The organism is Candidatus Pelagibacter sp., assembly GCF_052049855.1.
GTDB lineage: Bacteria > Pseudomonadota > Alphaproteobacteria > Pelagibacterales > Pelagibacteraceae > Pelagibacter.
Map to the genome: position 1 here is coordinate 226,245 of NZ_JBNGZE010000002.1, position 56,802 is coordinate 283,046.

66 protein-coding genes, 3 tRNA genes and 1 riboswitch (2 of these 70 running past the window's edge) are annotated in these 56,802 nt (G+C 28.5%); of the genes, 23 read left to right on the forward strand and 46 right to left on the reverse strand.

Annotated elements, in window-relative coordinates:
• Positions 1-117: the start of a Na+/H+ antiporter NhaA gene (gene nhaA / locus ACTT9X_RS03250; RefSeq protein WP_440934253.1), read on the reverse strand. The gene continues 1,065 nt to the left of window position 1, outside the view; only the first 117 of its 1,182 coding nucleotides appear in the window; its start codon is at positions 115-117; its stop codon lies off the left edge, out of view.
• A 6-nt stretch (positions 118-123) separates the two neighbouring features.
• Positions 124-621 (reverse strand): zinc-ribbon domain-containing protein, encoded by a 498-nt coding sequence (locus ACTT9X_RS03255; RefSeq protein WP_440934254.1) that lies wholly within the window; start codon positions 619-621, stop codon positions 124-126.
• Between the two features lie 94 nt (positions 622-715).
• Here ACTT9X_RS03255 and ACTT9X_RS03260 point away from each other — a divergent pair.
• The 7 genes from ACTT9X_RS03260 (at position 716) to ACTT9X_RS03290 (ending at position 5,516) form a co-directional block, all read left to right on the forward strand.
• Positions 716-792 (forward strand) — tRNA-Pro (locus ACTT9X_RS03260).
• A 6-nt stretch (positions 793-798) separates the two neighbouring features.
• A complete protein-coding gene (locus tag ACTT9X_RS03265; RefSeq protein WP_440934255.1) occupies positions 799-1,080 on the forward strand; it encodes an ETC complex I subunit in 282 nt (93 codons plus the stop codon).
• A 3-nt stretch (positions 1,081-1,083) separates the two neighbouring features.
• A complete protein-coding gene (locus tag ACTT9X_RS03270; protein ID WP_440934256.1) occupies positions 1,084-2,076 on the forward strand; it encodes a putative transporter in 993 nt (330 codons plus the stop codon).
• The gene (gene glpX, locus ACTT9X_RS03275; RefSeq protein ID WP_440934257.1) at positions 2,076-3,023 is read left to right on the forward strand and encodes a class II fructose-bisphosphatase; all 948 of its coding nucleotides are present in this window, start codon (positions 2,076-2,078) and stop codon (positions 3,021-3,023) included. Before ACTT9X_RS03270 ends, glpX begins: the two co-directional genes overlap by 1 nt.
• A gap of 44 nt (positions 3,024-3,067) precedes the next feature.
• Positions 3,068-3,142 (forward strand) — tRNA-Glu (locus ACTT9X_RS03280).
• 18 nt (positions 3,143-3,160) lie between these two features.
• Positions 3,161-3,421 carry a GIY-YIG nuclease family protein gene (locus ACTT9X_RS03285; protein ID WP_440934258.1) on the forward strand — a complete coding sequence of 87 codons (261 nt, stop codon included), beginning with the start codon at positions 3,161-3,163 and terminating at the stop codon, positions 3,419-3,421.
• Positions 3,399-5,516 (forward strand): glycosyltransferase family protein, encoded by a 2,118-nt coding sequence (locus ACTT9X_RS03290; RefSeq protein WP_440934259.1) that lies wholly within the window; start codon positions 3,399-3,401, stop codon positions 5,514-5,516. The genes ACTT9X_RS03285 and ACTT9X_RS03290 overlap by 23 nt, the downstream gene beginning before the upstream one ends.
• Here the strand turns inward: ACTT9X_RS03290 and ACTT9X_RS03295 are convergent.
• Entirely contained in the window at positions 5,511-6,464 is a 954-nt protein-coding gene (locus tag ACTT9X_RS03295; RefSeq protein ID WP_440934260.1) for a site-specific integrase, read from the reverse strand. The genes ACTT9X_RS03290 and ACTT9X_RS03295 overlap by 6 nt on opposite strands.
• A 305-nt stretch (positions 6,465-6,769) precedes the next feature.
• On the opposite strand from ACTT9X_RS03295, the gene ACTT9X_RS03300 reads away from it, so the two are divergent.
• Positions 6,770-7,039, forward strand: coding sequence for a methylated-DNA--[protein]-cysteine S-methyltransferase (locus ACTT9X_RS03300; RefSeq protein ID WP_440934261.1), 270 nt, complete (start codon positions 6,770-6,772; stop codon positions 7,037-7,039).
• 513 nt (positions 7,040-7,552) lie between these two features.
• Here the strand turns inward: ACTT9X_RS03300 and ACTT9X_RS03305 are convergent.
• From ACTT9X_RS03305 to rplM, 7 genes are read right to left on the reverse strand one after another with little or no spacing between them, the layout of a single operon-like run.
• Positions 7,553-8,404, reverse strand: coding sequence for a DMT family transporter (locus ACTT9X_RS03305; RefSeq protein WP_440934262.1), 852 nt, complete (start codon positions 8,402-8,404; stop codon positions 7,553-7,555).
• 16 nt (positions 8,405-8,420) lie between these two features.
• On the reverse strand, positions 8,421-9,320 hold the full coding sequence (locus ACTT9X_RS03310; protein ID WP_440934263.1) for an AEC family transporter: 900 nt from the start codon (positions 9,318-9,320) through the stop codon (positions 8,421-8,423).
• Positions 9,320-10,612 (reverse strand): homoserine dehydrogenase, encoded by a 1,293-nt coding sequence (locus ACTT9X_RS03315; RefSeq protein ID WP_440934264.1) that lies wholly within the window; start codon positions 10,610-10,612, stop codon positions 9,320-9,322. Before ACTT9X_RS03315 ends, ACTT9X_RS03310 begins: the two co-directional genes overlap by 1 nt.
• Entirely contained in the window at positions 10,609-10,836 is a 228-nt protein-coding gene (locus tag ACTT9X_RS03320) for a hypothetical protein (RefSeq protein ID WP_440934265.1), read from the reverse strand. Before ACTT9X_RS03320 ends, ACTT9X_RS03315 begins: the two co-directional genes overlap by 4 nt.
• The gene (gene argC, locus ACTT9X_RS03325; RefSeq protein ID WP_440934266.1) at positions 10,833-11,855 is read right to left on the reverse strand and encodes an N-acetyl-gamma-glutamyl-phosphate reductase; all 1,023 of its coding nucleotides are present in this window, start codon (positions 11,853-11,855) and stop codon (positions 10,833-10,835) included. Before argC ends, ACTT9X_RS03320 begins: the two co-directional genes overlap by 4 nt.
• A gap of 33 nt (positions 11,856-11,888) precedes the next feature.
• Positions 11,889-12,326: a 30S ribosomal protein S9 gene (gene rpsI, locus ACTT9X_RS03330; protein WP_440934267.1), complete on the reverse strand. Its 438-nt coding sequence runs from the start codon at positions 12,324-12,326 to the stop codon at positions 11,889-11,891.
• Between the two features lies 1 nt (position 12,327).
• Positions 12,328-12,786: a 50S ribosomal protein L13 gene (gene rplM / locus ACTT9X_RS03335; protein ID WP_440934268.1), complete on the reverse strand. Its 459-nt coding sequence runs from the start codon at positions 12,784-12,786 to the stop codon at positions 12,328-12,330.
• A 144-nt stretch (positions 12,787-12,930) separates the two neighbouring features.
• A riboswitch (SAM riboswitch) is annotated at positions 12,931-12,997 on the forward strand.
• 1 nt (position 12,998) lies between these two features.
• Here rplM and ACTT9X_RS03340 point away from each other — a divergent pair.
• On the forward strand, positions 12,999-14,327 hold the full coding sequence (locus ACTT9X_RS03340) for an O-acetylhomoserine aminocarboxypropyltransferase/cysteine synthase family protein (RefSeq protein ID WP_440934269.1): 1,329 nt from the start codon (positions 12,999-13,001) through the stop codon (positions 14,325-14,327).
• A 28-nt stretch (positions 14,328-14,355) separates the two neighbouring features.
• Here the strand turns inward: ACTT9X_RS03340 and ACTT9X_RS03345 are convergent, their stop codons facing one another.
• Positions 14,356-15,381, reverse strand: coding sequence for a COX15/CtaA family protein (locus ACTT9X_RS03345; RefSeq protein WP_440934270.1), 1,026 nt, complete (start codon positions 15,379-15,381; stop codon positions 14,356-14,358).
• Between the two features lie 43 nt (positions 15,382-15,424).
• Between ACTT9X_RS03345 and ACTT9X_RS03350 the strand changes: the two genes are divergently transcribed.
• On the forward strand, positions 15,425-15,715 hold the full coding sequence (locus tag ACTT9X_RS03350; RefSeq protein WP_440934271.1) for a chorismate mutase: 291 nt from the start codon (positions 15,425-15,427) through the stop codon (positions 15,713-15,715).
• On the opposite strand, the gene ACTT9X_RS03355 is transcribed toward ACTT9X_RS03350, so the two are convergent.
• The 6 genes from ACTT9X_RS03355 to ACTT9X_RS03380 are packed head-to-tail and all read right to left on the reverse strand — an operon-like array spanning position 15,716 to position 18,235.
• Positions 15,716-15,907: a 50S ribosomal protein L33 gene (locus ACTT9X_RS03355; RefSeq protein WP_023853780.1), complete on the reverse strand. Its 192-nt coding sequence runs from the start codon at positions 15,905-15,907 to the stop codon at positions 15,716-15,718.
• Positions 15,885-16,268: a MerR family transcriptional regulator gene (locus ACTT9X_RS03360; RefSeq protein WP_440934272.1), complete on the reverse strand. Its 384-nt coding sequence runs from the start codon at positions 16,266-16,268 to the stop codon at positions 15,885-15,887. Before ACTT9X_RS03360 ends, ACTT9X_RS03355 begins: the two co-directional genes overlap by 23 nt.
• Positions 16,261-16,560: an HU family DNA-binding protein gene (locus ACTT9X_RS03365; RefSeq protein ID WP_440934273.1), complete on the reverse strand. Its 300-nt coding sequence runs from the start codon at positions 16,558-16,560 to the stop codon at positions 16,261-16,263. Before ACTT9X_RS03365 ends, ACTT9X_RS03360 begins: the two co-directional genes overlap by 8 nt.
• Position 16,561: 1 nt before the next feature.
• The gene (gene plsX / locus ACTT9X_RS03370; RefSeq protein WP_440934274.1) at positions 16,562-17,563 is read right to left on the reverse strand and encodes a phosphate acyltransferase PlsX; all 1,002 of its coding nucleotides are present in this window, start codon (positions 17,561-17,563) and stop codon (positions 16,562-16,564) included.
• Positions 17,564-17,582: 19 nt separating this feature from the next.
• Positions 17,583-17,765, reverse strand: a complete 183-nt coding sequence (gene rpmF / locus ACTT9X_RS03375; protein WP_023853776.1) for a 50S ribosomal protein L32 — start codon at positions 17,763-17,765, stop codon at positions 17,583-17,585.
• A 2-nt stretch (positions 17,766-17,767) separates the two neighbouring features.
• Positions 17,768-18,235 (reverse strand): ubiquinol-cytochrome C chaperone family protein, encoded by a 468-nt coding sequence (locus ACTT9X_RS03380; RefSeq protein WP_440934275.1) that lies wholly within the window; start codon positions 18,233-18,235, stop codon positions 17,768-17,770.
• Here ACTT9X_RS03380 and bamE point away from each other — a divergent pair.
• Positions 18,234-18,719 (forward strand): outer membrane protein assembly factor BamE domain-containing protein, encoded by a 486-nt coding sequence (bamE, locus tag ACTT9X_RS03385; RefSeq protein ID WP_440934276.1) that lies wholly within the window; start codon positions 18,234-18,236, stop codon positions 18,717-18,719. The genes ACTT9X_RS03380 and bamE overlap by 2 nt on opposite strands.
• Here the strand turns inward: bamE and ACTT9X_RS03390 are convergent.
• From ACTT9X_RS03390 to ACTT9X_RS03440, 11 genes are all read right to left on the reverse strand, one after another.
• Positions 18,706-20,811 carry a sodium-translocating pyrophosphatase gene (locus tag ACTT9X_RS03390; RefSeq protein WP_440934277.1) on the reverse strand — a complete coding sequence of 702 codons (2,106 nt, stop codon included), beginning with the start codon at positions 20,809-20,811 and terminating at the stop codon, positions 18,706-18,708. The two genes, bamE and ACTT9X_RS03390, sit on opposite strands and share 14 nt — an antisense overlap.
• A gap of 77 nt (positions 20,812-20,888) precedes the next feature.
• Positions 20,889-21,848, reverse strand: coding sequence for a thiamine-phosphate kinase (gene thiL, locus ACTT9X_RS03395; RefSeq protein WP_440934278.1), 960 nt, complete (start codon positions 21,846-21,848; stop codon positions 20,889-20,891).
• Complete coding sequence (locus tag ACTT9X_RS03400; RefSeq protein WP_440934279.1) at positions 21,841-22,245, reverse strand: transcription antitermination factor NusB; 405 nt, start codon at positions 22,243-22,245, stop codon at positions 21,841-21,843. The genes thiL and ACTT9X_RS03400 overlap by 8 nt, the downstream gene beginning before the upstream one ends.
• The gene (gene ribH, locus ACTT9X_RS03405) at positions 22,242-22,631 is read right to left on the reverse strand and encodes a 6,7-dimethyl-8-ribityllumazine synthase (RefSeq protein WP_440934280.1); all 390 of its coding nucleotides are present in this window, start codon (positions 22,629-22,631) and stop codon (positions 22,242-22,244) included. The genes ACTT9X_RS03400 and ribH overlap by 4 nt, the downstream gene beginning before the upstream one ends.
• The gene (gene ribB / locus ACTT9X_RS03410) at positions 22,631-23,731 is read right to left on the reverse strand and encodes a 3,4-dihydroxy-2-butanone-4-phosphate synthase (RefSeq protein ID WP_440934281.1); all 1,101 of its coding nucleotides are present in this window, start codon (positions 23,729-23,731) and stop codon (positions 22,631-22,633) included. Before ribB ends, ribH begins: the two co-directional genes overlap by 1 nt.
• The gene (locus ACTT9X_RS03415; protein ID WP_440934282.1) at positions 23,718-24,311 is read right to left on the reverse strand and encodes a riboflavin synthase; all 594 of its coding nucleotides are present in this window, start codon (positions 24,309-24,311) and stop codon (positions 23,718-23,720) included. Before ACTT9X_RS03415 ends, ribB begins: the two co-directional genes overlap by 14 nt.
• 5 nt (positions 24,312-24,316) lie before the next feature.
• Positions 24,317-25,420: a bifunctional diaminohydroxyphosphoribosylaminopyrimidine deaminase/5-amino-6-(5-phosphoribosylamino)uracil reductase RibD gene (ribD, locus tag ACTT9X_RS03420; protein WP_440934283.1), complete on the reverse strand. Its 1,104-nt coding sequence runs from the start codon at positions 25,418-25,420 to the stop codon at positions 24,317-24,319.
• Positions 25,401-25,859, reverse strand: coding sequence for a transcriptional regulator NrdR (gene nrdR / locus ACTT9X_RS03425; protein ID WP_440934284.1), 459 nt, complete (start codon positions 25,857-25,859; stop codon positions 25,401-25,403). Before nrdR ends, ribD begins: the two co-directional genes overlap by 20 nt.
• A 3-nt stretch (positions 25,860-25,862) precedes the next feature.
• Entirely contained in the window at positions 25,863-27,170 is a 1,308-nt protein-coding gene (glyA, locus tag ACTT9X_RS03430) for a serine hydroxymethyltransferase (protein WP_440926770.1), read from the reverse strand.
• Between the two features lie 2 nt (positions 27,171-27,172).
• Positions 27,173-27,598 carry a ribose 5-phosphate isomerase B gene (gene rpiB, locus ACTT9X_RS03435; protein ID WP_440934285.1) on the reverse strand — a complete coding sequence of 142 codons (426 nt, stop codon included), beginning with the start codon at positions 27,596-27,598 and terminating at the stop codon, positions 27,173-27,175.
• Between the two features lies 1 nt (position 27,599).
• The gene (locus ACTT9X_RS03440) at positions 27,600-28,238 is read right to left on the reverse strand and encodes an aspartyl/asparaginyl beta-hydroxylase domain-containing protein (protein WP_440934286.1); all 639 of its coding nucleotides are present in this window, start codon (positions 28,236-28,238) and stop codon (positions 27,600-27,602) included.
• A gap of 73 nt (positions 28,239-28,311) precedes the next feature.
• Between ACTT9X_RS03440 and hemB the strand changes: the two genes are divergently transcribed.
• Positions 28,312-29,301, forward strand: a complete 990-nt coding sequence (gene hemB / locus ACTT9X_RS03445) for a porphobilinogen synthase (RefSeq protein WP_440934287.1) — start codon at positions 28,312-28,314, stop codon at positions 29,299-29,301.
• On the opposite strand, the gene recO is transcribed toward hemB, so the two are convergent.
• Genes recO through dapA form a run of 10 tightly spaced genes read right to left on the reverse strand, consistent with a single transcriptional unit; the run spans position 29,302 to position 36,630 of the window.
• Positions 29,302-29,982, reverse strand: coding sequence for a DNA repair protein RecO (gene recO / locus ACTT9X_RS03450; protein ID WP_440934288.1), 681 nt, complete (start codon positions 29,980-29,982; stop codon positions 29,302-29,304).
• Positions 29,979-30,647 (reverse strand): ribonuclease III, encoded by a 669-nt coding sequence (rnc, locus tag ACTT9X_RS03455; protein ID WP_440934289.1) that lies wholly within the window; start codon positions 30,645-30,647, stop codon positions 29,979-29,981. Before rnc ends, recO begins: the two co-directional genes overlap by 4 nt.
• On the reverse strand, positions 30,647-31,384 hold the full coding sequence (gene lepB / locus ACTT9X_RS03460) for a signal peptidase I (RefSeq protein WP_440934290.1): 738 nt from the start codon (positions 31,382-31,384) through the stop codon (positions 30,647-30,649). The genes rnc and lepB overlap by 1 nt, the downstream gene beginning before the upstream one ends.
• Positions 31,381-31,767 carry a holo-ACP synthase gene (acpS, locus tag ACTT9X_RS03465; protein ID WP_440934291.1) on the reverse strand — a complete coding sequence of 129 codons (387 nt, stop codon included), beginning with the start codon at positions 31,765-31,767 and terminating at the stop codon, positions 31,381-31,383. Before acpS ends, lepB begins: the two co-directional genes overlap by 4 nt.
• Positions 31,768-32,487, reverse strand: a complete 720-nt coding sequence (locus ACTT9X_RS03470) for a pyridoxine 5'-phosphate synthase (RefSeq protein ID WP_440934292.1) — start codon at positions 32,485-32,487, stop codon at positions 31,768-31,770.
• Positions 32,484-33,071, reverse strand: a complete 588-nt coding sequence (pyrE, locus tag ACTT9X_RS03475; protein ID WP_440934293.1) for an orotate phosphoribosyltransferase — start codon at positions 33,069-33,071, stop codon at positions 32,484-32,486. Before pyrE ends, ACTT9X_RS03470 begins: the two co-directional genes overlap by 4 nt.
• Positions 33,028-34,773: a RelA/SpoT family protein gene (locus tag ACTT9X_RS03480; RefSeq protein WP_440934294.1), complete on the reverse strand. Its 1,746-nt coding sequence runs from the start codon at positions 34,771-34,773 to the stop codon at positions 33,028-33,030. The genes pyrE and ACTT9X_RS03480 overlap by 44 nt, the downstream gene beginning before the upstream one ends.
• Positions 34,774-34,794: 21 nt before the next feature.
• Complete coding sequence (folK, locus tag ACTT9X_RS03485; RefSeq protein WP_440934295.1) at positions 34,795-35,352, reverse strand: 2-amino-4-hydroxy-6-hydroxymethyldihydropteridine diphosphokinase; 558 nt, start codon at positions 35,350-35,352, stop codon at positions 34,795-34,797.
• The gene (gene smpB, locus ACTT9X_RS03490; protein WP_440934296.1) at positions 35,279-35,749 is read right to left on the reverse strand and encodes an SsrA-binding protein SmpB; all 471 of its coding nucleotides are present in this window, start codon (positions 35,747-35,749) and stop codon (positions 35,279-35,281) included. Before smpB ends, folK begins: the two co-directional genes overlap by 74 nt.
• On the reverse strand, positions 35,749-36,630 hold the full coding sequence (gene dapA, locus ACTT9X_RS03495; protein WP_440934297.1) for a 4-hydroxy-tetrahydrodipicolinate synthase: 882 nt from the start codon (positions 36,628-36,630) through the stop codon (positions 35,749-35,751). The genes smpB and dapA overlap by 1 nt, the downstream gene beginning before the upstream one ends.
• A gap of 43 nt (positions 36,631-36,673) precedes the next feature.
• Here dapA and ACTT9X_RS03500 point away from each other — a divergent pair, with 43 nt between their 5' ends.
• Together ACTT9X_RS03500 and ACTT9X_RS03505 are read left to right on the forward strand one after the other, a co-directional pair.
• Complete coding sequence (locus ACTT9X_RS03500; protein ID WP_440934298.1) at positions 36,674-38,899, forward strand: lytic transglycosylase domain-containing protein; 2,226 nt, start codon at positions 36,674-36,676, stop codon at positions 38,897-38,899.
• 3 nt (positions 38,900-38,902) lie between these two features.
• A complete protein-coding gene (locus ACTT9X_RS03505) occupies positions 38,903-40,390 on the forward strand; it encodes a hypothetical protein (RefSeq protein ID WP_440934299.1) in 1,488 nt (495 codons plus the stop codon).
• A gap of 18 nt (positions 40,391-40,408) precedes the next feature.
• On the opposite strand, the gene ACTT9X_RS03510 is transcribed toward ACTT9X_RS03505, so the two are convergent.
• Positions 40,409-40,500, reverse strand: a tRNA-Ser gene (locus tag ACTT9X_RS03510).
• Between the two features lie 67 nt (positions 40,501-40,567).
• On the opposite strand from ACTT9X_RS03510, the gene ACTT9X_RS03515 reads away from it, so the two are divergent.
• The 4 genes from ACTT9X_RS03515 to ACTT9X_RS03530 are packed head-to-tail and all read left to right on the forward strand — an operon-like array spanning position 40,568 to position 45,659.
• Positions 40,568-41,821, forward strand: a complete 1,254-nt coding sequence (locus ACTT9X_RS03515) for a sarcosine oxidase subunit beta family protein (protein WP_440934300.1) — start codon at positions 40,568-40,570, stop codon at positions 41,819-41,821.
• A complete protein-coding gene (locus ACTT9X_RS03520; RefSeq protein ID WP_145597818.1) occupies positions 41,821-42,096 on the forward strand; it encodes a sarcosine oxidase subunit delta in 276 nt (91 codons plus the stop codon). The genes ACTT9X_RS03515 and ACTT9X_RS03520 overlap by 1 nt, the downstream gene beginning before the upstream one ends.
• A gap of 1 nt (position 42,097) precedes the next feature.
• Positions 42,098-45,103: a sarcosine oxidase subunit alpha family protein gene (locus ACTT9X_RS03525; RefSeq protein ID WP_440934301.1), complete on the forward strand. Its 3,006-nt coding sequence runs from the start codon at positions 42,098-42,100 to the stop codon at positions 45,101-45,103.
• On the forward strand, positions 45,096-45,659 hold the full coding sequence (locus tag ACTT9X_RS03530; RefSeq protein WP_440934302.1) for a sarcosine oxidase subunit gamma: 564 nt from the start codon (positions 45,096-45,098) through the stop codon (positions 45,657-45,659). The genes ACTT9X_RS03525 and ACTT9X_RS03530 overlap by 8 nt, the downstream gene beginning before the upstream one ends.
• Positions 45,660-45,661: 2 nt before the next feature.
• On the opposite strand, the gene ACTT9X_RS03535 is transcribed toward ACTT9X_RS03530, so the two are convergent.
• Genes ACTT9X_RS03535 through gatC form a run of 7 tightly spaced genes read right to left on the reverse strand, consistent with a single transcriptional unit; the run spans position 45,662 to position 52,319 of the window.
• Positions 45,662-46,189, reverse strand: coding sequence for a thermonuclease family protein (locus tag ACTT9X_RS03535; protein ID WP_440934303.1), 528 nt, complete (start codon positions 46,187-46,189; stop codon positions 45,662-45,664).
• Between the two features lie 12 nt (positions 46,190-46,201).
• Positions 46,202-47,539, reverse strand: coding sequence for an MATE family efflux transporter (locus ACTT9X_RS03540; protein WP_440934304.1), 1,338 nt, complete (start codon positions 47,537-47,539; stop codon positions 46,202-46,204).
• 14 nt (positions 47,540-47,553) lie between these two features.
• Entirely contained in the window at positions 47,554-48,459 is a 906-nt protein-coding gene (gene trhO / locus ACTT9X_RS03545; RefSeq protein ID WP_440934305.1) for an oxygen-dependent tRNA uridine(34) hydroxylase TrhO, read from the reverse strand.
• A complete protein-coding gene (locus tag ACTT9X_RS03550; RefSeq protein WP_440934306.1) occupies positions 48,459-49,109 on the reverse strand; it encodes an O-methyltransferase in 651 nt (216 codons plus the stop codon). The genes trhO and ACTT9X_RS03550 overlap by 1 nt, the downstream gene beginning before the upstream one ends.
• Positions 49,110-49,114: 5 nt before the next feature.
• Entirely contained in the window at positions 49,115-50,578 is a 1,464-nt protein-coding gene (gene gatB, locus ACTT9X_RS03555) for an Asp-tRNA(Asn)/Glu-tRNA(Gln) amidotransferase subunit GatB (RefSeq protein WP_440934307.1), read from the reverse strand.
• The gene (gatA, locus tag ACTT9X_RS03560; protein ID WP_440934308.1) at positions 50,575-52,032 is read right to left on the reverse strand and encodes an Asp-tRNA(Asn)/Glu-tRNA(Gln) amidotransferase subunit GatA; all 1,458 of its coding nucleotides are present in this window, start codon (positions 52,030-52,032) and stop codon (positions 50,575-50,577) included. Before gatA ends, gatB begins: the two co-directional genes overlap by 4 nt.
• Entirely contained in the window at positions 52,032-52,319 is a 288-nt protein-coding gene (gatC, locus tag ACTT9X_RS03565; protein WP_440934309.1) for an Asp-tRNA(Asn)/Glu-tRNA(Gln) amidotransferase subunit GatC, read from the reverse strand. The genes gatA and gatC overlap by 1 nt, the downstream gene beginning before the upstream one ends.
• A 50-nt stretch (positions 52,320-52,369) precedes the next feature.
• Between gatC and ruvX the strand changes: the two genes are divergently transcribed.
• The 5 genes in view from ruvX to topA are tightly spaced (at most 42 nt apart) and all read left to right on the forward strand, a layout consistent with a single transcriptional unit that may run on beyond the window.
• Complete coding sequence (ruvX, locus tag ACTT9X_RS03570; RefSeq protein ID WP_440934310.1) at positions 52,370-52,825, forward strand: Holliday junction resolvase RuvX; 456 nt, start codon at positions 52,370-52,372, stop codon at positions 52,823-52,825.
• Between the two features lie 42 nt (positions 52,826-52,867).
• On the forward strand, positions 52,868-53,809 hold the full coding sequence (locus ACTT9X_RS03575) for an aspartate carbamoyltransferase catalytic subunit (protein ID WP_440934311.1): 942 nt from the start codon (positions 52,868-52,870) through the stop codon (positions 53,807-53,809).
• The gene (gene pyrC / locus ACTT9X_RS03580) at positions 53,810-55,096 is read left to right on the forward strand and encodes a dihydroorotase (RefSeq protein ID WP_440934312.1); all 1,287 of its coding nucleotides are present in this window, start codon (positions 53,810-53,812) and stop codon (positions 55,094-55,096) included.
• 2 nt (positions 55,097-55,098) lie between these two features.
• The gene (gene plsY / locus ACTT9X_RS03585) at positions 55,099-55,677 is read left to right on the forward strand and encodes a glycerol-3-phosphate 1-O-acyltransferase PlsY (protein ID WP_440934313.1); all 579 of its coding nucleotides are present in this window, start codon (positions 55,099-55,101) and stop codon (positions 55,675-55,677) included.
• 37 nt (positions 55,678-55,714) lie between these two features.
• A protein-coding gene (gene topA, locus ACTT9X_RS03590; RefSeq protein ID WP_440934314.1) for a type I DNA topoisomerase crosses the window boundary here: on the forward strand, positions 55,715-56,802 show its 5' portion. Its footprint extends 1,498 nt past the window's final position; only the first 1,088 of its 2,586 coding nucleotides appear in the window; it begins with the start codon at positions 55,715-55,717; its stop codon lies beyond the right edge, outside the window.

Sequence of the window (56,802 nt, forward strand, 5' to 3'; positions counted from 1 at the left end):
CGCTAGTCCAGAATTGCTTATAAATAAAGCAATTATTGCAGCAAACAACAATACAAGTCCACTCGCAGCCTCTAATTTAAAAAACCATTTAAAAGGCTTAGATATATAATTAATCATAAAAAATTAAATAAGGTCTATAATAAATAGTTTAATATCTTGCAATGTTTCAAAAAGGTTAAATAGTATAATTTCTAATCCAGGAAACACATTATTAAGTGGAGTTTTTAGAGTATCTAGCAACAAAATTAATGCTACAAAAGATATAATAAATACTATTAAATAAGAAAAAAACTTACTTCCTTTATTTTCTGTTTTTTTAGGTGTGGACGTATTTTTTTGTTTTTCAAAATTTTTTTCTTTTTTTTTGTTATTTATTTCAGTTTTAATTATTTCCTCTGAGTGTTGTCTCTCCTCTAATTTATAATTTATATTTTCGGCTTTTCTTTCAATGTCTTCACTTATAATTTCCTGTTTCAGCTCTAGTGCTTCATTTTTTTTTTCTTGGATATTATAAAACCAAATATGATTACATGATCCACATTGCAAATCTCTACCTTCATCTGGTATTAAAGAATTATCAATTTTGAATTGCTTGTTACAATTTGGACATGTAATTATCATGCTTCGTTATATAACAGATTTTAATCAAATTTCTTTTAATTTTGGCTTCTTTATACATTGAAATTATCAATAACTGCTGTATTAGTACTCGGATCGGAGTGTAGCGCAGCCTGGTAGCGCATCTGGTTTGGGACCAGAGGGTCGCAGGTTCGAATCCTGCCACTCCGACCATCATTTATGAAAAAAGCTATTATTTACATTCCAAATAAAAATCCAATGCAATCTGGATTAGCAAAAAATAATAAATGGATTTTAGAATTTAAAACAAAAGATCCAACAAAAAATCCTTTGATGGGTTGGGAAAGCTCATCAGATACATATACAGAATTAAGACTTGAATTTTCAACTAAGGAATTAGCTATTAATTATGCAAAAAAAAATAAAATCGATTTTGAATTACTTCAACCAAGACAAAGAAAAACAGTAAAGAAATCTTACGCAGATAATTTTTTAAAATAGACAATGTTTAGATTTTTCACTCAAAAGATTTGGTTTCTTTGGTCATGGATTGGTTCAGCTGTTATTTTATCATCACTCTGGATACAAGTTAAAATAGATGTAAAGATAAATGAATGGTTTGGTGAATTTTATGATATGATACAAAAAGCACTAGGAGCTCCAAACTCAATTACTATAGAAGAGTATTGGGCAAGTTTATTATCTTTTATCACTTTAGCTGCAATGTATGTAGGTGTAGCTGTTATAGTAAGTTTTTTTACTTCGCATTATTTATTCAGATGGAGAACTGCTATGGTTGAATGGTATCATAGTGTCTATGATAAAGCACGAAAAATAGAAGGAGCCGCACAAAGAGTTCAAGAAGATACGATTAAATTTTCTAGAATAATGGAGTCTCTTGGTACAAGTTTAATTGAAGCTTTAATGATACTTGTTGAATTTATGCCTATCTTATTTGGTTTAAGTGTGGGTATACCAATATTCTTTTTTGGTGATTGGGATTATGGATTAATTGTAGGTGCATTAATTTGGTCAATTGGAGGTACAATTTTTTTAATTTTACTTGGTTTAATCCTTAGATTAGTTGGAGTTGAATATGATCTCCAAAAAAAAGAGGCAGCTTATAGAAAAATACTTGTAATTGCAGAAGATGACGGGACAGTAAGACCTAAAACTATTGAAGAATTATTTGATGGAGTGAGAAATATTCATTTCTTAAGTTATGCACGTTATTTATATTTTAATATTGGTAGGATAGCTTATTTACAAGCCAATGTTCTTTCGGCTTATGTTTTTCTAGCACCTGCTATCGTGGCTGGTGCAGTAACTCTTGGAGTAATGCAGCAAATAATAAGAGCTTTTGGAAGGGTAGAGGGTTCTATGCAATATATTTTAAAAGCTTGGCCAACTATCATTGAACTTGCAAGTGTATATAAGCGTTTAAGAGAATTTGAGTCTAAAATCAATCAAGAAGATTTAATTGATGAAAAAGCTTAATGCCAATTGAAAAGAAATTTATTGATAAATTTGTAAATGTTACCTCAAAAGCAGCTTTAGCATCCTCATTTTTTATTGGAAAAAAAGATAAAATTGCTGCTGATAAAGCTGCTGTAGACTCCATGAGAAGTGAATTAAATAAAATTAATATTCAGGGAGAAATAGTAATAGGTGAGGGTGAACTAGACGAGGCTCCAATGTTGTACATCGGAGAAAGAGTTGGAAATAATAAAAATGGCCCAGAATTTGACATAGCTGTTGACCCTTTAGAAGGAACTAATTTTGTAGCTAATAATTTACCTGGTGCTTTGTCTGTAATAGCAATTGCTGAAAAAAATAATTTATTTAAAGCTCCTGAAACCTATATGGAAAAAATCTCTACTAGAGTTAATGATAAAAATGTTATTGATTTGGATTTTTCAGTAAAGCAAAATATTTCCAATTTAAGTGATTATTTAAATAAGAATCCAGAAAATTTAACTGCGTGTATTCTTAATAGGCCAAGGCATAAAGAAATTATAGATGAATTGAATAAATTAAAAGTTAATCTAAAATTAATTACTGATGGAGATGTTTCGGGAGCATTATTGGTTGCAGAAAAAAAATATAATGTAGATATCTTTTTAGGTATTGGAGGTGGACCAGAAGGTGTTCTTTCTGCTGCTGCTTTAGATTCCTATAATTGTAATTTTCAAGGAAGATTTTTGTTTAAAACTGATGAAGATAAAATACGGGCAAAAAAAATGGGAATAGATGATTTAACAAAAAAATATGAATTGAATGAAATAGTGACCGGTGATTCTATTTTTTGTGCAACGGGTATAACTTCTGGAGATTTAGTTAAAGGGGTAGAAATACAAGGCGACGAATTCATATCAGAGACATTAGTGACACATAAATCCTCAGGTATTAAAAAAGTAATAAAACTTAAACAAAATTCAAAATGATATACTTGATTAATGATTGTTTTTACAATAAAAAGCAGCAATTTGGTCCCTTCGTCTATCGGTTAGGACACGTGGTTTTCATCCTCGAAAGAGGGGTTCGATTCCCCTAGGGACCGCCATAATTCAAATAAGCTCTTATGGTTTATTACGTATATTTAATCAAAACTTTAGAAAGCTATCCAACCAAAACATATGTAGGATACACTAATAATTTAAATATGAGGCTGCAAAAACATAATTCAAATTTAGGAGCTAAATCTACCAAAGGTTATGAATGGGAATATATTTATAAAAAAAAATTTTATTCAAAATCAAAAGCACTTTCATTTGAATATAAACTAAAAAAAGATAGAAAAGAAAGATTGAGATTATTATATGAATTTAAAAAAAAATCTTAATATAGCTACTATTTTACCTTATAAAGAAAATTATACATACGATAAAGCATCTGCTGCATCATTGTGGGTTTCAGAATTTTTTAAAAAATCTAAATACAAAAAAAATAATATTATTTATGGTCACACAAAATCAAAAAAATATTTAAGTAAAAATTATAAAAACATAAGTTTAAAAAATTTAAAATCCAAATTAAAAAGTACTACAAACGAATATGCAGTAAAATTAACAAAAGAACTAATTAATAACAATTTTGATATTGTAGAAATTCATAATAGACCACAATTACTCTTTAAATTAAAAAACAAAATTAAAAGTAAATTTATTTTTTACTTTCATAATGATCCACTATCAATGAAGGGATCAAAAACTATAAAAGAAAGATTAAAAATATTAGAAACTGTCGAAAAAATAATATTTGTTAGCGAATGGGTTAGAGAAAGATTTTTCCATGATATAGATCAAAAATTACAAACTAAAACTGAAGTAGTTTATCCAAGTGTAAATAAACAAAAAAAAATAAAAAAAGAAAAAAACATAATTTTTGTAGGAAGATTAAATTACTCTAAAGGTTATGATATTTTTAAAGAAGCTGTATTAAATATATTAGACAAATTTCCTAAATGGAAAGCTTATTCATTAGGCGATGAGGATAGAAGAAATATTTATATTAATCATCCAAGACATAAAGAGCTTGGATTTGTTAATCATAAAAAAACATTGAATATTTTAAACAAATCAGAAATAGCAGTAGTACCATCTAGATGGGAAGAACCATTTGGCAGAACATCATTAGAAGCTACATCTAGAGGTTGCGCTACAATAATAAGTAATAGGGGGGGGTTAAAAGAAACTACTGATAGTGCAATTACTTTAAAAGATCTAAATTCAAAGGAACTTTATGATGAGATTAAAAAAATAATTATTAATAAAAAAAAAAGAAAATTATTACAATCTTTAGGTAGAAAAAATATTAAACACAAAATAAGTGAAAACACAAAGCTTATTGATCAAATTCGAGAAAGTTGTGTTCCCTTTTTTAATGTTAATTTAATTAAAAAGAAATTAAAAATAATTAATTTATATAATCAAGGTCAGAAACTTAATCACAGACTCTATAATATCTCTTTAGGCAAGAAATTTACTAATGGATTTGTTAGAAACGGTCATGATGTTTTAGAGATTAGTGATAGAGATTATCTAAGGAACAATAAGTCTTTTAGTTTAATTCCAAATAAAAATAATTTTCAAAAGTTTTTAATAGACACTTTTAAAAACTATAATCCAGATATAATTTTTTTTGGACATACAAGGAATATTGAAATAAGCACATTAAATGAATTTAAATCAATAAATAAAAATCTTATTATATCTCAATGGAATGAAGATCCTGTTATGCCTAGTCTAAATTATTCACTTAAAAATATTTCAAATATTAAAATGTATTCTGACATAGTTGATCATAATTTTATAACCACTGATCCGTCAATTTTTAATAACAAAATTTCTAGAAAGAATTTTAACTTTTTTTTTATTCCTGTAGATAAAAATATTGAGAGTTTTGATGTATTTAATATGAAGCCTAAAAAAGATTTATTTTATGCAATGAGTCATGGAGTTAACAGAGCTACACTTAAAGAGGGTGTCGAAGATGAAAGAATAAATTTTCTTGATAAACTAGTTAAAAAAATTCCTAATATAAAATATGATTTTTATGGATTTTCAAACAAACAACCAATATGGGGCAATGACTTTAACAATGCGTTAATTAATTCAAAAATGGGCTTAAACTTAAGTAGAGGCAAACCAACCAAATATTATTCTAGCAATAGAATTGCTTCGATAATGGGAAATGGATTACTTACATTTATTGATGAGAAGGTTCAAATGAAAGATTTTTTTAATAAAAATGAAATTATTTTTTATAAAAATATTAACGATTTAGCAGATAAAATTAAATTTTATGCAAAAAATGATAGAATTAGGGTCAAAATTGCTCGTAATGGTAAAAAAAAATACTTTAAGCTTTTTAATGAAACTAAAATTTCAAAATATTTTATAGATATATCCTTAGGTAATAAAGTATCTTTATTATAATTTTACTTTATTCAATGCATTATTTTTAAATATATTTGCCTCTTTAATATACCTTCTTACCATTTGGGTAGTTTTGTGACCCGTCATAGCCATTATACTTCTTTCATCAGCACCAGAATCTGCTGCTACTGTTGCAAAACCAGATCTTAAACTATGACCTGAAAAATTTTTATTTTCTATACCTGCCGAGTTTAAATATTCTTTAATTAACAAAACAACAGATTGATCAGTTAATCTTTTATTCGTTAATGACAAACCTTTAGAAAATCTTCTGAAAATTGGTCCAGACTTAATTTTAGAAATTTTTAACCATTTTTCGAGATTTGAAACAGGGCAATAAATTTTATTCGTGAGGAAGGGCAGTCCTTTAACCATTCCCTCACCAAATTGGTCAGTTTTTGATCTTTTAATCCTAATTTTAAGACCTTCAGGAAAAAATTCCAAATCCTCATAATCGATTGAAATGAGTTCTGATCTTCTAAAACCTCCCCCAAATCCAATTAAGATTAGTGATTTGTCTCTTAATTTTTTTATTTCTTCAGTTTTTTTTTCATTTATTACATTAATAATTGATTTTAAATGACTAATTAAAATAGGTTTTTTGCCGTTCTGAATGCTCCCTTTCACTCTTCTTATTCCCATTAAATTCTCAACGATGATTGGATGTTTGGTATCTAGATAATGGCCTTTTAGCTTATGAACCACACTAATTGAAACTAGTCTTCTTCTCAAAGTACTTATTTTTGAATTTTTAGAGAGATGGGTAATGTATAATGAAACAATTTTTGGTTCAGTTGGTAAAGAATTTAAGCCATGTTTTGTACAAAATGCTCCAAAATCTTTAAAATCAGATTTATACGCTCTTAGTGTATTATTCGACTTGGAATTTTTTAGGTTATTTAGAGTTGCTTCATGTAGAGATTTTAAGTCTGTTGTTAGCTCAGTCATATTATTACTATTGATAACATTTAATTATCATTACTAATATATCAAGTATTTTATAATGTCAAATAAAATAATTTATAAACTTAAAGGACAATTAATGACATTGTGTGGACAATAAGTATGAAATATTATTTAAATATGGGCATAGACGGAGTAATTGAACCGATATATTTCTTAATAACATCTTTTGGTTTTGCAATATTAAGCTTTATTAATTATAGAAAATCTGGAAAAACTCTTGAAACTATTTATCTTTCGATTTTAACTGTTTTCTTTATAGTCTGCTTCATTATTTTAAATTTTTATTGATGAAAGGGACTAAATTTCAATTAAAAGTCTGGAATTACCTTAAAACTATACCAAAAGGCACTGTTAAAACCTACAAACAGGTAGCAATAGGTATAAAAAGCCCTAAATCAGCGCGTGCCGTAGCTAATGCATGTGGAAAAAACCCTTATGCCCCCAAAATACCCTGTCATAGAGTAATTCGGTCCGATGGAGGCCTTGGTGGATACTCAGGGAGAGGTGGAATTAAGACAAAACTGCGCTTATTGAGATCTGAAAAAGTTAATATTTAGTGGCTTTTTTTGCATATTTTATGATCAAAAACATTAGTAAAATCAACGTTTTTTCAATATTTAAGCTTAATTTAATATGAATAGTAATATTCACCCTTCAGTTGCACTATATATCGAGATATAACAAAATAAAGCACCTCTATGGCTGTTTAAAACATATATTCTATAACTGCATTGCTCTATTTTTTAATGATACCAGGGCTAAATTTAGTGTCAAATATCATTGAATTTTTAAAAATTTTTGTTTCCCTACCCACTTATTAAATTAAGAATTTTGAATTCAGTGTTTAATTGAGTAATAAAACCATTGGTATTAAACACTTTTAAGTATTAAGGTTTATTTTCTTTATTAATATTGCTATTTTTGCCTTTATCTATTTAAAATAACAGTTATTAATTGGTTGATTTGTATTTATTTATCTATATATAAAACATAAAAAACATAACAATTACAATAATTTATATATGTATATTAATGTATTAAATTAAATATTAGTAACTATTTATTTACTATTAATTAGAACGAGTATGTAAGTATTCTCTTCTAGAAATGTACAGACCACTTAGAACAATGATAAATAAACCTAAATAAGTCCAGTTATCAGGCAATTCATGAAAGAAATAGTAACTAATTAGTATATTGGTAATTATCTCTGTATAGCCCAAAGGAGCTAATTTAGAGGCATCAGCGTATTTTAGTGATAATATGAGGAAAAGATGCGCTACAGACGCTATAAGGCCGATTAAGGCCATTAAAATCCACTGATTTGAAGTAGGATTGACCCAAACTGAGGGCATAAACAAACTAATTATAATTGTTCCTATTAAACCCGATAGTAAAAGGGTTAAAAGAGGATTATCAGAGGTACTGAGCTTCCTCGTGATAATAAGATAAAATCCATAACAAATTCCATTACCTAAGGCAGCCATCGTTGCTAAATTAAGTTCTATAAAACCAGGTCTGATTACAATTAAAGTTCCAATAAATCCTAATGATACAGCAGTCCATCTCTTCACCCCTACTTTCTCATTTAAAAAAAATGGAGATAAAGCTGTAACACAAATTGGAGCAACAAAAGCTAAGGTTAAGGCTTTAGGAAGGGAAATTTCCGATATTGCATAAAAGAACAAATAAGTAGAAAAAACAAAAATTAATCCTCTAATTAATTGAAGGGCTGGTTTTTTCGTCCAAACTAATGAATGCCTATAAAAGATAAGCATTAGGGATAATGTAAAGACTACAGTAAAAAAATATCTTGCCCATGTTATCTGTAAAACATCCATAGATGAGCTTAAATATTTAGCAAAAGCATCCATTACAGGAACAATCATCCAAGCAGATGCATTTAAAATTATAGCCTTCATAAAAGAAGGATATCTCTTAATAGAAGTATTTTAAAGCAAAGAATAATGTAATTGGAATAGTGAATAAGGAGATGATTGTAGATACTACTATTGTGCTAGATATATTATCTACAATTTCTTTTGGAGAATACATGTGAGCAATCAAATAACACAAGATTGCACTAGGCATACAAGACTGAATTAACAAAACACCAGCTGGTATACCAGATAGATTAAAAAATTTAATTACAGCAAACCCTATAATAGGACCTAAGATTACTCTGCCAAAAGAAGTTATTAATGCATCTTTAAAAGAAAATACTTTCATTTGTGTAAGAGCAACACCTAGCGACATAAGGATCATTACAATCATTCCATAAGCTAAAAGCATTACAGTATTTAATACAAATTGAGGAAATGGAATTTCAAAATACAAAAAGAGTACTGTTATTAAAATTGCATAAAATGATGGACTTTTTAATATTGTTTTAAAATCAAAGGCTCTTTTTGCTAAAAAAATATTTAAAGTAAAGTGGAGCAAAACAATAAGAGATGAAATTGCAGCTGCTATACCCATTCCTAATTCACCATAGGCAAATAAACAAATCGGAATACCCATATTTCCTGTATTTGGTAAGATAAAAGTTGGTAATTCACGAATATAATCTTTCTTCATAAGAACAAGAAAAATTAATCCTACAACCCCAAATAATGTTAATAAGATAATTGCGTAACCAAAATATTCACTAAATAACTCAAAAGTTACTCCACCTGCAGTGATAGCAAAAATAACAAGAGCTGGAGTTCCAAAATTACCAGCGTATGTAGTTATAAATGATGTATCAAAATTGGGATTTTTTTTTCCCAAATGATATCCAAGTCCTACTATTAGGAATACTGGAAATAAAACTTCAAAAAGCTTTAAATATATTTCCATTAACCAAGCAATCTTATTAATGTTGGTGTTTTTAAAATATTTTTATTTTTTTTGAAAATAGACAAACTATTATGAATATTAATATCAGTTGTTTTATGCGTAATAATAACAATTGTTGCTTTATTATTTTTTTTATCAGGTGTCTGTATTAGCCTTTTAACTGAAATTTTATATTTTGCTAAACGATTAGTTATTTCAGATAATACACCAGGCTTATCTTTTACCTCAAATCTCAAATATAACGAGTTTACATAATTATTTACATTATATGGTTTTAAAGATTTAAGCTTAGAAACACTAACACCAAAAGGTTTTTTTATATTTCCACGCAAAATTGATAATAAATCAGAAAGTAATGATGAAGAAGTAGGACCTGGTCCAGCTCCCTCCCCTTGTAAAACAATTTCTCCAACAGGTTTACCTTGAAGAATAACTGCATTCATTACACCGTTCACATTACCAATATAAGATTTTTTACTAACTAAACATGGATGGACGGTTTCAAAAAGATGGTTATTCTTTAACTCTGAAATACCTAGTAGTTTTATTCTTAAATCTAATTGATTTGCAATTTTAATATCTTTTAATTCAATTTTTTCTATTCCTTCCATTAAACATTTATGTTTAGAAATTTTACTATTAAAGGCTAATGCAGACAAAATTCTTACTTTGGCAAATGCATCAAAACCATTTAAATCTAATTTTGGATTACCAGGTTCGGCATAACCAAGAATCTGTGCTTTTTTTAAAACGTCTGCAAAATTTTCATCTGAATTTTCCATTTCGGATAGTATGTAATTTGAAGTACCATTCAAAATTCCATATACTTTTGATATTTTGTTTGTTGCCAATCCTTCTTTAATAGATCTTAATATTGGAATACCACCAGCAACTGATGCCTCAAATTCCAAATTAACTTTATTTTTTTCTGCAATTTTTGCTAACTCATTGCCATGTTTTGAGATTAAAGCTTTATTGGGTGTAATAACATGGATTTTACTTTTTAAAGCAGTTTCGACAACTTTTTTAGAAATACCATCTGATAAACCTATGGCTTCAAATAATATATCAATATTATTTTTCTTAAAAATTTCTAAAGGATTTTTGTAAAATATTTTTTTATTAACTTTGAATTTTCGTTTTTTGTTAACACTTCTTGCAGAAACAGCCACCACATTAATTTTCTTACCTGTTTTAAGCTCAATATCTTTTTTTTTTGTATTAAGTTCATTTAGCAAATAATTGCCAACCTGACCAAGTCCTACTACTGCAATATTAATTAATTTACTCATTTGCTTATATCTGGATATTTACTTTTTTTTGTATAGTCATCTATATAAATCTCATACTCCTCTAATGTCATTGATGTTATATCGTCTGACTTTTTTAATATCTGATTTAATTTTTTTTGATTAGTTTTATTTTCGATAGAATTTTCTGTCCAATATTGAGAATCTTTGTTTAATGAACAATTTGCCAATATTAAAGAATAAAAAATTATTATAAATTTTCTCATTTTAATCCAATCGTTTCAGAAAAATTAAATTTATTATTCAGATTTTGTATAGCTTGACCTGCTCCACCTTTAATCAAATTATCAATAGCAGATAAAATGATTATTTTATTGCTGTATTTAGATTTGCAAACTGAAATATAACAATTATTAGTATTTATTACATTATTGGTGCTTAACAATGTGCCAGACTTTAATATTTTTACAAAACTTTCATTTTTATAAAAACTATTTAATGTTTTTAATACTTTAATTTGTGAAATATTATTTTCTAAATCAACATATATAGTACTAAGAATACCTCTAAACATTGGTGATAAGTGAGGAGTAAAATTAAATTGAAATTTTTTCTTAGTAAATTTTCTTAACATTTGATCTATTTCAGAATTGTGACGATGAAAACCGACACCGTAAGCACTCAAAGACTGATATAGATTTTTATTTTTATATTTTTTATGAACTCCTCTACCAGCACCTGAGTATCCAGATTTTGAATCAATTATAATATTATTAAATTTAATTAAATTTTTTTTAAATAAAGGAAATAGAGGAAGCAATATTGATGTTGGATAACATCCTGGACATGAAATAATATTATATTTTTTAATCTCTTTTCTATTAATTTCAGGAAGTAAATAAATACTTTTTTTTATTAAATTAGTTGCTCGATGTTTTTGTTTATACCACTTTAAATAATCTGAAGCTTTTTCTAATCTAAAATCTGCAGCAAGATCTATTAAAGTATGATTTTTGCTTAAATGTTTAGATATATCCTGTGCTTCCCCATTTGGAAGTGCTGTAAAAATAACATGAACGTCTTTTAATAATTTTTTATTAAATTTTATAATTTTTGGTAATTTATATTTAGATAAAGATTTATCGTAAAATTTGACGTGTTTACCCACAGAAGAGTTTCCGCAAAGGTATTTAATATTAATATATTTGTGTCTAACTAATAATTTAATTAATTGAACACCAATATATCCAGTTGATCCAGCAACTAATGCGTTTAGCTTAGACATTTTTTATTATAACAGTTAAAAATTAAAAAAAAATTATCTTTTAGAGAATTGGAAGCTTCTTCTAGCTTTTCTTCTACCAGGTTTTTTTCTTTCAACTGCCCTTGAGTCTCTGGTGGTAAGTTTCTCTGTTTTTAAGGTGGCTTTTAGATTTTCATCAAATAATACTAAAGCTTTTGAAATACCGTGAACCATAGCCCCTGCTTGGCCTGTAGGTCCTCCTCCTTTTACACTACATCTTACATCATAATTAGTAGCCTGATTAATAATCTCAAAAGGTCTTGTAATTTGCATTTTATGAGTTTCGTCAGCAAAATAATCACTAAATAATTTACCATTTACATAAATTTTGCCTGAACCTTTTTTTAACCAAACTTTTGCGATTGATGTTTTTCTTCTACCAGTTGCGTATTTACTATCTTTAAAATCTAATTTTAATTTTGGAGATTTTGATGCTGATTGAGTATTTTCCATCTTAGTTTCTAGCTATATTTTTACTATTTAATTTATCTAACTCTATTATAGTTGGATTTTGTGCTGAATGCGGGTGATCATTTCCTGCATAAATTTTTAATTTTGTTAATTGTTTTCTACCTAATACTCCACCAGGTAACATTCTTTTAACTGCCATTTTTAAAGTTTCTCCAGGTTTTTTTTCATGAAGTTTCTCAGGTGTTGTAACTTTAATTCCACCTGGATGACCAGTGTGTCTGTAATATTTTTTATCTTGAAATTTTTTTCCAGTAAATTTTGCTTGTTCAATATTTTTAACAACAACAAAGTCACCATCATCCATATGAGGTGTGTATGTAGTTTTGTTTTTACCTCTTATGATATTGGAAACAACAGTTGCTAATCTTCCAACTACTGCATTTTTCGCATCTATTTCATACCAAGATGAAGCTAATTGGTCTTTTTTAGTGAATTTTGTCATTGTGCGAGGATTAATACTATTAATAATTACAAAGTCAATTTTATATTTAGCTTGAATTATGTAGCTTATATGCTAAAAAATACCTGCCGATTTGATCCTATTGCGGGCTTATAACTGCTAAAAAGGAAATTTCATAAAATTAATAAAATCGGTAGGCATTTGAACTGTATTGTGCGCCTAACATAATGTTAAAGCACTAAAAAAGGAGTAAAATGACAAAAAAAAGAAATAACCCTGAAACTATTGCAATACATGGTGGTGACTATAGGAGTGATCCAGCTACGAACGCTGTAGCAGTTCCTATTTATAGAACAACATCATACCAATTTAACAACACAGATCACGCTGCTAACCTTTTCGCTCTTAAAGAATTTGGTAACATTTATACTCGTATAATGAACCCTACAAATGATGTCCTGGAAAAAAGGGTTGCTGCTCTTGAAGGAGGTCTGTCATGTGTAACTGTATCTTCAGGTCAAACTGCTTCAACGTTTGCTGTATTAAATGTAGCCCAAGCTGGTGATAATATAGTGAGCTCAACCGATCTTTATGGTGGAACAGTATCTTTATTCACACATACACTTAGCAAACTTGGGATAGAGATAAGATATGCAGATCCAAGTAATCCTGAAAATTTTGAAAAGTTAATAGATGATAAAACTAGAGCTTTTTATGGTGAGACCTTACCAAATCCATATTTAAGGGTATTTCCAATAAAGGAAGTTTCTGACATTGGAAGAAAATATAACATACCACTAATAATTGATAATACAGCTGCACCAGTAATATGCAGACCGATTGAACATGGAGCTGCAGTAGTAATTCACTCACTTACAAAATATGTAGGCGGACATGGTACAGCGGTTGCAGGAAGTATAGTTGATAGTGGTAACTTTGATTGGACCGCAGATCCCATAAGACAACCTTTATTTAATGAACCAGATGCAAGTTATGGTGGTGTTGTTTGGGGAAAAGCTGTACCGGAATTAACTGGTGCTAATGTCCCCTTCGCGGTTAGAGCAAGAGTTTGTTTATTGAGAGATTTGGGGTCTGCTCTAGCTCCAGATAATGCTTTTGCAATAATTCAAGGACTTGAAACAGTTGCCTTAAGAATGAGACAACATTGCGCTAATGCTGAGTATGTAGTTGATTTCCTAAAAAAACATAAAGAAGTAACAAAAGTTATTTATTCTACCGAACACGATAAACCTATTGCTGATAGAGCAAAAAAATATCTCAAAGGTGGAAATGGACCTATGATTGGTATCGAACTTAAAGGTGGAATTGAGGCTGGTAAAAAATTTATTGAGTCTTTAAAGATGTTCTATCACGTAGCTAATATTGGTGATGCTAGAAGTTTAGCAATTCATCCAGCAAGTACAACTCATAGTCAATTAAATGAGAAAGAATTAGCTGCATCAGGTGTTACACAAAGTTATGTAAGACTTTGTATAGGTATTGAACACATTGATGATATTATTGAGGATCTTGATCAAGCATTAAATAAATCTTCAAAAGGTAATTTAAAAGCTGTAAGCTAATTTAAGTTTTAATGTCTAAAAATAGAAACTAATAATTAGGCTCCTTATATTTTACAATATAAAGAAAATACAAAGTTGAAAGTATTATTAAAATAGAATTTATCTGGTGTAGAGATGCATAAATCATTTTTACTCCAGATAAAATTGTAAGAACTCCCAAAACAATTTGAAACAATATAGAAATACCAATAATGAAGATTGGAATTCTTAAATTTATATTTCCATTTTTTAAAACAAAATAAAGTATGTAAAAATATATTATAACAATTAAATATGCTAAATTTCTATGTATAAATTGAACAAGTGATTGATCATCAAATACTGTGAGATTAAACAAATCATTGATTACGCTGTCATCCGGGAAATATGATGAGCCCATTAAAGGCCAAGTATTATAAATTTTTCCTGCATCCATCCCAGACACAAATGCTCCAATTATTAATTGTAAAAATAATAATAAAAGAAAAAATTTAATTGGGTTTAATTGAATATTAATATGATTAATTTTTATATCAGTTAGATTTAAATATTTCCAAAAAACTATAGACAAAATTATAAAAGCTGTAACCAAGTGTAGTGATAACCTATAATGACTAACATCAATTCTATCAATTAATCCACTTGATACCATGTACCATCCAATAAATCCTTGAAAACACACTAAGAAAAAAATAATTGAATATTCCTTTAAAATCCAAAAACCATTTTTAATTGTAAAATAGATCATTGGAAAAAGAACAGTTAAACCAATTAATCTCCCCAATTGACGATGCGCCCATTCCCACCAAAAAATAATTTTAAATTCATTTAAAGTCATATTAAAATTTTGCTCTTTAAATTCAGGTATTGTTTTATAAAGATCAAAATATTCTATCCATTTATCATTTGTTAAAGGGGGTAATGAACCAATAAAAAGTTCCCAACTAGTAATAGATAATCCAGAGTCTGTTAATCTAGTTAGACCCCCTACTAAAATAATAAGCACGATCATCACTAATAAAGTGATCATCCATATTTTTAATTGAGAATTTAAAGAATAATTCTGACTGTACATGATTAAATAAATATAATAATTATTAATTAAACCAATAAATTAAATGTCGCCTAAAAACAAAAAAAAATTAAAAATAATAAGAAACAAACTAGATAAGTTAGATAATAAGTTGTTATTATTGATTAGATATAGAACAAATCTTGTAAAAGAAGTTTTAAAGCTTAAAGAATTTAAAAGGGAAATAGTTGATAAAAAGCGTATAAATTTTATACTTAAAAAAATTCACTCAAAATCAAAAAAACTAAAAATTGATCCCAAAATTACTAATCGGATATGGAAAAATATGATTTTGTCATATATCGATTTTGAAAAGAGAAACTTTAAAAAAAAGTAATTACTTACTATGAGGTGGAAGCTTCTTTTCTACAAACATTTCATGTTTTCTTGTATCTGGATTATATTTTTTTGCTGAAAGTTTTACTTTAGCTTTTTCACCTCCAGCTGGTTTTTTAACATAATAAAAATAGGGACTATCTGGTTTCGCCTCAGGAACCATTCTTACTTTAACGTGTGTCTTTTTTGCCATTTTTTAATTCTTTTAATTTATTTGAAATTTTTATTAACTTATTTCTTAAATTTTCTGTTCTTATAGATTTATCTGCAATTTCGTCAAGCTTTAAAGAATCTTCATTATTTAAGATTTTTTTTACCCCGTTTATTGTCATACCTTGTTCTTTAAGTAAAAATTTAATTTTTTTTAAAAGATTTATTGTTTTCTCATCATAATATCTTCTATTGGAATTTAATATTTTTGGTTTAATTTGTTTAAATTGAGTTTCCCAAAATCTAATGACATGTGTTGGTAAAGCTCCTTTATCATTTGATTTAAAATTTAATATTTTAGCAACTTCACCAATTGTTTTATAAGCAGTATCTGATTTATCCATTATCCTTAAAATTAATAAAATCTTTAAATTCTTTTGATGGTTTAAATAAAACGACATCTCTACTTGAAATAACTTTTGTTTCTTTTGTCTTAGGATTTCTTCCAATCCTAGATTTTTTTTGTCTTATAGAAAAAGTTCCAAATTTAGACAATTTTAATTTTTTTTCCTCTTTAATATTAGATACAATTGTTGATAAAAAATCTTCAATTAAATTTTCAGATATTTGTTTAGAAAAACCAAGCTGCATATAAACCAAATTAACTAAGTCTTTTTTAGTTAAATTAATTCTCATATTAAATATTTTGCTTGATCTTTTCTATCAAATTACCTTTAACAATTCTATGACAAACATCTAGCGAGTTTGAAAAACCAATATAATCAGTTCCTCCATGACTTTTAACAACTGGAGAGTCTAATCCAATAAATATTGCACCATTATACAATCTTGGATCTAGTCTTTTCTTAAATTTCTTTAAATTTGATATATTTAAGAAGGATGAAATTTTACCCAATAGTGTGCCGGTCATAGCGTTCTTTAATTCACTTGTTATAAAATTTGCTGTACCTTCTGCAGTTTTTAACGCAACATTTCCTGTAAAACCATCTGAAACTATTACATTTACATCTCCATCCATAAGATGATTACCTTCGATGTATCCTGCAAAATTATAATTATCTGATTTTTTTTCATTTAATAGCTGGTAAGTTTCTTTGATTGTCTCATTTCCTTTTAATTCTTCTGAACCAATATTTAATAATGCTACGTTTGGTTTGTCATTTGGATAAAGCGATGTATATAAAGAAGTACCCATTATTGAAAAGTCTAGTAGATTTTTTGAACTACACTCGATATTTGCACCTAAATCTAATACCACACTCATTCCTTTTTTATTTGGCCATAATGCAGACAAAGCAGGTTTATCTATATTTTCGATCATTTTTAAATTTAATTTTGAGACAACTAATAATGCGCCTGTATTACCAGCTGATATTACTATATCAGCTTCCTTATTCTTAACACTTTGAATAGCAAGCCACATACTTGTATCCTTACCTCTTTTGGCTCCTTCTAGAGGACTATCGGTACTTTCAATTTTTTTTTCTGTATGAATTATTTCAAAAAATTTACTTGAGATTTTTCCATTAATTAATGGATCTATTTTATTTTTATCTCCAAATATTTTAAAAAAATTATTTTTATTTGAAGAATTGTTAAAAATAATCCCGTCTATTATTTTTTTTGGTGAACCATCACCACCCATTGCATCCACTGCAATTTTTATCATATCTGACATTTTAATAGATTATACTATACTATTCTTTTGGGTCTAAAACTTGTCTTCCCTTATACATGCCTGTTTTAAGGTCTAGATGATGAGAAAGCCTATATTCACCAGATTTTTTATCCTCAACTATATTTTTAGTTGAAAATTTCATTGTCTGAGCCCTTCTCATTCCAGTTCTGGATGGGGTTTGTTTTCGTTTTGGTACTGCCATAATTATGCGTTACTTACACTTTTTAAATAAGAATTCAAAGTTTTTTTTGATAAATTTGAGTTAAATTCCTCAAAATAATCTAGCAAATCATCAATATTTTGGAAATCATTCAAAAAAAGTGAAAATTTTTTAATTTTTTCTAATCTTGAAAGACTGTCCCAGAAGTGAATTTCAGAAACCATTGAGTGAAATAAATTTATGTAGTCTTTCATTTTTTTGTTTATTGATTGATCTCCATATCCAATTTCTCTAATACTTAATTCTAATTGTCTAAAGTTAAAATCATAAATTTCTTGTAAGACTTTCTTATTTTCCTCGTTTTTGAAATTTTTTAAAAAAAAAGAAAAATGTAATAAAAACAATGTTAAACGATCAGAAAAACTATCCTCTCTACCAAGATTCTTGTATAGATCTTTATTTCTAGTGAAATTAATTAAATTGTTATAAATATGTATATATTTATTATTCATGTTTAAGATATTATATATAATTATTTTCTCAATAATAGTTGCAAATTGCTCTTTTAAACCAGTTGTAAAACATCATGGTGTTCCATTTTTAGAAAAGAAACAAACTTCTCTCGTTGTAAACGTAAGTAACAAAAATGATATTAAAGAAATCCTAGGTTTGCCATCAACTAAAAGTAAATTTGACAACGATGTGTGGATATATATTGAGAGAAAACAAACACAATCAAATATTAAAAATTTAGGAAAAATGAAAATTTTTCAAAATAACGTCTTGGTTTTAGAATTAGACAATTATGGCATTTTAAAAAAGAAAAAGTTCTATAACAAAGATGACATGGAAAATATCAAAATAGTTAGCAATACAACGGAAGCAGGTTTTAGAAAAAATTCATTTATTTATGACTTCATGTCAAGTATGAGACAAAAGATTAATGACCCTCTTGGTCAGAGGGCCAAAAAACGTAAACAAATTAACCAGCAATAACAGCTAGTAGTAAAAGAGCTACAATATTTGTTATTTTAATCATTGGGTTTACTGCTGGGCCAGCTGTGTCTTTATAAGGATCTCCAACAGTATCACCTGTAACGGCTGCTTTATGTGCCTCAGAACCTTTTCCACCATGATTACCATCTTCTATATACTTTTTAGCATTATCCCAGGCACCACCACCTGCAGTCATTGATACTGCAACAAACAAACCTGTGATAATAACACCAAGTAACATTGCACCAACTGCAGCTAGGGCAGCAACTTGTCCACCAATAGATAGAATTATAAAATATAAAACAACAGGAGATAAAACTGGTAATAGTGATGGTATAATCATTTCCTTAATAGCAGCTACAGTAAGTAAATCTACTAATTTTGCATAATCAGGTTTTTGTTTTCTTTTCATAATACCAGGGAATTTTTTAAATTGTCTTCTTACTTCAACAACGACTGCACCACCGGCTCTTCCAACAGCTTGCATTCCCATGGAGCCAAAAAGATAAGGTAACATCCCACCAATTAATAAACCAACTACTACGTAAGGGTTAGATAAATCAAAGGTCACTACAATACCTTCTAATGCGGATCCTGCCTCTTTTGAAAAATGCTTGATGTCCTCAGTGTATGCAGCGAATAAAACTAAAGCACCTAATCCAGCAGAACCAATTGCATAGCCTTTTGTAACGGCTTTTGTAGTATTTCCTACTGCATCTAAAGCATCAGTTGTTTTTCTAACTTTTTTATCAAGATTAGACATTTCAGCAATACCACCAGCATTATCAGTTACAGGTCCGTATGCATCTAAAGCAACAACCATACCTGCTAAAGCAAGCATTGTAGTAACAGCAATAGCAATACCAAAAAGTCCTGCAATTGAGTTTGTAATAAGAATACCAGCAACAATTATCAAAGCAGGAATAGCAGTTGCTTCCATTGAAACTGCTAATCCTTGAATCACGTTAGTACCATGTCCAGTTGTTGATGATAATGCAACAGATTTAACAGGTCTATAACTTGTTCCAGTATAGTATTCAGTTATCCAGATCAATAATCCAGTTATAACTAACCCTATAACACCACAATAATATAAATCCATTCCATTAAAAGTTTTATCATTTACTGTAAATTCATTTGTAAAACCAATTACGTGATCTGTAACTGGCCATAATATTACTAATGAAGCTACTGCAGAAACAACAAATCCTTTATACAAGGCGTTCATAACATTATTACTTCTACCAAGTTTAACAAAAAATGTTCCAACAATTGATGTTAGTAAGCATGCTGCACCAATAGATAAAGGGTAAATCATCATATTAAGATCACCAACAAAGAAAATTGAAGACAAAACCATTGTTGCAACAATTGTAACAGCATAAGTTTCAAATAAATCTGCAGCCATACCTGCACAATCTCCTACGTTATCTCCAACGTTATCTGCGATTACAGCAGGGTTTCTAGGATCATCTTCAGGTATTCCCGCTTCAACTTTTCCAACTAAATCGGCACCAACATCAGCACCTTTTGTAAAAATTCCCCCACCTAATCTTGCAAAAATTGAGATTAATGATGCACCAAAACCTAATGCAACTAAAGCATTTACAATTTCTCTTTCATCTACATTAGACTTTAATAAAATATAATAATAAACTGCTATAGATAATAATGCTAAACCAGCAACCAACATTCCAGTAACAGCACCAGATTTAAATGCAACAGAAAGACCTTGGGCTAAGCCTTTTCTTGATGCTTCCGCTGTCCTTACGTTTGCCTCTACAGAAACTAACATTCCCACATAGCCCGCAATACCTGACAAAGCAGCACCTATTAAATAACCCAGACCTACTAGAGGACTAAATGCAATACTTACGATTACTAAAACTACAGCACCAACAATAGCTATAGTTTTGTATTGTCTTGCCAAATATGCTTTTGCACCAATTTGAATTGCAGCTGCAATATCTTGCATTTTTGCATTTCCTGCACTTGAATTTAGAATATTTTTACCAGTTAAAAATCCATAAACGATAGATAATAAACCAGCTCCGATTGTGTATAATAGTATTGTTTCAACTGTTCCGCTCATATTAACCTTAAGTTGTTGGTTGTTAAATTTTAAGCCCGCACAATACAAAAAAAGATAGAAAAGACAACGATTAACTTCTAAAACTGATGAATATAACCTTTAGATTTAGCTTGTATTTGCTTGCCTTTTTCATCAAATATCAATGATCTGTCCTTACCAGATATAATTTTTCCAATTTTAGTTATTTTAATTCCAGTTGTTTTAGAAGCGTGTTGAATGATTCTAGCTTTATTAACATCTGCAGTAAATAAAACTTGATAATCATCTCCGTTAGAAATTAGATTAATTTTATTTAATCTTTGTTTTTTAATTAAATTACTCAGTTTTTTAGAAACAGGGATTTTGTTTTCGAATAAGTGAAAAGATAAAGTTTGTCTATTTATCATTTTTAACAAATCATCAATTAATCCATCTGAAACATCAATCGAACTATTAGCAAATTTTAATAAATATTTTGATAAATTTATAGGTAAGTTTGGTTTATAATATTTGTCTACGAAGAATAATTTATCTTTATTTTTAATTTTAGCTTTATTACTTAATACTTTTAATCCGAAATAGCTATCACCCAAATTTCCAGTAACATAAATATCATCATTTAATTTAGCTTTATTACGATAAATTATTTTATTCGAATATCCCATTGATATAATTGTAAAACTTAGTTTATTTGAAAAAGTTGTATCTCCACCACATAAATCAATATTAAATTTATTTTGTTCTGATTTAAGTGACTTTGAAATTTTATATAAATTTTTTTTTGTAAATGTTTTTTTATTACCAGAACCAGAAATAAAATAAAACTTTGGTTTTACACCTTTGCAAATTAAATCAGAAATTGATGACCTTAATATTTTTTTAATTACTAAATCTGGGTATTTAAAATCAATAAAATGAGTACCAATATTATATGTGTCAACAGATATTACAACACCTCTTTTTTTATCAAAAAACACATCGTCATTAAGATTAAGAGCAAATTTATTTTTTTTAGCTAATTTAAAAAAATAATTATTTATTAAATCAAATTCATACATTGTTAGATCTTAATTTTTTTCCAACATTATCTAATAAAGCATTAAGGTATTTTGTTTGTGAGTCTTCAAGAAAAAAATTAGATGAATTTAAATATTCTTTAATGATTATATTTATAGATAAATTTGGTTTGTACATAAATTCATAAGTTGCTGCTTTTAAAATTGTTTGAAAAACTTTATCTAATTTTTCAAATACAAATTCATCACCTAATTTATTATTTAATTCATCTAAAATAAGATCGTTTCTTTCTATCGTTCCTAAAACGATATCTTTAATAAATTTTTTAAATCTGTGTTTTGGAAAATTTAAATCATCATCTTCATTATAAAATTTCCCATATAATTTCTGGATAATTATAACTCTAGGGTTATTTTTTGGGTTATAATGAGTTCTCATTTTTGAGACAAAACTGAAATCACAGCTTCTGCAGCTTCAGCACCCTTTTTCCTTCTAGCTCTTGCTTGAGCCATATTTAGACAGGTAATTATTCCATTTCCAATAGGTTTTTTACTATCTATAGATAATTTCATTATGGCATCTGTTGAAGCTTGAGAAATAAAATCAAAGTGTGGAGTTTGACCTTTAATTACACATCCTAAAGCTAAAAAACCATCAAATTTTTTTAAATTTTTGGAGATTGTAACTGGAATTTCAAAAGCACCTGGTACTTTAATAATTTTTATTATATTTTTTTTTGGAATTATTTTTAAAGCACTGTTTATTAAGCCATCAGCAACATCTTTATAATAATCTGCTACAACAATTAAGTATTTTTTTTTCATCAAATTAATTCCTGTTTTGTAATTTTTATACCATAACCGTCAAGACCAATAACTTTTTTTGGTGATTTAGTGATTAATATCATATTTTTAATTTTTAAGTCTTTAATAATTTGAGCTCCAATACCATAATTTCTTATTAACTTATCATTTCCCTTTTTATAAAAGTCTTTGTTTTTATAATCTTTTAAAGTCTGAGTTACTGATTTTAAATTCGAGTCTTTAATAAAAACTAAAACACAATTTTGATATTTTTTAAAATAATTTAAAGTCTTGTTAAATGAATTTGGTAGTGATTGATTTATTAGATAGTTTTGGACAACATTAGATGAAATTACTCTTACTCTTGGAGTAATACCTTTTTTTATTTTACCTTTTATTAATGCAAAATGCTCTGAACCATCTAAAAGATTCTCATAAATTCTAATATTGTATTTTTGTTTTTTTACATCAATCTTGCTTTGTTTTTTAAGTTTAATAAGTTTTTCTTTTTTAAGTCTATATGCGATCAGATCTTCTATCTTTCCAATTTTTAATTTATGTTTTTTTGCAAAATTGAATAAATCCTGGCCTTTAGCCATAGTTCCATCTTCATTCATAATTTCACAAATTACAGCAGAGTTATTTTTTTTTGCTAATTTAGATATATCAACTGAAGCTTCAGTGTGCCCTGCTCTAACAAGCACTCCGCCATCTTTGGCTATAATTGGAAAAACGTGACCAGGGGAAACAATTTCATTTTTATTTGCTTTTTTTTTAGAAGCAATTTTAATTGTTCTAGCTCTATCTTTAGCAGATATACCTGTAGTTATCCCTTTTTTTGCTTCAATAGAAATTGTAAAGGCCGTTTTGTTTCTTGATTGATTTACTGGAGACATTAAAGATAAATTTAATCTTTTTGCTTGAAGGGTATCGAGTGCTAAACAAATTAAACCTCGTCCATATTTCGCCATGAAGTTAATATTCTTTGCATTCGAGTCTGATGTAGAAATAACTAAATCTCCCTCATTTTCTCTTTTTTCATCATCAACTAAAATAAACATACCCCCTTTTTTGGCTACACTTATAATTGACTCTATTGATGCAAAATTATTTTTTCCCATGAAAATAATTCCTAACGTATTTAGACAAGATATCTATCTCTATGTTAACTAAACTAGATTTTTTTAAATTTGATAAATTCGTTTCTTTGTAGGTATGAGGAATTATCCATATCTGAAAACCTTTTTTAGTAACTTTTGAAATTGTTAGGGAAATCCCATTTACACAAATCGATGCTTTTTCTATTAAGTGTTTTCTCTCCTTTTTAGGTAAATCAAAGTCGAAAAGAAATGATTTATCTATTTTTTTAATATTTAATACTTTACCTACAGTATCAACATGACCTTGACAAATATGCCCTGAGATTTTTGTCCCATATTTTAAAGGTAATTCTAAATTTATTTTATCTCTTATTTTTAAAAATTTAAATTTTGAACGAATTATTGTTTCTTTAGATAGATAAAATTCCATAATTTTTGATCTATATGATATTAAAGTTAAGCAAACTCCATCACATGCAACTGACAAGCCTATATCTTTTTTTGAGACTCTAAGATTGCTTTTTAAAAAAATATTAAGACCTTTGGGTCTTTTAATAATTTTAGTTATAATACCTTGGTTGTAAATTATTCCGTTAAACATAATTTCTATCTATATAGTGTTATTCTGTCTTTTCGCAAATTCAGATTTAAATTAATCTTTGTTTGATACTTTTGATTTAATCTGTTCAGACCACTAAATTTTAAATATTCTGAGCTTTTAGAAAGATTTTTAGGACTTTTGAATAAATAAAATTTATTAAAATTTTTGTTTTTGAGCAGAGAATTGGTTAGTTCATTTCCACCCTCTATCAATAAATTCCTGCAGCCAAAATTATATAGCTTTTTCAAAATTTTTCTCATATCAAATCTGTTGTTACTATCTACTTTAGATTTAACAAGAATAATTCCTTTTCTTTTAAATTTAGAAATTTTTGATTTATCAGCTTTGTTATAAAATATTAAAGTATTTTTGTTATTAGAAGATTTTATTATATAGCTGTTTGTTTTAGTCTTTAAATTATTATCTAAAATAATTCTTTTAGGAGAAAAATTTTTCAAACCCTTTAAACGACAATTTAATCTTGGATTATCTTTGTTTAGTGTTTTGTATGTAATCATCAAACTATCGTTTTGATATCTCAAAAGATGTGAAAACATATCTGAATAAATATTTGTAATTTTTTTTTGATACTTAGTGTAAATAATATTGTTTTTTGAAATAGCTATTTTGCCAGTAACATAAGGTAATTTTTTCTTTCTATTAAAAAAATAAGGAGAATAAAAGTTTTCGATTTTATTTTTTAACAAACCTTTTTTTACAATTATTTTTTTTGAATTTAAAATTTTAAAACTTTTATTACTTACTCTTTTGTCTATATCCGTAACAGAATATATGACTTCAGAAATTTTTGATTTAATTATTAAATCAGTGCATGGTGGCGTTAATCCATGATGACAGCATGGTTCTAGAGTAACATACATTTTTGAGTCTTTTAAATCTTCAAAACAATTTTTAATTGCATTAGACTCTGCATGTGGTCTTCCATTAAATGAAGTTTGACCTATAGAAATTATTTTATCATTTTTAACAATTACACATCCAACCGAAGGATTTGATCCAGTGAGACCGTGACGAGATCTAGCCAGATCTAAGGCTATCTCCATGTAAGATTTGTCTTTTAATGTAAATTTATGTTTTTTTGTAGACATTAAGTTTGTCCACGAATTGCACAAAATCTTTTTCTTCTCTAAAGTTTCTATAAACTGATGCAAACCTTACGTAACCAACAGGATCTAAATCCTTTAAACCATCCATAACCATTGTTCCAATTGTATTAGTAGATATTTCACTTTGACCAATTTCCTCTAATGATCTTGAGATCTGACTTATAAATTTTTCTATGGTTTCGGTGTCTATAGGTCTTTTCTTTAAGGCAATATAAATAGATTTTGATAGTTTATCTCTATCGAATACAGATTTTCTGCCATTTTTTTTAACTACCATTAATTCTCTATATTGAACTCTTTCAAAAGTTGTGAAACGAGCTCCACAAGTACAAAGTCTTCTTCTTCTTATAGCAGTACCATCTTCTGTTGGTCTAGAGTCGACAACTGAGGTCTCCCCTTTTTTACATATTGAGCAAATCATTTACTAAAGGTTCTTATATATCGGAAATGACGAAGTTAAAGAAATAACTTCATTTTTTACTTCTTCTTCTATTTTGCTATTATCTGACGGATTTTCAGATAAACCTTTTAAAGTTTTTGTGATTAATTCTCCTACAGTTTTAAATTCGCTTAGTCCAAAACCTCTTGTAGTAGCTGCTTGAGTACCTAATCGAATGCCTGAGGTAATCATAGGTTTTTCTGTATCAAAAGGAATACCATTTTTATTGCACGTAATATTTGCTCTAGATAAACTTTCTGCTGCAAGATTACCTTTTACATTATAAGGCCTTAAATCTACCAACATCAAATGAGTATCTGTTCCATCAGAATAAATTTTAAACCCATTATTTTTTAAAGTTTCTGCAAGCATCTTAGCATTTGCTAAAACAGATTTAATATAATTTTGAAATTCTGGCTGTAATGCCTCTAAAAATCCAGCAGCTTTAGCTGCAATAATATGCATTAAAGGTCCACCCTGATAACCAGGAAAAACTGCTGTATTAAATTTTTTAGCAAGATCTTCATGATTAGTTAAAATTATACCACCTCTTGCACTTCTAAAAACTTTGTGTGTCGTTGATGTAACAACATGTGCATAGTCACAAGGATTAGGATAACCTTTACCTGCAACTAAACCAGAGAAGTGTGCCATATCAACCATTAAATATGCTCCGACTTTATCTGCTATTTCTCTAAATCTCTTAAAATCAATTACTCTAGAATATGCACTTCCACCCGCAATTATGAGTTTAGGTTTATGTTCTAAAGCAAGTTTTTCAACATTATCATAGTCAATTAATTCTGACTCTTTATCAACATCATATCCTATTGCATTGAACCATTTACCAGACATTGAAATTTTTAATCCATGTGTAATATGACCACCTGAATTTAAACTCATACCCATAAATGTATCCCCTGGGCTTAATAAAGCTAAAAATACTGCGCCATTTGCTTGAGCCCCTGAATGTGGTTGCGCGTTTGCAAATTTACAATTAAATAATTTTTTTAATCTTTCAATTGCAAGATTTTCTGCAACATCAACATGCTCACAACCATTGTAATATCTTTTACCAGGATACCCTTCTGCATACTTATTGGTTAAAACTGAACCTTGTGCTTCTAATACTGCTTGAGAAACTATATTTTCAGAAGCGATTAGTTCTATATGTTGCTGTTGTCTGATTAATTCATCTTTGATAGCCTTATAAAGCTCTGGATCTTTTACTGACAAACTGTCTTCAAAGAAGCTTTTATAACTATCGTTTAAATAATTTTTTTCACTAGACATAATTATATTTTTTTAACTCTTTTTAGGTGTCTACCACCATCAAATTTAGTATTTAAAAAAACACCTACAAACTTTAAAGCATTTTTTTTAGATATCAATCTTGAACCTAATGTAATGATGTTTGCATCATTATGCAATCTGGATAATTTTGTTGATTTTAGATTAAAACATTGCGCTGCACGCACATTTTTATGCTTATTTGCCGCAATATTCATACCAGTCCCGGAACCACATACTAAAATACCTACATTTCTCTTATTAAGTTTTATTTTTTTTGCAACTTTATGTGCATAGTCAGGATAATCAACACTACTATTATCTTTTGGACCAAGGTCCTCAAATTTTACTTTTTTATTTTTTAAATAAACTTTGATTGACTCTTTTAATTTAAATCCAGCGTGATCAGATGAAATAAATATTTTTTTCAAATTAATTAAATTTGTAATCTAAAACACAAGCAACTAAATGTATTCTATTCTCCTCACCACCATTAAATGCATTGTGATACTTCGTGTTATTTGTGACCCATACTGACCCATCCGCAGGCATGTGCTTTGCAACATTATCAATAACCATGATACAGCCAGGGTTAGTAATTATAGGAATATGTAATCTTGGCTCAGGATCTCTATGCCAACTCAAAGTTGATCTTGGTTCTTTTAAAAGAATTCTAACTCTTCCTAATTTATATTTAGATGACAGAGTATCATATACTTCTTTAAAGTAAGTATTTTCATAATCTTTTATAAATTCCGAATATTGTGATTCATCAAGAGACTCATCTCTAACTACTTCTTTCCCTGATTTATCAGGTTTTGTCCAATATACTCCTCTAGCCTTGTTACCTTTGATTGAGTTTGGATCACCAGGTATTTGGGTTAATGATATAGCTCCAAAGTGAGTTACACCAGCATCTTCAAATTTTTTAATCTTAACTATTTGATGATAAGCTTCTTGCAACTTTTCAATATCAAACTTAATTTCTTGTTTCTGAAAATCGCTAAAGTCTAATACTCTATCTTCTTTTTTAATATTTAAGTCTATTACTTTTGAATTTTCTATCGTCATCTTGATTGCTTTCTACCCTTTTTTTTGTATATGTGTATATTACATTTGTCGCAATTTAAAAGTAAATTAGAACATGATTATTGGGAAATATCCGAGTCTTAGACTTAGAAGAAATAGAAAAGAATCCTGGTCAAGAAGACTGATTCAAGAAAACACCTTAAGTCCAAATGATTTTATATTACCTATTTTTTTAATTGAAGGATCAAATAAACGGCAAAAGATTTCATCAATGCCAGGTGTATACAGATATACAATTAATCGATTGAGCCAAATAGTGGACAGAGCCATTAAAAAAAAGATACCAATGGTTGCACTTTTTCCAAAAACCCAAAATGTACATAAAGATGAATTGGGAACAGAATCACTTAATGAAAAAAATTTAGTTTGTAGAGCAATTAAAGAAATTAAAAAAAGATACAAAAATCAAATAGGTATAATGTGTGACGTAGCATTAGATCCCTACACATCACATGGTCATGACGGTTTAATTAAATCTAACACTATTCTAAACGACGAGACTGTAGAGATACTAATTAATCAATCATTACTTCAAGCAGAGATGGGTTGTGATGTAATTGCCCCATCAGATATGATGGATGGCAGAATAGGGAAAATAAGAAAGGCTTTGGATAAAAATAAATTCCAAAACGTTCAAATATTATCGTACGCTGCAAAATATGCCTCAAGCTTTTATGGACCTTTTAGAGATGCAATCGGTTCTATAGGTTCATTAAAAGGAGACAAAAAAACTTATCAGATGGATTATAGAAATTCTGATGAAGCTTTAAGAGAAGTTGCACTAGATATTAAAGAAGGAGCAGATATGGTAATGGTTAAACCAGGTATGCCCTACTTAGACATAATAAAATCAATAAAAGAAAAATTTAAATTACCTGTATTTGCCTATCAAGTGTCAGGAGAATACAGCTTAATTGAAACAGCTATAGCGAAAAAATTAATTAATAAAGATGCTATATATGAAAGTTTAGTTGCTTTTAAGAGAGCTGGTGCCAATGCTATAGTAAGTTATTACGCTGATAGAATTGATAAAATAATAAGATAGTTATTTTAATGTATTTAAAAATAGTAATCTGCTATTAGGATAATTTAAATTATTTGGTTTTAATATAGTTTTATCCAAATAATCACCTACTAATTTCAAACCGCTCAGCAAAGTGCCGAGATCATTTACTTCTATATCTTTTTCAATTAAAAAATTAGGTACATATTTTTTTTCATTTAAAGAACTAGCGAAATATACAGTTTTGTTACCTTCCAAATCTTTTTCAACTAAATTTTCAAGTGCTAAGTCATATCCTAAAATTTTAAGTAACTCCAATTCCCAAAAAACATATTTTTTTAACCAATCTTTTTCTTTTAGAATTAAAAATAAATTTTGAATTATAAAATAAACTTTATCATTAGATTGAGACTCTGCTGTTAGTATTTTAATCAAATTCATTGCAGAAGTAATACAAGAAAGCTTTTGTTTATGGTTAAAGTATAATGGTGTATATGCATTTAAAATCTCTATTTTAAAATAACCTATTCGGTTTTCATTTTTAGAATTATAATTAACATGAAGTTTATTGCCAACTTGAAGATAGTTTTTAATTTTTTTTGAAGTACCACCAAATATAATTCCTGATATCTTTCCTTTATTTTTAGTAAATAATTCTACAATTAATGAATTTTCATTATATCTTGTTTTACTTATTAAAAATCCTTCGTCCGACCAATTCATTTTTTATTTATTATTTTTAAACATTCTATTGCTGCATTTTGTTCAGCCACTTTCTTTGATTTTCCAGAAGCTATAAAATATTTTGTATTGGGCAATTTTACTCCAACTTTGAATATAGGTTTGTGTCTTGGACCAGTATTTGAAATTAATTTATATGTAGGTAGTTTTTTAAATTTTTTTAAAGTTAGTTCCTGTAACTTTGTTTTTGCATCTATTTCTGTAACTACACTTCTTTCAATGTGATCTTTCCATAAGTTTAAAATTGTTTTTTCAACAAATGTAAAACCTTTATCAAGATAAATAGCACCAATTAATGCTTCACAACTATCAGATATAATTTTGTCCTCAATTTTTATTTTTTTATTGTTGGGATTAAATGTTTTAATATAACTAGTTAAATTAATTTTTTTTGCTATATCCAGACACGTTTTCTTATTAACTAACGATGCAAATTTTTTATCAAGAATACCTTCTTTTTCACCTGGATAAATTTCTAAAAGTTTTTTTGCTATCACTAAACCAAGAACTCTATCACCCAGAAACTCTATCTTTTCATTATTTTCAGTTGGGTTAAAACTTTTATGAGTAAGAGCTTGGATAAGAAGATCTTTATTTTTAAATTTTATATCAATTTTTCTTTCTAAACTCTGATAGTTAATTTTCATTAATTAATTTTATTAAAAGTTCTATTAAATCTTATTGACTTATGCCATTTCCAAAATTCAATAAAACTTCCTATTCTTTTATCTGAGGAGAAAAATATAAATTGAGCTTTTCCAACTAAATTATTTTTATGCACATATCCAACACTTGTCAAGTACCTGCTATCTTTAGAACAATCTCTGTTGTCACCTAAAAAGAAATAATGATCTTTTGGTACAGTGAATATATCTGAATTTTGATAAGTAAAATCTTTTAAATAAACAGTATGAAATTTTTTACCATTTGAAAGTTTTTCCTCAAATCTATAAACATCAATACTTTTGTTTCCACAGAAAATAGAAGTTTTGTTTTGAATTTTGGATTTAAGAATTTCAGAATTATTTAAATATAAATTAGAGTCGATAAACTGAATTTTATCACCAGGCAGACCAATTAATCTTTTAATGTAGTCTGTTCTATTATCTGCAGGCGTTTTAAACACGATCACATCACCCCTTTCTGGACTACTAAACATAATTCTTTTGTTTAAAACTGGGGGGCTAAAAGGAAATGAATGCTTACTATATCCATATGTATATTTAGTTACAAACAATCTATCACCCACTAACAAAGTAGGTTCCATGGATGATGATGGTATATAAAATGGTTGTATTAAAAATGATCTAATAATAACTGCAATTATGAATGCATAAATTAATGTTTTTATATTTTCTGAAAAAAAATTTTTATCTAATTTCATGAAGTTTGAATAATTGCAAATGCAGTTGAATATTTTTTTTCATCCGAAATTGATAGAAAACATTTATAATTTTTGATTTTAAAGTTCTTTTGAATGATTTTTGTAATTTTTTTATTTTTAACATAATAAGGCTTTCCCATTTTATCATTAACAACTTCTATATCTTTAAAATTTAAATTCATACGAAAACCTGTGCCAAGAGCTTTAGAAAATGCCTCTTTTGCAGCAAATCTCTTCGAAAAAAAAGCTACTTTATTGTCTGAAACATTAGACTGTTTCAATTCTTTAAATGAATAAATTCTTTTTTTAAATAAAGGATTTTTAATAGATTTTTGAATTCTTTTATTTTCAACAATATCAACACCAATACCAAGAATTTTCATTTATTTTTTTATAATTTTTTTTAAGTTTTTTATTACTTTTGAAAGTCCATCAAATATTGACTCCCCAATTATAAAATGTCCAATGTTATACTCCTCAATATATATAATTTTTGTTAACATTTTGGTTGTTTTATAGTCTAGACCATGACCAGCATGAACTTCTATATTTAAACTTGATGCTAATTTTGCACTTTTTTTAATTCTGTTTAATTCACTAAGATAACTTTTTTTTGATTTAACTAGGTTTGCTAGTTTTCCAGTATGTATTTCAATACAATCAGCATTTAATTTTTTAGCAAGTCTAATGTCATTTGGAGCGGGGTTAATGAATAAACTTGTTCTTATCTTTGCTTTTTTAAATTTTTTAATTATTTTCTCTAATTTATTAAGATTGTTTTTTATATTTAAACCTCCCTCAGTAGTAATTTCTTTTCTATTTTCTGGAACTAAACAAATAAAATTTGGTTTTATCTTAAGTGCTTTATTGACAATTTCTTTGTTCATAGAAATTTCAAGGTTTACAAGCACATTTTTTAAACTACATATTTTTTTTGCGTCAATATCATTTATATGTCTTCTATCTTCTCTTAAATGAATTGTTACAGAATCAGCTCCATAACTAATAACTTTTTTAGCTGCGTATAATGGATCTGGATGTTTCTCTCCACGGGCGTTTCGTAAAGTTGCAATATGATCTATATTTACACCTAACCTTTTCACTTGATAAATCTGCTTCCTGGGGTTGTTATTGATATAGTTTTTAGTTCTGGTGGTAATTTATTTGCTTTAAAAGTTGGAACATCAATTTTTAAATGAGATGTTATTCCTGTTTTTATTTTTAAAGATTGTTTAGTCGATCGATCAATTATAGATGCAAATCCAATTAATTTTGCTTTTGATTTTTTAATCAATTTAACACACTCTAAACTTGATTTTCCAGTAGTGATTACATCTTCTATAATTAATACTCTTGCACCTTTTTTAATATTAAAACCTCTTCTAAGAGTAAATTTGCCGTTTACCCTTTCGCAAAAAATTGTTTCTTTTTTAAGCAATTTTCCTATTTCATAACCAATAATTACTCCTCCCATTGCAGGAGCTAATATTAAATCAAATTTTTTAAATTTTTTTCTAATTTTATTTGCTAAAGACTTACAAATTTTATCAGCTAAATTGGGGAAACTTAAAAGTTTTGCACATTGTATATATTTTGAAGAATGTAGACCTGAAGATAAAACAAAATGACCTTCTAATAATGCATTAGTTTTTTTTAAAATATTTAAGGATTTTTTGTGTGAAAGCATTTCTTTTTTCTTCGTGTCTGATTATCTTAAATTTTATACTCTTTTGTTTTAGCTCTGCAATAAAATTAGTAAAATTCTTTAAGTTTCTTATGATTAATTTAAATTTAAAATTTATATAATTGGGATTTTTACCAACCATTTCTAAACTAGATATATTTAATTTATGACTTCCAATGAGTGAGCTTATATCTCCTAATTGTCCAGGCTTATCAGGTAATGACATCCATAAGGTAGTATTATATTTTTTTGTTTTTTCCTCTTTTTGCTCTCCTTTATCATGCCAATATCTTCTTATAGCAGCTCTTGCTTTACCTGTTTTAGTTGTTGGTATCCAGTGAAGTGACGGAGAATTATTTTTAGATGTTATAATATTTACACGATCGCCATTTCTTAAAATGGTTTGTAACTCATTTTTGTTTCCATTAATTTCACAACCAACTGCTGAATTACCAATTTTAGTATGAACGGCATATGCAAAATCGATAGCTGTAGCGTCTTTAGGTAATTTTATTACTGAACCTTTGGGCGTGAAACAAAATACATTTTCTTGAAACATTTGCAGTTTAGTATACTCATATGAGTCTTCAGGATTTTCATTTTTTTCTATAATCTCAACAAGATCTTTTAACCAATCGTACTCCTTCCAGCTTAAAGAATTAAATTTTTCTGAAGATTTATACTGCCAATGAGATGCAATACCTCTTTCTGCAAATTCATGCATTTCATGGGTTCTAATTTGAATTTCTATTGGTTTTTTATTTGAACCAATTACAGAAGTATGAATAGATTTGTAACCATTAATTTTTGGGGACGAAATATAATCTTTAAATTTTCCTGGTATACAATTCCATTTTTTGTGAAAAATACCGAGAGTTTTGTAACAATCGTCTTCGTTGTTCAAAATTATTCTAAATCCAATAATGTCTGTTATTTGTTCAAGTGAAACTCTTTTTTTTTGTACTTTTCTCCAAATTGAAAAAGGGGTTTTTTCTCTACCATGAATCTCTGCATTGATTTCATTATCATTCAGAATTTCACTTAACTCATACGATTGTTCCTCAAATAAATCTTTTTTATCTAGCTTTATTTCATCAAGTCTTTTTTTTATTAGTTTTCTCGCATCGTTATTTAAAATTTCAAAAGACAAATCTTCAAGTTCGTCTCTTATTCTGTGCATTCCCATTCTATCTGCTAAGGGAGCATAAATTTCCATGGTTTCTTGAGCTATCCTCTTTCTTTTGTCTTCCTTTGTAATAGCTTTAATGGTTCTCATATTATGTAGTCGATCAGCAATTTTAACTAACAGAACCCTAATGTCTTTAGATGTTGCTAAAATTAATTTTCTAAAATTTTCTACTTTAGAATTTGCTCCAGCTGAATTTTCAAATGCTGAAATTTTTGTGACACCATCAACTAAATCTGCAACTTCATCCCCAAATTCTTGTTTGATTGTTTCGTAAGTTGCAAAAGTATCTTCTATAGTGTCATGCAGTAGACCTGTTGTAATTGTAGCGCTATCTAATTTCAATTCAGTTAAAATATTTGCAACCTCAATTGGGTGAACTGAATAAGGGTCACCCGAAGCTCTTTTTTGACTCTTATGTGCATTTACAGCAAAATTATATGCTTTATCCAATTTTTCTGGATTTAAAAATTTATTATAGTTCTTAACTTTATTTATAAGTTCATTTGAATTAAGCATAATCGATATTATATCACTAAATCAAATTTGTTTAATAGATCTAATGTCTCGATCAGGAAGTAGAGAAATCAAGGTTTTAACATCAATTTGTTTATCAGGATGGATCCAATTCTTTTGGATTTCAAATAATGGAAACAGTACAAAGCTTCTTTTGTGCATCCTTTTGTGAGGCAAATTAATTTTAGCATTTTTTTTTGACACAAATTTATTGAAATCAATAATGTCTAAGTCACATATGCGAGGAGCATTTTTTTTTGCTTTTTTTCTACCTAATTGAGTTTCTACAGTTTTGCATATTTTTAATAGTTCTTGAGGACTGTAATTACATTTTAATTTTAAAATTATATTTAAGAACTTAGGTTTTCGTGGGTCAGGCCAAGAAGGTGTTTCATAATAACTAGATACAGAGAGAACATCTAAGTTATATTCTGCCAATAAAAATTTTGCTTTTTCTATATTTGTTTTTCTTACTCCTAAATTTGAACCTATTCCTAAAAAAACAATTTTAGCTTGATTTTCTAATATATCTTGCTTTTTCACGGTTCCAATCTCTATTTTTTTTTGTTGCTCTTTTATCATATTGCTTTTTCCCTTTTGCAACTGCTAGTTCTATTTTAGCCTTTCCTTTTTTAAAATACATTTTTGTTGGAACTAACGTGAAACCATCTCTTTGCATTTTACCTATTAATTTATTTATTTCTTTTTTAGTAAAAAGCAATTTTCTTTCATCGGTTGGATTATGATTAGAGTAACTGGCTTGCTTGTAGGGAGATATATGTGAATTAATTAAAACAATTTCACCTCCCTTTTCAACAGCATAAGACTCAGCGATATTCACCTTTCCCTCTCTTACTGATTTAATTTCGGATCCCTTTAAAACAATTCCAGCTTCAAGAAGATCTTCAAAAAAATAGTTAAAACTAGCTTTTCTGTTTAAACAAATGATTTTCAAACCAGGATTGGTTTTTTTGTTCATTAAATTAACTTAGCAGACTGAAGAGCTTTTTTTACAATTTCTTTTGTTGTGTCTGTTACTTTTACAAGTGGTAGTCTTACATTGTCATCACAAAGTCCTAGAAGTTTTGCTGCATATTTTACAGGACTAGGATTGCTCTCAACAAACATTGAGTGATGAACTGGTTGTAATATTTTATCTAATCTTTCTGCTTCTTTCATTTCGTTATCGGTATCTGATTTTGAGAATTTTTGAAAATCTGAACAAAGTTTAGGTGCAATATTAGCTGTTACACTAATAGCTCCTACCCCACCACGTTTATTAAATTCAAAAGCATTATCATCATTACCTGTTAATTGAATAAAATCTTTACCCATTTTTTCAAACGTCTGATTAACTCTATCTAAATCACCTGTTGCATCTTTAACACCAACTATATTTTTTAATTCAAACAGTCTAGCCATGGTCTCCACTGACATATCAATCACAGATCTTCCAGGAATATTATAAATTATAAGTGGAATGCCACACTTATCATTAATTGCTTTATAATGTTGATACAAACCCTCCTGAGTTGGTTTATTATAATAAGGTGTAACTATCAAAGCTCCGTTAGCCCCTGCTTTTTCTGCATGAGTGGTTAAAGAAATCGCTTCTTCAGTTGAGTTTGACCCCGTTCCGGCAATTACAGGAATTTTTCCATTACTTTCTTTTATACATAAATCTATTACTCTTTGGTGCTCATCATGGTTTAAGGTGGGAGATTCACCTGTTGTGCCCGCAGGAACGAGTCCATTGGTACCATTATCAATATGGAAATGGATTAAATTTATATATGCTTCCTCATCTAAACCATTATTTTTAAATGGTGTAATTAAAGCAACATTTGATCCTTTGAACATAAATACTTATAACATAGTTTAAAGATTCATATACTAAAAGATTATGCTCAAAAAAATATTATTTTTATGTTTCAGTGTATCAATATTAATGTTTTCAAATAATCTTTTTGCTGAAATCAATTCAATTGTACCCTTAAAAAAACCTATTTTAAGTAAAGAAGAAATTCAAAAGAAAATATCTATAAATATCCTTAAACCTTTAAAGAAACCCTCGAAAACTAAAGAAGTTAAAATCAAAGAAGTAATTGTTAAAAAGGAGTTGGTTTTAAAAGAAAAAAAATTAAGTTTTAAAATACCGAAGAAAAAGCCAACTTTAGCCGGCATTAGCTCAGCAATGAATATAAAAATTTCAAAATATTATAGTAAAAGGGACTTCGGGTTGGCTAAAAAAGCCATTTCAGAAATGCAGAAAAGTAAATGGACATCTGCACTTAAAATAGCAAAAAAAGCAAAAGACAACTCAATTTATAATTTTATAAAATGGAGACATCTTTTAACCTCTGGTAATCAAGCTTCCTTTTACGAATATCAAGTTTTTTTAAATAAAAATTCAGATTATCCAAGAATAGACAGAATTAGATATCTTGCTGAACACAAACTATCAACAGAAAGTGTTTCACCAAAAAAAATAATAAATTGGTTCGGAGTAAAAGATCCATTAAGTGGTTATGGAAAAATGATACTTGGAGAAAGTTACATTTTAGTTGGAGACAAAAACAAGGGTACAAAACTAATTAAAGAAGGCTGGATAACAGCTGATTTATCAAAAAATGAATTAAAATATTTTAGAAAAAAATTTAAAAAATATTTAAATGCAAATGACTATATAAAACGAGCTGATTATTTAGCTTGGAATGGTGATCGTTGGGATTTACAAAGATTAATAAGGTATCTGCCAAAAGATTATGAGCTTTTATATAACGCAAGACATCTTTTAATGAGTAAGGGCTATGGTGTTGACCAAGCTATAGCCAATGTTCCACAAAAATTTAAGAATGATTCTGGGTTAAACTATGATCGATTAAAATGGAGAAGAAAAAAGGGACGTGTAGATTCTTCAGCTGAAATCTTATTAAAGATAAGAAATGATAAAGAGTATTTAGTCAGACCTGAAAAATGGTGGAAAGAAAGAGAAATTATTTCAAGAGCGTTGCTTTATAAAAAAAAATATGAAATTTCTTATAAAATTTCAAGCAATCATGGAATGACCGAAGGGTCTGAATATGCTGCTGCAGAATGGATGAGCGGCTGGATAGCTTTAAGTTTTTTAAACGATCCTTTAACTGCTAAAAATCATTTTAAAAATTTTTATAAAAATGTTAGTTACCCAATAAGCTTATCTAGAGGTGCTTATTGGCTTGGAAGAGCTTATGAAAAAATAGGTGAAAGAGAACAATCAAATAATTGGTATAGAGAGGCTACTAAATATTTAACTACGTATTATGGTCAACTAGCTTTTTTAAAAATAAATCCAAATGGAAAGTTTGAGTTAGATAAAGACATGGAAATTGATCCAAAATATAGGATACAATTTTTTAATAAAGAGCTTGTTAAAATTTCTTATCTTCTGCATGAATTAAAGAAAGACAAATATACAAAACATATTTTAAGGCATTTAGCTAAGGATAATATATCTAAAGGTAGTGAAGTTTTGGCGGCTGAATTAGCTACAAGTATAAACAGATATGATTTTGCTATTCAGGTTTCAAAAATTGCGTCTTATCAAAAAAGATTTCATAATAAATATAATTATCCAATTATAAGCACACCCAAAAATATCAATGGCAGAAAAATTCCTGAAAGCGCTTTAATTCTATCAATAATTCGTCAAGAAAGTGAATTTGATTTGGAAGCTAATAGTCACGCTGGTGCAAAAGGATTAATGCAATTGATGCCTTACACAGCAAAATTAGTTTCAAAACAAGCTAAACTTCCTTATTCAAAATCAAGATTAACCACTGATCCAGAATATAACATTAATTTAGGTTCACATTATATCGCAGGTTTAATTCTACAATATGATGGTGCTTACCCTTTTGCAGTGGCTGCTTACAATGCTGGCCCTAATAGAGTCAAGTACTGGAGAAAGATTAATAAAGATCCTCAAAAAAAACAAATTGAATATGTAGATTGGGTTGAATTAATAAAATTTCGAGAAACACGGAATTATGTTCAAAGAGTACTAGAAAATTACAATGTATATAGATACATACTAGAACAAAAACCTATCAAAATGGAAAAATTCTTTGATGATAAACCTTTGTATTAAATAATGGAAAATGAGAGGCTCGAAATAGAGAAAATAATTAACGAGGGCATTAATCTTTTTGAAAATAATAAGTATGAAGAGTCAATTAAAATTTTTGAAAACTTAAAAGAAAATTCTAAAACAAAAATTATTGGCATTTTCTTTCTTGGCGTTATTGAAGTTAAAAGAAAGAATTATACTAAAGCAAAAAAATTTTTTTTTAATGTTTTAGAAATAAACAAAAATCATGAGGACGCTAATTTAAATTTAGGTCTAGTTTATTTAGAAGAAAAAAATTTTGATGAATCTTTAATTTACTTCAAAAAAGTTTTAATGATCAATAAAAAAAATCTTAATGCTTTATATCATTCAGCTTTATCATATTTTGCTTTAAGAAAACTTGAGAAGTCTATTAAATACCTAAATTTAAGTATTGAAGTAAATAAAAATTTTGTTCATTCTTATGTAACACTTGGTCATATTTATTTAAGAATTAAAGAATTTAACAAAGCTCTACTTAATTATAAAAAAGTTTTAGAAATTAATCCAAAACGTATTAAAACTAAATTTAATATTGCATGGTGTTATTTTGCTTTATCAGACCTAGAATTAGCCTTTGAGAATTATGAATTTAGAAAAGAAAAAATAACTCCACAAGGAAGACACAAAGAAGTCTTAGATAAATTCAAATCTATTGAATGGAATGGACAAGATTTAGAAAATAAAACAATTTTAATTATATGTGAACAGGGCTATGGGGATAATATAAATTTTTTTCGTTATTTATTTTGGCTCGATAAAAAATTTAATGTTAAAATATTTTTTTATGCACATAAAAAACTAGCACATTTGTTTAGAAATACACCTTTTGAAATTATTTCAGATTTAAATGATGTAAATAAAATTGATTATCATCAGCATCTTTTAAGTTTGCCTGGCATTTGTTACAAAGAAACAAAAAGCTTCGAAGAAAATATTAATTACATAAATATTAATCAAAAAAATGATATTTATTGGAAAGAAAAATTAAGTGTCTATAAAAAACCTCTTATTGCAATAAATTGGCAAGGTGATCATAGATATGGACACGATGACATGCGATCCATACCACTCTCATATTTTAAAAATACTCTAAATAATCGAAATTTTGAATTTATTAGTTTGCAAAAAAACTTTGGATCTGAACAAATAAAAAAAAATAAATTTGAAAATCTTTTAATTGATTTATCAACTGAAATAGATATTGGAAAAAATGCTTTTGAAGATACAGTATCTATATTAAAGAATATGGAGTTAGTAATTACTTCAGATACTGCTATTGCTCACTTAGCAGGTACATTAGACATTAAAACATTTTTGTTACTAAGTTTTAATCCTGAGTGGCGTTGGTATATTGAATTAACTCATAAATGTTTCTACCCAAAAATAAACATCATTCAACAAAGCAAGTTTAATAACTGGAAAGGTGTTTTTAATGAATTAAATAAAAGAATTGAAACAAAAGATTATTAAATTATGAACTATTTTGTATGGCGGAAGAGGAGGGATTCGAACCCTCGGTACAAGTTTCCTCGCACGGTCATTTAGCAAACGACTGGTTTAAGCCTCTCACCCACTCTTCCATATGACATTGTGTATTATGCGATTTTATTGAAAATTCAATATTTATAAAGTATTTATTCAATTATTATGAGAAATAAGTACTCAATATTTTCTTTGATAAAAAATGCTTTTTCATATCATGAAAATTGGCAAAGAGCCTGGAAAGATCCTACTCCTAAAAAAGAATATGATGCCATTATTGTTGGTGGTGGTGGCCATGGTTTAGCAACAGCCTACTATTTAGCAAAAAAACACAATATGAATAATATTGCCGTAGTCGAGAAAGGTTGGATTGGTGGAGGAAATACTGGACGTAATACTACAATTATTAGATCAAATTATTTATGGGATGCTAGTGCAGGATTATATGATCATGCATTAAAAATTTGGGAAGGTTTATCTCAAGAACTAAACTATAATGTAATGTTTAGTCAAAGAGGTGTAATGAACCTTGCACATAATTTACAAGATGTTAGAGATTTAAAAAGACGAACACATGCTAATAGATTAAATGGTATTGATGCAGTATACTTGAGCACTGAAGAAATTAAAAAGTTTTGTCCAATAATAAATACATCACCAGATATTAGGTACCCTGTTTTAGGGGGAACTTTACAAAGAAGAGCGGGTACAGCAAGACACGATGCAGTTGCTTGGGGATATGCTAGAGGAGCTGATGCAATGGGTGTTGATATTATTCAAAATTGTGAAGTTAAAGGAATAAAAAGAAATGGAGATAGTGTTGAGGGAATAGAAACAACAAAAGGTTTTATTAAAACTAAAAAAGTTGGTGTTGTTGCAGCTGGTCATTCTAGCGTCATAGCTAATATGGCGGGCCTAAGACTTCCGCTTGAAAGTAAACCTTTACAGGCTTTAGTTTCTGAACCTGTAAAACCAATTATTGATACAGTTGTAATGTCTAACGCAGTGCATGCTTATGTTAGTCAATCTGACAAAGGGGAATTAGTCATTGGTGCTGGAACAGACGATTATGTTTCTTATACTCAAAAAGGAAGTCACCAAATAGTTGAAGGAACATTAAATGCAATTTTAGAATTATATCCAATTTTTAGTAGAATGAGAATGTTAAGACAATGGGGAGGAATAGTAGATATATGTCCTGATGCTAGTCCAATTTTAAGTAAAACTTCAATTAAAGGATTATACTTTAATTGTGGTTGGGGTACTGGAGGATTTAAAGCAACTCCTGGATCCGGAGATTTATTTGCACATACTATTGCAAATGATGAACCACACAAACTTAATGCTGCATTTAATTTAAATAGATTTGTAAGCGGAGACCTTGTTGATGAACATGGGGCTGCAGCGGTTGCTCATTAATGTTTTTAATAAACTGTCCATACTGTGGAGAACGAGATCAGCAAGAATTTAAGGCTGGAGGTGAAGCTCATATCGAGAGACCTAAGCAACCAACAGAATTAAGTGATGATGAATGGGCAGAATATTTATTTATGAGAAAAAACATTAAAGGTGTTCAATTTGAAAGATGGAACCATGCACATGGTTGTCGTAAATGGTTTAATATGGTTAGAGATACTTCTAACGACGAAATAAAAGCAATTTACAAAATGGGTGAAAAACCACCCGCTCAATAAAATGAATAAAAAATTAAGAGTAAAATCCAGTGAGTATATTGATGAAACTAATAGAATTTCCTTTAAATTTAACGGCAAAACTTACCATGGTTTTAAAGGTGATACATTAGCTTCAGCATTACTTGCAAACGATGTTCATTTAGTTGGAAGAAGTTTTAAATATCATAGACCAAGAGGAATTATGACTTCAGGTTCAGAGGAACCAAATGCTATAGTTCAAATAAACCCTGGTACCAACAGAACAGAACCAAATGTTAGAGCAACTGAAGTAGAGATTTATGAAGGTTTGGAGGCATCTAGTCAAAATTGTTGGCCGAGTGTAGAATTTGATATTGGTGGAATAAACAATTTTCTCTCCCCTTTTTTTCCAGCAGGTTTTTATTACAAAACATTTATGTGGCCTGCAAGTTTTTGGGAAAAATATGAATTTTTCATACGACACTCAGCCGGTTTGGGGAAATCACCAACATCAAGTGATCCTGACATTTATGACCACCGAAATATTCACTGTGATGTATTGGTTGTAGGTGCAGGTATATCAGGAATATTAGCAGCAAAAAATGCAGCTAAAAATAATTTTAAAACGTTGTTAGTTGATGAAAAAAATGAACTTGGTGGTTCGACTGTTTATGAAAACAATGAATTTAACAAAATTGATAATAAAACTCCTTCTGAATGGTTGAAAAAAGAAATAGAGGAACTTAAAAATATTAAAAATCTTGAAATAAAAACTAGAACAAGTGTAGCTGCTTACCATCAATATAATTATCTATTGGCTAAAGAAAATCTAACTGATCATTTAGAAGCAAAAGATAAAACAAATAAAATTAGACAAAGACTTCTTAAAATTAGAGCTAAGAAGGTTATTTTGGCCACAGGTGCATTAGAAAGACCATTGATATTTAATAATAATGATAGACCAGGAATAATGCTTTCATCTGCTATTAAAAAATACAGTGAATTTTATGGAGTTGCATGTGGTAGTAAAAATGTATTTTTTACTAATAATGATAGTGCTTATGAAAGTGCTTTGTCATTATATAACAAAGGCATCAATGTTGGAGCAATCGTTGATATTAGAGACCAATCTGAAAGTAAAATTGTAAAAAAAATAGAAGAAGCAGGTATTAAAATTTACTGGTCACATACAATTGTTGATACAGCTGGATACAAAAGATTAAATAGTGTTTCAATAATGAAACTATCTAATGATGGCACTTCAGTTACTGGAAGTAAAATTTCTATTTCATGTGATTGCTTAGGAGTTGCTGGTGGTTGGACGCCTGCAGTGCATTTATACACACAATCAGGTAGTAAACTTAATTTTGATGAGGAAAAACAGATTTTCTTACCAAATCAAAATACATCCGAACAAATAAGTGTAGGATCTTGTGGTGGAGATTTTAAAATTGATGAAATCATTAAAAATTTAAATCAAAAGCTTAAAGATGGTCTAAATATTAAAGAAACGGATTTAGATAAAATTAAAGTTGAAATTGATCAGGAAAATTCAAAAAGAAATATTTGGTTGCTACCTTCTGATAAACCTTTGGGTAAAACTAAACCATTTGTAGATTATCAAAATGATGCAACCGCTAAAGATATCAAATTGGCATTAAGAGAAGGTTTTAGATCTATCGAACATGTTAAGAGATACACAACTACTGGAATGGGAACTGATCAAGGTAAACTAGGAAATATGCATGCGTTAGGCATAATTGCAGATACAGCAGGCGTTAAAATGGGAGAATTAGGGACCACAACTTTTAGACCTCCTTACACACCATTAACGTTTGGAACTATTGTAGGTCGAAATGTAGGAAAGTTTTTTGATATTTTTAGAAGAACACCAATGAATGATTGGCATGTTGAAAATAAAGCTGAATTTGAAAATGTCGGTCAATGGAAGAGAGCATGGTACTACCCTATTAACGGAGAAACTATGCATCAGGCAGTTCAAAGAGAAAGTAAAGCTGCTAGAGAAAGTGCTGGTATATTAGATGCCTCTACTCTCGGTAAAATTGATATTCAAGGAAGTGATGCTTCTGAATTTTTAAATAGAGTTTATACAAATGCTTGGTCAAAATTACCTATAGGGAAATGTAGATATGGCCTAATGCTAAATGAGGATGGTATGGTTTATGATGATGGAGTTACAACAAGATTAGGTGAAAATCATTATCTTATGACCACAACAACTGGTGGTGCTGCTAATGTTTTAGGTAAACTTGAAGATTATCTTCAAACAGAATGGCCTGAGCTTGATGTGTATTTAACTTCTGTAACAGATCATTATGCTACGGCGAGTTTATGTGGACCTAATAGTAAAAAAATTGTTAAAAAAATAATTCCCGATTTAGATTTATCAGATGAAAGCTTTCCTCACATGTCATTCAAAGAAGCTAAAATCGGTAATATTGAATGCAGAATAATGAGAATTAGTTTTACTGGAGAACACAGCTACGAAATAAATATTCAAGCAAGCTATGGAAAAGATTTATGGGAAAAGTGTATAGAAGCAGGAAAAGAGTTTAACATTACACCTTATGGAACAGAAACAATGCACTTATTAAGAGCAGAAAAAGGTTTTATTATTGTTGGTCAAGATACTGACGGAACAATGACCCCTATCGATCTTCAAATGGATTGGATAGTAAGCAAGAAGAAATACGATTTCATAGGTAAAAGATCTCTTTATAGGTCTGATACAATAAAAGAAGATAGAAAACAATTGGTGGGATTATTAACAGAAGATCCAAATGTAATTTTAGAGGAAGGAGCGCAAATCGTTTCTGAGTTAAATCAAAGTCCAGTAGAAATGCTTGGACATGTAACTTCAAGTTATTTCAGTCCCAACCTTAACAAATCAATCGCACTTGCAGTAGTTAGAGGTGGAAAAGACATGATGGGAAAACAACTTTATGTGCCAATGGAAAATAAAAATATTAATGTCACTGTTGCAAATCCAGTGTTTTACGATGAGAAAAATGAGAGTTTAAATGCTTAATTATAATTCAGTTATCAAAAATGAAATTAATCAAGAAAGTGTTTCAGTAAAAGAAATCTCTCAAGTAATGAAAATTAATTTAAGAGGTAAAAGAAGAGAATTTTTAAAAAATATTGGTAAAAATCTTAATATGATCCTACCTACAGAGGCAAACACATCAACAACTAGTGATAAATTAACAGCAATATGGCTTAGCCCAGATGAATGGATGATAGTTTCTAACCAGCTTGTAAGTAAGGACGCCATTAAATACGAACTACATGAAATGTTATTTAATAGTATTTCAAAAACAAATTTAGGTGCTGTTACTAATGTAACAGATCAATTTGTTCAATTAGAACTTAAAGGCAAAAATATTTATGAAATTTTTTCAGCAGGATCTCCTTTTAATTTTAATGAATTTAAGGAAAAGAAAGGATCAACAACTCAGACAGTTTTAAATCATATAGATGTGATTATGCACCATAAAGATGAAAATGTTGTAAATCTGTTTGTTAGAAGATCTTTTGCTGAACATCTTTGTTCTTGGATTGAAGATTGTGCTTCAAGATTATAAACTTATTTTTTTCTTCTAAAGTCCCATGGCATTTCAAATTTACCTTGCCAAAGGCCTTTTTTTTCATTTTTAGCATTAATTTCGTTTGATATATATTTTTTTGAGTATTTTCTATAAGCTACTGCATAACCGTTTGAAACTAGCCAAGAATTCAAGTTTAAATTTCTTTTATAACATTCTCCAATAAATCTTTTGTATCTATCAACATCCAAAATTTTACAAGTTATTACTTTGTTATTTATTTTTTTTTGTAATTTTTGAGTTGAAATTTTTCCACATGGATAATCTTTAGTAAAAGTAAAAAAAATTATTGTTAAATATGGTTTTTTACACATTTGCTTGAATTCAGGTGCATCAATTCCATGCAATCTTATTTTTTTTGAATTTATTTTTATTGTATCACCATCAATAATTTGAGCATTTCCAGAAATTTCTTTAATCTCTTCAGACCTAACATCTTTATATGTGAGAATAAAAAATATCGAACAGATTATAATTAAAATTATCGCTTTTCTTTTTGTAAAAAACATATTTAAAAAATATTAAATATTAGCCAATTTGTGTTTAATATAATATTTGACATAAAAAAGTAACATCAATGATATCAGCCATTGAAAGATAGCCCAAATATAAAAAAAAGTTTTAAAATCTGCATTTAAATATTTTGCAATGTAAAAGGATAAAACTGGTACTATAACATTTCTGGCAATATTATTAACCATTGCTTTTTCAGATTTTTTTAAAGCCATAAAAAATCCATTTGATAAGAAAAATATTGGATAAGCAGGTAAAATAAATGCTGAAATCTTAAGGTACATTGAGCCATGCATAATTACCTCTGGGTTTGAAGAAAAGAATTTAGGAACAATGTCAGCACTTATAAAAATAACTACACCAGCAATTAACATTAACAATAGACCGTATTTTATTGAGGTGAAATAGGATTGCTCCACTCTATCGTAATATTTTGCTCCAATATTTTGTGCTATTATAGAAATTATTGCTGTATTAATTCCTAGTATTGGTAACAAAACTACTTGCTCAATTCTTGTGGCAGATCCATATCCTGCTACAGCATATTCACCAAATAATCCAACATATGTAAAAACAACTGTTGCGGCAATAGAATATCCTAATATGGCAATTGTAATTGGCATTGATTGAAAAAAAATATTTTTTAAGAAAAAAAATTTAGCTTTGAAATGGTCTAAAGTTATTTGTTTAATTCTTTGATTATTTAATATTTTTATCAGAATAACTAACAAAGATATAAATTGGGCAATTAAAGTTGCTATCCCAATACCAGTTATTCCTAATGGTGGTATAAATAAAAAACCAAAAATAAAAATTGGATTTAAAATAATGTTTAAGAAAAAAGAAAATATTAGAACATTTCTGTAAGTTTTAGTATCTCCTTCTGCGTGTAAGAATGAATTTAATGCTACTACTAAAATAAATAATATTGTACCTAAAAAAATTACATTTATATATTCGAGACCAAGAATTGTTACTTCTTGAGAGGAATTCATTAATAAGAATATCTTTTCACCAAAAGTAAATCCTAAAATAGATACAACTATCGAGATTATAATCGAATAAATGATTACATTTCCAAAATAACTTAAAACATTTTTTTCATTTTTTTCTCCAATACTGCTGCCAATCAATGATGTTCCTGCTACGGTAACTCCTATGGATGTCGCAATAATCAAAAAATATATCGGAAAAGACTTGCTCAAAGCAGATAAGGCTTCTGGCGATATTTTTCCCGCATAAAAAGTATCTACGATTGTGTAAAGTGTTTGGAATAAGGTTCCTACACTTGCTGGTACAGCAAGTTTTCTTACTAATAACGAAACTTCATCTTTTAATAAATTCATTAATTTAAGATCTGTTAATACTCTTTTTGAAAGATATGTCTTTTTCCTACTGCTTTAGCAAGATTAATTTGTTTTTGCCTCATCCTAAATCTTGATTTTTGATCATCTGTCAGATTGTCGTGACAATTTGGACATGAAACGCCCTCTTCATATTTTTTTGATTTTTTATCCTTACGAGATACTGGCTTCCTACAACCGCTACACATTGAGTAAGAACCAACTTTTAGACCATGTTTTAAACTAATCCTGTTATCAAAAACAAAGCATTCACCTTTCCATAAACTTTTTTTCTTATTTGTTTTTTTAAGATAATTTAAAATTCCACCATTTAACTGATAAATGTTATTAAACCCTTTATTCTCCAAATATACAGATGCCTTTTCACAACGAATTCCACCAGTACAAAACATAGCTATAGGTTGATTTTTTTTTAATTTTTTTAGATATTTTGGAAAATCTCTAAAGTTATCAACATCAGGATTGATTGCTCCCTTAAATGTTCCAACATCATGCTCAAATGGTTTTCTCGCATCTATAAGAACAGTATCCTTTTCTTTAATCAGTTTATTCCATTTGATTGGATCTACATGGCTATCCTTTTTCTTTATTCTTTTTTTTAAAATTAAATTCATAGGAACAACCTCGTTTTTGATTTTCACTTTAGGTTTATGAAATGGTTGGAATAAGCTTTTAGACTTATTGCTGCTGTTAAATTCTTTAAAATTAAAAGTTTTTTTTAAATTGTTAATTGTGAATTTAATGTCTGCAGCTTTACCAGAGATAGTTCCGTTTAACCCCTCTTTAGAGATTATTATTGTACCTCTAATGTTTTTCTTTTTTAAAGTTTCTAATAAAACTTTTTGATTTTTCTTTAGATAAGAAATTTTGACAAATTTATAAAAACCAACTACTTCAAACATTATAATTTTCTACAAACAGTCATACCATCACCAAGAGGAATTATTAACTTTTCAACTCTTGTATCCTTTGAGATATGACTATTAAACTCTTTAATATTTTTAGTAAATTTATCATTATTGTTTTCATTCACAACTTCTCCATACCATAAAACATTATCAATGATTATTAGACCATTTTTGTTCAATAATTGTAAAGAACGTTCATAGTATTCAATATAATTCATTTTATCAGCATCAATAAAAACTAAATCAAACTTTTCATTTTTAATTTCATCTAAACTTTCTAAAGCAGGTTTAATTAATGTTTTTATTTTATGATCTTGCTTAGCTTTTTTGAAAAAATCTGTTGCAACTTTATTAGTTTCTTTATTTTTATCTAAAGCAATTATTTTGCCATCATCTGATAATGCTAAAGCCATAGATAACGTACTTAATCCTGTAAATGTACCTATCTCTAAAATGTTTTTAATATTTGAAATTTTTATAATTAAATGCAGAAATTGACTTTGTGAAATTGAGATTTGCATTCTTTTGATATCACCAAGAGAAGTGTTGTAATCAATTATTTCTTTTTGGACTGGATGTAAATTAAATCCATGACTTAAAATATAATCTTGGAGTTCTTTAGTTATATTAAGGTCTGAACCCATAAATTCTAAAGTTTTTTCTTTAAAATCTCATTAACTAATTGAGGATTTGCTTTTCCACCAGAAACTTTCATTACTTGTCCAACAAAGAAACCAAATAATTTAACTTTACCTGATTTATATTCGGTAGCTTTATCTCTGTTATCATCAATAACCTTATCTATCAGCGCCTCAAGTGCTTTTGGATCACTCTCTTGTTTTAAACCTTTTTCTTCAACAATTTTTTTAGGATCCTGGTCGCCTTTCATCATTTGTTCAAATACTGTTTTTGCAATTTTTCCTGAAATTGTTCCATCTTTAATCAAATTTATTAACTTTGATAAATTGCCTGCACTTATAGGGCTTTCAGTTATTTCTAAATTTTTTTCATTTAACGCTGCAAATAATTCACCAATTATCCAATTTGTTGCAAGTTTTACATCAGATTTTTTAATTACATTTTCAAAGTAATTGGATGTTTCAATATCGGAAACTAAAATGTTAGCTTCGTAAGGAGATAACTTGAATTTTTCTATAAATCTTTTTTTCTTTTCATCTGGCAACTCTGGAATTTCTGATTTTAAGTTTTCAATAAAATCATCTGAAACTTCTAATGGCAATAAGTCTGGATCTGGAAAATATCTATAATCATGTGCATCTTCTTTTGATCTCATTGATCTAGTTTCATTCTTTTTAGTATCAAAAAGCCTTGTTTCTTGATCAATCGTTTGACCATCCTCAATTAAATCAACTTGTCTATTAGCTTCGTATTCAATTGCCATCTGCATGAATTTTATTGAGTTAACATTTTTGATCTCACAACGGGTTCCAAACTCTTTTGAACCTTTTTTTCTAACAGATACATTTACATCGGCTCTTAAAGATCCTTCCTGCATGTTTCCATCACAGGTGCCTAAATATCTCATTATAGATCTTAATTTTTTAATATATGCATTTACTTCATCTGGGGACCTTAGGTCAGGTTTACTTACAATTTCCATTAAAGCCACACCTGATCTATTTAAATCTACAAAAGTATTTTTAGGATCTAAATCATGAATGCTTTTACCGGCATCTTGCTCCAAGTGTAATCTTTCAATACCTACCTCTTTTTGACCATCTGGCATATCAAGTATTACTTTACCCTCACCTACAATTGGATCTTTGAATTGTGAGATTTGATATCCCTGAGGTAAGTCTGCATAAAAATAATTTTTTCTATCAAAGACAGATCTCTTATTGATTTTAGCTTTTAAACCAATTCCTGTTTTGATAGCTTGTTTTACGCAATATTCGTTTATTACTGGCAGCATTCCTGGAAATGCTGCATCAACTAAACTTACTTGAGTATTTGGCTCAGCTCCAAATTTGGTCGCTGATGTTGAGAATAATTTCGACTGCGATGTAACTTGTGCATGAACTTCTAAACCAATGACAACTTCATATTGATTATCATGTCTATTAATTAGATATTCAGATTTGTTCTTACTCACTTAATCCACCAATCAGTAATATTATTTTTAAAATTAATTTTTTCTTCCATAGCATATGCAATGTTTAAAATATTTTGTTCATCAAAAGCTTTGCCAATTATCTGTAATCCTAATGGATATCCTTTAGCATCATGGCCTGCAGGTATGGAAATTCCAGGTAAACCTGCTAAATTTACAGGAACAGTAAAAATATCATTTAAATACATTGAAACCGGATCATTTGTTTTTTCACCAATTTTAAAAGCTGAACTTGGAGTGGATGGGGTTAGAATTGCATCAACTTTTTTATAAGCATCATCAAAATCATTTTTAATAAGTTTTCTTACCTTTTGTGCTTTAAGATAATAAGCATCATAATATCCTGAAGATAAAACATAAGTTCCAATCATTATTCTTCTTTGAACCTCAGCACCAAATCCTTCAGATCTAGTTTTTTCATACATATCAATAAGATTTTCTCCTTCAGCTCTAAAACCGTATTTAACACCGTCGTATCTAGCCAAATTAGATGAGGCCTCTGCTGGTGCTACTATGTAATAAGTTGGAAGTGCATAATTAGTGTGTGGTAGAGATATATCGATAATCTCAGCACCACAATCTTTTGCATATTCAATACCTTTTTTCCATAGGTCTTCTATTTCTTTAGGCATGCCATCTACTCTATATTCTTTGGGTATTCCTATTTTTTTACCTTTAATATCTTTTGTTAATTCTTTGCTGTACTCGTTTCTTTTAAAGTCTATTGATGTAGAATCTTTTTCATCATAAGTGCTAATAACTTCCTGCAACAACGCACAATCTTTAACATTTTGTGCCATTGGACCAGCTTGATCTAGGGATGATGCAAATGCTACAATTCCGTATCTAGAGCAACTACCATAAGTAGGTTTTAATCCAACAGTTCCAGTAAATGAAGCAGGCTGTCTTATAGATCCACCTGTATCTGTTCCAATAGTTATTGGTGTTAATTGAGCTGCTACAGCAGAAGACGATCCACCTGAAGAACCTCCTGGAACTAAATTCTTATCAATTGGGTTTTGTACATTACCAAAAAAACTAGTTTCATTAGATGAACCCATTGCAAATTCATCACAATTTAATTTCCCCATTAGGATAGCTCCTTCATTCCAAATGTTTTGTGTAACTGTCGACTCATAGGTTGGAACAAAGTTATTTAAAATCTTACTACCTGCCGTAGTTCTTAAATCTTTTGTACAAAATAAATCTTTTACAGCCATTGGGATGCCAGGCAATTTAAGATCGAGATTAGGTTTTTCATCAAACTTTTTTGCTTTATTTAAAGCATTTGCATAATCTTCAGTTATATATGTATTTAATTCTTTTGATTTTTCTGATCTTTCAACAAATGCTTTAGTAACTTCATTAGAGGAAAGTTTTTTACTTTTTATATTTTCTACTAACTCAGATAATGATTGTTTAGTTATATCTGACATTATTCAATTACCTTTGGTACTACAAAATAATCTTCATTTTCCTTAGGAGAATTTTTTATCACTTGATCTCTTAAGTTTTTAATTTTTACCTCATCTGATCTTAGTTTTAGAGTTGTTTCAGCAACAGAAGTTAATGGTTCAACATTGTCAGTTTTTAATTCGTTAAGTTTTTCAATAAAATCGAAAATTGAATTTAAATCTCCTGCAAGTTTCTCTGCTTTTTTCTCATCTACAGAAATTCTTGATAGTTTAGATATATGCTTTATTGTTTTAAGATCGATGCTCATATGGTATTTAAATATGTCGCAAACTATCACTTAAGTTTAAAATATACAATATGATCACTATTGAAGAATTCAAAAAAAAACAGTCTGAAACCTCTAGATTGATTGGTTTAGATCTTGGTTCAAAAAGAATCGGTGTATCAATTTGTGATGAAAAACAGTCAATAGCCACACCTTTTAAAACGATCAATAAAACCAATAATGATGATCTAATCAACGCATTAAAAAAAATAATAGAGGAAAACAATATTAAAGGAATTATCATTGGATATCCAATTAACATGGATGGTTCATTAGGTCCTTCTGCTCAATCAGTAAGTGATGTATCTAAAAATATAGACCAAAATATTGATGTAGATGTTTGTCTTTGGGATGAAAGACTTTCAACTGTTGGCGCATTTAATCTATCCAGTCAGCTTGATGTTAATGTTTCTAAGCGTGAAAAAAACATAGATCAAAATGCAGCTGCATTTATTCTTCAAGGAGCTATAGATTATTTAAATAATTAATCCTTGCCATTTAGGGGCTTTATAGCTATAGAGTTAATTTTAATGGCAATTAAAACCAATAAAGCTATTAAAATCTCACAAAAACATCTGTTAGGTATCCAAGATTTATCAGTTAATGATATTAATTATATCCTTGATGAGTCAGAAGCTTTTATAAAATTAAATCAGAGTAAAAATAAAAAAATTGATGTGTTAAGAGGTAAAACACAAATAAACCTATTCTTTGAGCCATCAACTAGAACTCAAAGCTCATTTGAACTTGCTGGAAAAAGACTTGGTGCGGATGTTATGTCAATGAATATGGGTAACTCTGCAATTAAGAAGGGTGAAACTTTAATTGATACGGCAATGACTTTAAATGCAATGCATCCTGATATAATTGTTATCAGACATCAAGACTCTGGTGCCTGTAATCTATTATCTCAAAAAGTTAATTGTGTCGTATTAAATGCTGGTGATGGTAGACGTGAGCACCCTACCCAAGCATTATTAGATGCATTAACAATTAGAAATCGAAAAAAAAAAATTCAAGGATTAAGAATCGCTATTTGTGGAGATATACTTCATTCAAGAGTAGCTAGATCAAATATTTATCTTCTTACAATGTTAGGAGCTGAGGTTAACATAGTAGCTCCATCTAATCTGATGCCAAAAGAAATTGAAAAATTTGGTGTAAACACTTTTACTGATATGAAAAAAGGTCTCAAAGATTGTGATATTGTGATGATGCTTAGATTGCAAAATGAAAGAATGACCAGTTCATATCTTTCATCTAATAGAGAGTACTACGAATATTACGGATTAACTCCTGACAAACTTGATCATGCGAAATCAGATGCTCTAATTATGCATCCTGGTCCAATGAATAGAGGAATTGAAATTGATACAAGATTAGCTGACGACATAAACAAGAGTGTAATTAAAGAACAAGTTGAATTAGGTGTTGCTGTAAGAATGGCATGTTTAAAAATATTTTGTGAATAAATGAAAAAACAATACTTTATAAATGCAAACATTATAGATCCTCATAATTCCATAAATGAAAATGGTGGATTAATAATTGGAGAAGACGGAAAGATAGAAGCAATAGGAAAAAAGGTAAATACAAATAATTTACCAACTAGAGAAAAGCCTACTGACTTAAAAGGTAAATATATATTTCCTGGCATAGTGGATATGAGAGTTTTTGTAGGCGAGCCAGGATATGAATATAAAGAAAATTTTAGAACTTTGAGTAATGCTGCATTGTCTGGTGGAGTAACTTCCGTAGTAACCATGCCAAATACAGATCCAATTATAGATAATGTCTCTATAGTAGATTTTTTGAAAAGAAGAGGACGTGATAAATCAAAAATAAATATCTTTCCTTGTGCCTCATTAACTCAAAACACTGATGGTACTAATATGACTGAATTTGGTTTACTAGCTAAAAAAGGAATTATTGCATTTACTGATGGAGTGAAAACAATTCAAAATACTAGACTTATGTCTAGAATTATGAATTCAGCTAAAGATTTGGGATGTCTTGTAATGCAACATGCTGAAGATTTTGATTTAGCTCAAAATGGAATGATTAATTCTGGTATTATTGCAACAAAACTAGGTTTATCAAGTATACCAGATATTGCTGAAAGAATTATAGTTGAAAGAGATCTTACTCTATTAGAAAAAACTAAATGTCGATATCATATATCTCAACTATCAGCAGGCAAATCTGTTGATATAATTAAAGAAAGAAAACAAAATGTTAAATTTACTTGCGGTGTATCAATAAATAATCTCTCATTAAATGAAAACGACATTGGAGATTTTAGAACTTTTTTAAAATTGTCACCTCCACTAAGAAGAGAAGAAGATCGAGAAGCTTTAGTTCAAGGATTAAAAGATAAAACTATTGATGTAATTGTTTCTGACCATAAACCTGAAGATGAAGAATCTAAAAGATTAACTTTTGCTCAAGCTGCAACAGGTGCATCTGGTATTGAAACATTATTGTCTTTAAGTTTAGAATTGTTTCATAATGGATCTGTAAAACTTGAAACTATCATTCAAGCATTAACATCCAACCCAGCAAAAATATTAAATATTAATAAAGGTAACTTGTCTATAGGTAATGATGCAGATTTTTGTATAGTAGATATCAATAAACCATGGATTGTAAAAAAAGAAAATTTAATCTCTAAATCTAAAAACACTTCAATTGAAGATAAGAAACTTCAAGGAAAAGTAACCAATACATTTGTAAAAGGTATAGAATTATTTAAAATATAAAAATGGAACTTTTTATAATAGGTATAATCTCGTACCTAATGGGATCAATTCCTTTTGGATTAATTTTAACTAAAATATTTTTAAAAAAAGATATTAGAGAAATCGGTTCTGGTAATATTGGCGCAACGAATGCTCTAAGAACTGGTAATAAACTAATTGGTTATTCGACACTAATACTTGATGTATTAAAAGCTGTAATACCTGTTCTATACGTAAAAATTAATTTCCCTGACGTAGTATATATATCAGCTTTATGTGCTTTTATAGGTCATGTGTTTCCTATTTGGTTAAAATTTAATGGTGGCAAAGGTGTAGCTACATATGTTGGGATACTTTTTTCTTTAAATATTATTTTTGGTTTAGTATTTGGTATTTGTTGGTTAATAATTTTTTTTATTTCTAAATATTCATCTTTAGCTTCGTTGATAGGGTCGCTTTCTATACCTGTTTATATTTTAATTTTGGGAGATTTAGAAAATGTATTTTTCTACGTAATAATGTTTATTTTAATATTTTTTACCCACAGAGAAAATATTAAACGCTTGAAAAATAAAGAAGAAACTAAGACAAAAATTTATTAATTTGACTATCAAACTCTTTTAAGTAGTTTGTTATTTTATGAATCTAGTCATAGTTGAAAGCCCTGCTAAAGCGAAAACAATTAATAAATATTTAGGTGATAACTATACCGTTTTAGCAAGCTATGGTCATATTAGAGACCTTCCTTCAAAAAATGGATCCGTTGATCCAGATCAAAATTTTAAAATGGAATGGGAAGTTGATAGCTTTTCAAAAAAATATCTTAAAGAAATTACAGATGCTGCAAAAGATTCTTCGAAAATAATTCTTGCTACTGACCCAGATCGTGAAGGAGAGGCTATAGCTTGGCATGTAAAAGAATATTTAGATGAAAAAAAACTTTTAAAAGATAAAGAAATTGAACGTGTAGTATTTAATGAAATAACAAAAAAAGCTGTAACACATGGTATTGAAAATCCAAGACAGATAGAGCCCTTATTAGTTGATGCATACATGGCTAGAAGAGCATTAGATTATTTGGTGGGATTTAACATATCACCAATACTGTGGACTAAATTACCTGGATCAAAATCAGCAGGTAGAGTTCAGTCTGTTGCACTGAAATTAATTACTGAAAGAGAACATGAAATTGAATTATTCAAACCTGAAGAGTTTTGGACTTTAAGTATTAATTTTCAGGATAAAAATAAAAGCAAGATTACAGCAAGTATTTCTCAACTTGATGGAGAAAAAATTGAAAAATTCTCTTTTAAAAATAAAGAAGAAATTGAGAAGGCAATTTCCAATATTAAGAACAAAAAATTTAACATAACTGACATTTCCTCAAAGGTTGTTAGCAGAAATCCCTCAGGACCCTTTACTACTTCAACACTTCAGCAAGTTGCTTCTAGTAGATTAGGTTTTGGTGCATCAAGAACAATGCAAATAGCACAAAAACTTTATCAAGGAATAGAAATTGAGGGAGATACAGTTGGGTTAATTACTTATATGAGAACGGATGGAACTAATTTATCAGCTGATGCTATCTCTGATTTTAGAAATTTTATTAAAAAAGAATATGGCAACGAATACTTGCCAGAAAATCCAAATAATTACTCAGGAAAAAAAGCAAAAAATGCTCAGGAAGCTCATGAAGCAATAAGACCAACTGATATTAATAGAAATCC

Coding starts and splice junctions, on each gene's coding strand:
- ACTT9X_RS03255 (WP_440934254.1), bottom strand. CDS start 621: ATGATAATTACATGTCCAAATTGTAACAAGCAATTCAAAATTGATAAT.
- ACTT9X_RS03265 (WP_440934255.1), top strand. CDS start 799: ATGAAAAAAGCTATTATTTACATTCCAAATAAAAATCCAATGCAATCT.
- ACTT9X_RS03270 (WP_440934256.1), top strand. CDS start 1,084: ATGTTTAGATTTTTCACTCAAAAGATTTGGTTTCTTTGGTCATGGATT.
- glpX (WP_440934257.1), top strand. CDS start 2,076: ATGCCAATTGAAAAGAAATTTATTGATAAATTTGTAAATGTTACCTCA.
- ACTT9X_RS03285 (WP_440934258.1), top strand. CDS start 3,161: ATGGTTTATTACGTATATTTAATCAAAACTTTAGAAAGCTATCCAACC.
- ACTT9X_RS03290 (WP_440934259.1), top strand. CDS start 3,399: ATGAATTTAAAAAAAAATCTTAATATAGCTACTATTTTACCTTATAAA.
- ACTT9X_RS03295 (WP_440934260.1), bottom strand. CDS start 6,464: ATGACTGAGCTAACAACAGACTTAAAATCTCTACATGAAGCAACTCTA.
- ACTT9X_RS03300 (WP_440934261.1), top strand. CDS start 6,770: ATGAAAGGGACTAAATTTCAATTAAAAGTCTGGAATTACCTTAAAACT.
- ACTT9X_RS03305 (WP_440934262.1), bottom strand. CDS start 8,404: ATGAAGGCTATAATTTTAAATGCATCTGCTTGGATGATTGTTCCTGTA.
- ACTT9X_RS03310 (WP_440934263.1), bottom strand. CDS start 9,320: ATGGAAATATATTTAAAGCTTTTTGAAGTTTTATTTCCAGTATTCCTA.
- ACTT9X_RS03315 (WP_440934264.1), bottom strand. CDS start 10,612: ATGAGTAAATTAATTAATATTGCAGTAGTAGGACTTGGTCAGGTTGGC.
- ACTT9X_RS03320 (WP_440934265.1), bottom strand. CDS start 10,836: ATGAGAAAATTTATAATAATTTTTTATTCTTTAATATTGGCAAATTGT.
- argC (WP_440934266.1), bottom strand. CDS start 11,855: ATGTCTAAGCTAAACGCATTAGTTGCTGGATCAACTGGATATATTGGT.
- rpsI (WP_440934267.1), bottom strand. CDS start 12,326: ATGGAAAATACTCAATCAGCATCAAAATCTCCAAAATTAAAATTAGAT.
- rplM (WP_440934268.1), bottom strand. CDS start 12,786: ATGACAAAATTCACTAAAAAAGACCAATTAGCTTCATCTTGGTATGAA.
- ACTT9X_RS03340 (WP_440934269.1), top strand. CDS start 12,999: ATGACAAAAAAAAGAAATAACCCTGAAACTATTGCAATACATGGTGGT.
- ACTT9X_RS03345 (WP_440934270.1), bottom strand. CDS start 15,381: ATGTACAGTCAGAATTATTCTTTAAATTCTCAATTAAAAATATGGATG.
- ACTT9X_RS03350 (WP_440934271.1), top strand. CDS start 15,425: ATGTCGCCTAAAAACAAAAAAAAATTAAAAATAATAAGAAACAAACTA.
- ACTT9X_RS03355 (WP_023853780.1), bottom strand. CDS start 15,907: ATGGCAAAAAAGACACACGTTAAAGTAAGAATGGTTCCTGAGGCGAAA.
- ACTT9X_RS03360 (WP_440934272.1), bottom strand. CDS start 16,268: ATGGATAAATCAGATACTGCTTATAAAACAATTGGTGAAGTTGCTAAA.
- ACTT9X_RS03365 (WP_440934273.1), bottom strand. CDS start 16,560: ATGAGAATTAATTTAACTAAAAAAGACTTAGTTAATTTGGTTTATATG.
- plsX (WP_440934274.1), bottom strand. CDS start 17,563: ATGTCAGATATGATAAAAATTGCAGTGGATGCAATGGGTGGTGATGGT.
- rpmF (WP_023853776.1), bottom strand. CDS start 17,765: ATGGCAGTACCAAAACGAAAACAAACCCCATCCAGAACTGGAATGAGA.
- bamE (WP_440934276.1), top strand. CDS start 18,234: ATGTTTAAGATATTATATATAATTATTTTCTCAATAATAGTTGCAAAT.
- ACTT9X_RS03380 (WP_440934275.1), bottom strand. CDS start 18,235: ATGAATAATAAATATATACATATTTATAACAATTTAATTAATTTCACT.
- ACTT9X_RS03390 (WP_440934277.1), bottom strand. CDS start 20,811: ATGAGCGGAACAGTTGAAACAATACTATTATACACAATCGGAGCTGGT.
- thiL (WP_440934278.1), bottom strand. CDS start 21,848: ATGTATGAATTTGATTTAATAAATAATTATTTTTTTAAATTAGCTAAA.
- ACTT9X_RS03400 (WP_440934279.1), bottom strand. CDS start 22,245: ATGAGAACTCATTATAACCCAAAAAATAACCCTAGAGTTATAATTATC.
- ribH (WP_440934280.1), bottom strand. CDS start 22,631: ATGAAAAAAAAATACTTAATTGTTGTAGCAGATTATTATAAAGATGTT.
- ribB (WP_440934281.1), bottom strand. CDS start 23,731: ATGGGAAAAAATAATTTTGCATCAATAGAGTCAATTATAAGTGTAGCC.
- ACTT9X_RS03415 (WP_440934282.1), bottom strand. CDS start 24,311: ATGTTTAACGGAATAATTTACAACCAAGGTATTATAACTAAAATTATT.
- ribD (WP_440934283.1), bottom strand. CDS start 25,420: ATGTCTACAAAAAAACATAAATTTACATTAAAAGACAAATCTTACATG.
- nrdR (WP_440934284.1), bottom strand. CDS start 25,859: ATGATTTGCTCAATATGTAAAAAAGGGGAGACCTCAGTTGTCGACTCT.
- glyA (WP_440926770.1), bottom strand. CDS start 27,170: ATGTCTAGTGAAAAAAATTATTTAAACGATAGTTATAAAAGCTTCTTT.
- ACTT9X_RS03440 (WP_440934286.1), bottom strand. CDS start 28,238: ATGACGATAGAAAATTCAAAAGTAATAGACTTAAATATTAAAAAAGAA.
- hemB (WP_440934287.1), top strand. CDS start 28,312: ATGATTATTGGGAAATATCCGAGTCTTAGACTTAGAAGAAATAGAAAA.
- recO (WP_440934288.1), bottom strand. CDS start 29,982: ATGAATTGGTCGGACGAAGGATTTTTAATAAGTAAAACAAGATATAAT.
- rnc (WP_440934289.1), bottom strand. CDS start 30,647: ATGAAAATTAACTATCAGAGTTTAGAAAGAAAAATTGATATAAAATTT.
- lepB (WP_440934290.1), bottom strand. CDS start 31,384: ATGAAATTAGATAAAAATTTTTTTTCAGAAAATATAAAAACATTAATT.
- acpS (WP_440934291.1), bottom strand. CDS start 31,767: ATGAAAATTCTTGGTATTGGTGTTGATATTGTTGAAAATAAAAGAATT.
- pyrE (WP_440934293.1), bottom strand. CDS start 33,071: ATGCTTTCACACAAAAAATCCTTAAATATTTTAAAAAAAACTAATGCA.
- ACTT9X_RS03480 (WP_440934294.1), bottom strand. CDS start 34,773: ATGCTTAATTCAAATGAACTTATAAATAAAGTTAAGAACTATAATAAA.
- folK (WP_440934295.1), bottom strand. CDS start 35,352: ATGATAAAAGAGCAACAAAAAAAAATAGAGATTGGAACCGTGAAAAAG.
- smpB (WP_440934296.1), bottom strand. CDS start 35,749: ATGAACAAAAAAACCAATCCTGGTTTGAAAATCATTTGTTTAAACAGA.
- dapA (WP_440934297.1), bottom strand. CDS start 36,630: ATGTTCAAAGGATCAAATGTTGCTTTAATTACACCATTTAAAAATAAT.
- ACTT9X_RS03500 (WP_440934298.1), top strand. CDS start 36,674: ATGCTCAAAAAAATATTATTTTTATGTTTCAGTGTATCAATATTAATG.
- ACTT9X_RS03505 (WP_440934299.1), top strand. CDS start 38,903: ATGGAAAATGAGAGGCTCGAAATAGAGAAAATAATTAACGAGGGCATT.
- ACTT9X_RS03515 (WP_440934300.1), top strand. CDS start 40,568: ATGAGAAATAAGTACTCAATATTTTCTTTGATAAAAAATGCTTTTTCA.
- ACTT9X_RS03520 (WP_145597818.1), top strand. CDS start 41,821: ATGTTTTTAATAAACTGTCCATACTGTGGAGAACGAGATCAGCAAGAA.
- ACTT9X_RS03525 (WP_440934301.1), top strand. CDS start 42,098: ATGAATAAAAAATTAAGAGTAAAATCCAGTGAGTATATTGATGAAACT.
- ACTT9X_RS03530 (WP_440934302.1), top strand. CDS start 45,096: ATGCTTAATTATAATTCAGTTATCAAAAATGAAATTAATCAAGAAAGT.
- ACTT9X_RS03535 (WP_440934303.1), bottom strand. CDS start 46,189: ATGTTTTTTACAAAAAGAAAAGCGATAATTTTAATTATAATCTGTTCG.
- ACTT9X_RS03540 (WP_440934304.1), bottom strand. CDS start 47,539: ATGAATTTATTAAAAGATGAAGTTTCGTTATTAGTAAGAAAACTTGCT.
- trhO (WP_440934305.1), bottom strand. CDS start 48,459: ATGTTTGAAGTAGTTGGTTTTTATAAATTTGTCAAAATTTCTTATCTA.
- ACTT9X_RS03550 (WP_440934306.1), bottom strand. CDS start 49,109: ATGGGTTCAGACCTTAATATAACTAAAGAACTCCAAGATTATATTTTA.
- gatA (WP_440934308.1), bottom strand. CDS start 52,032: ATGTCAGATATAACTAAACAATCATTATCTGAGTTAGTAGAAAATATA.
- gatC (WP_440934309.1), bottom strand. CDS start 52,319: ATGAGCATCGATCTTAAAACAATAAAGCATATATCTAAACTATCAAGA.
- ruvX (WP_440934310.1), top strand. CDS start 52,370: ATGATCACTATTGAAGAATTCAAAAAAAAACAGTCTGAAACCTCTAGA.
- ACTT9X_RS03575 (WP_440934311.1), top strand. CDS start 52,868: ATGGCAATTAAAACCAATAAAGCTATTAAAATCTCACAAAAACATCTG.
- pyrC (WP_440934312.1), top strand. CDS start 53,810: ATGAAAAAACAATACTTTATAAATGCAAACATTATAGATCCTCATAAT.
- plsY (WP_440934313.1), top strand. CDS start 55,099: ATGGAACTTTTTATAATAGGTATAATCTCGTACCTAATGGGATCAATT.